The organism is Pseudomonas sp. MT92 (assembly GCF_058792515.1).
The window spans coordinates 1-47,783 of sequence record NZ_JBXAFA010000028.1 but is presented as its reverse complement, the minus strand read 5'-3'; the positions used below and the strand labels follow the sequence as shown (position 1 = coordinate 47,783).

Below are 47,783 nucleotides of genomic sequence, written 5' to 3'. Positions count from 1 at the left end.
ACAGCGTTACTCGCTGCTGTCAACACCTCTTTTTCAACTTCCTTTCGACTTCGATGACCTGAAGCAACCTGCTGCCGGAAACTGCGTAACTCATTGTTTATCAAGGAGTTTTCCGTTTCGACTGCGCCGGAACTGGGGCGAATTATAGGCTTCCAGAATCTGTCGTCAACCACTAATTACGCTTTTTTGGCAGAAGAGGCCTTTTTCATCATCAAGCGCGGGATTCGCCGGGTTACAGACGGTAACCGCAACACTAATAGCAACGCCCCCACAGCGGCATATATAGCCCACTCCCTCAGATCGGCGCGCACAATCCAGAGCATATGCAGCAATCCAAGCACCAAAACCACATAAGCCAGGCGATGCAATTTCTTCCAGCGCCCACCCAGAAGTCGCTGACTGTATCGATTGGAAGTCATTGCCAATACCAACAAACACAGAAACCCCAGCACACCGACAATAATGTACGGGCGTTTGCGTAACTCGACACCCAGCTGCGCCCCATCAAATCCGAGGATAAACGCCAGATAAGCGCTCAGGTGCAGAACTACATAAGCAAAACACCACAAACCCAATTGCCGCCTGACCGCAATCCACCCCGCCCAAACGGTGAACTTTTGCAGAGGCGTCATGCTTAATGTGATGAGCAGAAGAACAAGGGTCCCCAAGCCCAAACGGTCGACCAATACTTTCCCCGGGTCCGGGCCAAGCACATCCGTCCAGGCTTGATACAACCAGAACAGGGGCCACACCAACGCGACAATAAAGACACCGACACGCCAAAGCGGATACCGCATCAGTAGTTCTTCCGCAAATCGAGCCCGCTATATAGAGACGCCACTTCATCAGCGTAGCCATTGAACATTTGCGTATCACGTACGTTGGGCTTGAGAAGGCCACTCGGCAAGCGACGCTCACGAGCCTGTGTCCAGCGTGAATGGTCAACCGCAGGATTCACATTGGCATAGAAGCCATATTCGTCCGGGGCAATACTCTGCCAGGTCGTTTTGGGCTGCTCATCGACCAGACTGATCCGTACAATGGACTTGATGCTTTTGAAGCCGTACTTCCATGGCACTACCAGACGCAACGGCGCCCCGTTCTGATTCGGCAACTCACGCCCGTACATCCCAACCGCCAGAATCGCCAACGGGTTCATCGCCTCATCCATGCGCAACCCTTCTACATAGGGCCAGTCGATCAAGGCGAATCCGGATCGCTGCCCCGGCATGTTCTTGGGATCCTGCAGCGTTTCAAAACGAATGAATTTGGCTTTTGACGTTGGCTCTACTTGCTTGAGTAACGCCGAGACGGGAAAACCGATCCATGGAATGACCATCGACCAGGCCTCCACACAGCGAAGGCGGTAGATCCGCTCTTCCAACTGATAAGGCCTCATGAAGTCTTCGAGTGCATAGCGTCCCGGCTTACCCACTTCGCCATCCACCACCACAGTCCAGGGCTCAGTCTTTAACGCGCCGGCATTGGCTGCAGGATCACCTTTGTCGGTGCCAAACTCATAGAAGTTGTTGTAATGGGTAGCATCCTTGAAAGGCGTGATCGCCTCATCCTTCACGGTGACTGCATCCCAACGGGCGGAAGGAAGTTTTTCGCTGAACCAGGAAGGCGCCTTGCCAGGTTCAACATCCGCATAACGCCCCGCCTCATTGGCGCTAGCCCAGCGAGGCAGTCCGCTCAGCGCCAAGCCGCCAACGGCAGCGCCCAATACATGACGTCGAGAGAGATAACAGGATTCAGGCGTGACGTCCGACTCATGACAGTCAGACGCCTTGGGGATTTTGATCAGCATGGCTACTCCGCAGCATTGGAGAACAGATGCACCAACAGACTGCGGAGTATGAGGGAAATTACATCAATCGACGCTTTTGCGCCGACGAAGATGTAACAAGTACTGCACCGGACCGGAAGCCGCGTACGCGAGGAAAACCAGCAGCAGGATGCGCGGAGGATCGCTGAACACTACGGCGAAGACCAGCACCACGGCCAGGATTGCCACGAAAGGCACACGCCCCTTGAGGTCCAGCTCCTTGAAGCTGTTGTACTTGATGTTGCTGACCATCAGCATACCCGCAGCCGCGACCATTAACGCCACCAGGAAGGACATCTTGGATCCCTGGATACCGTAGTCACTGAACGCCCAGACAATCCCTGCCACGACGCCAGCAGCAGCCGGACTGGCCAGACCAATGAAGTAGCGCTTATCGGCGGTGCCGACCTGGGTGTTGAAACGCGCCAGACGCAATGCCGCGCCCGCCACATAGATGAAGGCCACCATCCAGCCGACCTTGCCCATGTCGCCCAAGGCCCAACCAAATGCCAGCAAGGCAGGCGCAACACCGAAGGCAACCATGTCCGACAGCGAGTCGTATTCGGCACCGAAGGCACTCTGGGTATTGGTCATGCGCGCGACACGGCCATCGAGACCGTCGAGCACCATGGCGACGAAAATCGCGATGGCTGCGAAAGCAAAATACTTGCTCGCGCCAATCGAATCACCCGCACTCAGGGCGCTCTGTGCGCTCATGGAGTTAATGATGGAGTAAAACCCTGCGAACAGATTCGCAGTGGTGAACAGATTCGGCAGAAGATAGATACCACGATGCCGGACTTTGCGGCCTTCAGCGTCATGCCCTTCTTCAACATGCTCATCGATGGGCAGCAGGCTTTCGGCGTCAGAAGCCTGGTTTGGCTCTTCGGGACGTTCGCTCATGGACAATACCTTGCAACGGGGTGGAGAGTTTCGACAGATGTCTGCGGCAACGGTTCGCACCGCAAACGATGCAGCTTTATACCAGAACCGGCCCGCCAAACGAAAAAACGCGGCCTGGGCCGCGTTTTTCGTACAAGGACGTGACTTAGTTTTTGGCTTTGTCGACGATCTTGTTGGCACCGATCCACGGCATCATGGAGCGCAGTTGCTCGCCGATGATTTCGATACCGTGAGCGGCGTTGTTGCGACGCTTGGCGGTCATCGAAGGATAGCCGGTAGCACCTTCGCTGATGAACATCTTGGCGTATTCGCCGTCCTGAATACGTTTCAGGGCGTTGCGCATGGCCTGACGGGATTCGGCGTTGATCACTTCCGGGCCGGTTACGTACTCGCCGTATTCGGCGTTGTTGGAGATCGAGTAGTTCATGTTGGCGATACCGCCTTCGTACATGAGGTCAACGATCAGCTTCAGTTCGTGCAGGCATTCGAAGTAGGCCATCTCTGGCGCATAGCCAGCTTCAACCAGCGTTTCGAAACCAGCTTTAACCAGTTCAACGGTACCACCGCACAGAACGGCTTGTTCGCCGAACAGGTCGGTTTCAGTCTCGTCCTTGAAGGTGGTTTCGATGATGCCGGTACGACCACCGCCAACACCGGCAGCGTAGGACAGAGCAACGTTCTTGGCGTTGCCAGACGCGTCCTGGTAGATCGCGATCAGGTCAGGAATACCGCCACCCTTCACGAACTCGGAACGTACGGTGTGGCCTGGAGCTTTCGGCGCGATCATGATCACGTCGAGGTCAGCGCGCGGCACTACCTGGTTGTAGTGGATCGCGAAGCCGTGGGAGAAGGCCAGGGTGGCGCCTTTCTTGATGTTCGGCTCGATTTCGTTCTTGTACAGCGAGGACTGGAACTCGTCCGGGGTCAGGATCATGACCAGGTCGGCCGCTGCAACAGCGGAAGCAACGTCGGTCACTTTCAGGCCGTGAGCTTCGGCTTTGGCAACGGTGGCCGAACCTTTACGCAGACCAACGGTAACGTCAACGCCGGAGTCTTTCAGGTTGCACGCTTGGGCGTGGCCCTGGGAACCGTAACCGATGATGGCAACTTTCTTGCCCTGGATGATCGACAGGTCGCAGTCTTTATCGTAGAAAACTTTCATGAATTTCCCCTATATATCCAGGCCGTTCAGGCCATTCGCTAATTTGGTTTAGATGCTGAGTACTTTGTCGCCGCGCGCAATCCCGGTGACGCCACTGCGTACAGTTTCCAGGATCGAGGCGGTGCCGATGGACTGAATGAAGCTGTCGAGCTTGTCGCTGGTACCGGTCAATTGAACGGTATACACGCTGGCGCTGACATCGACGATCTGCCCACGGTAAATATCGGTGGTGCGCTTGATCTCGGCGCGTTGGGCGCCGGTGGCTTTGACCTTGACCAGCATCAGTTCGCGCTCGATGTGAGCACTCTCCGACAGGTCGACCAGTTTTACCACTTCGATCAGCTTGTTCAGGTTTTTGGTGATCTGCTCGATGATCTCATCATGGCCGACAGTGGTCAGCGTCAGACGCGACAGGGTCGGGTCTTCGGTAGGCGCCACAGTCAGGCTTTCGATGTTGTAGTTGCGCTGCGAGAACAGGCCGACTACGCGAGACAAAGCGCCGGGTTCGTTTTCCAGAAGCAAGGAAATAATGTGCCGCATGATTAAGTACGCTCCGTCTTGCTCAGCCACATATCGCGCATGGAGCCGTCTTTGATCTGCATCGGGTAGACGTGCTCGTTGGCGTCGACCTTGATGTCAAGGAACACCAGGCGATCCTTCATCGCGAACGCTTCCTCCATCATCGGCTTCAAATCCTTCAAGTCGGTGATGCGCATGCCAACGTGACCATAGGCTTCAGCCAACTTGACGAAGTCCGGCAACGATTCCATGTAGGAATGCGAGTGACGCGCACCGTAGCTCATGTCCTGCCATTGGCGGACCATGCCGAGCACGCCGTTGTTGAGCAGAATGATCTTCAGTGGCAGGCCATGTTGCAGACAGGTCGACAACTCCTGAATGTTCATCTGAATGCTGCCCTCGCCGGTCACACAGGCGACTTCAGCATCCGGGAAGTTCAGTTTCACGCCCATCGCAGCCGGCAAACCGAAGCCCATCGTGCCCAGGCCGCCGGAATTGATCCAGCGATTCGGCTTGTTGAAACGGTAGTACTGGGCCGCGTACATCTGATGCTGACCCACGTCGGAGGACACATAGGCATCGCCATGGGTCACTTCGCTCAGCGTCTCGATCACAGTCTGAGGCTTGATAATGCTGCCATCACCCTTGTTGTAAGGGAACATGTCGCGATCACCACGCCACTCCTCAATCTGCTTCCACCAGGTGGCTACAGCTTCCTTGTTCGGGGCCTCGCCGATTTCCTTGAAGGTGGCGACCATTTCGGTCAGTACGCTTTCCACCGGACCTACGATAGGAACGTCGGCCTTGATGGTCTTGGAGATCGAAGCCGGGTCGATGTCGACATGAATGATCTTGGCGTTCGGGCAAAACTTCGACGCACCGTTGATAACGCGATCGTCGAAGCGCGCGCCGACTGCGAGGATCACATCGGCATGGTGCATCGTCAGGTTGGCGGTGTAGCTGCCATGCATACCGAGCATGCCGACGAACTGGCGGTCGTTACCCGGATAGGCGCCAAGGCCCATCAAGGTGTTGGTGACCGGCGCGTTCAGCAGTTGCGCCAACTCGGTCAACGGTGCGGAACCGTTGCCCATGATGACGCCGCCACCGGCATAGATGATTGGCCGCTTGGCCGCCAACAGCATTTCCACGGCTTTGCGGATCTGGCCCGAATGGCCACGCACTGCTGGGCTGTAGGAACGCAGCTTGGCTTTTTTCGGGAAGACGTATTCGAACTTCTCGGCCGGATTGGTCATGTCTTTCGGGATATCGACCACTACCGGGCCCGGACGACCGGATTGCGCCAGGTAGAAAGCCTTCTTCATGACTTCCGGGATTTCCGATGGATGCTTGATCATGAAGCTGTGCTTCACGATCGGCCGGGAGATACCGATCATGTCGGTTTCCTGGAATGCATCCGTGCCGACCATGGTGCTCGGCACCTGGGCGGTCAGAATCACCATCGGGATCGAGTCCATGTACGCAGTGGCGATACCGGTAATGACGTTGGTCGCACCCGGTCCGGATGTCACCAGTACGACACCGGCCTTGCCAGTAGCGCGCGCATAACCGTCAGCCATGTGAGTGGCAGCCTGCTCATGACGGACAAGAATGTGCTGAACGGATGGTTCTTTGAACAGTGCATCGTAGATATGCAGTGCGGCACCACCCGGGTACCCATAGATATACTTGACGCCCTCGTCACGCAAAAAGCGGACGATCATTTCACCGCCAGATAAAAGCTCCACGTTGTTCACCTCTAAAACGCCAGAATACCGCCCACATATAAGGGGACGGGTCTTAATAGGTTTACTTCCCAGCAGAGCATGAGCGACGGTGGTCGCCGACTACGTCAGCACTGACTGAGCAAGTATTGGGATCGTCCCAAGTGTTGCGGGCTTTTCCCACCCAGCGCGAGGTAACGCGTTGCGGGTGTAACAGGTCGGCGCGGATGTGCGCCTCATGATCTGCTGAGTGGGTCTGCTTCTGGCAGTCCCTCTACAGCGGACTTTGGATTCTTCTGTTTCGTCCCCTGCAAGTCAAGTCGTCTATGTGCTTTATTGAACTAAGCACATGAGAAAGCAAGAAAAAACCGTGAAACTGCATGAGTGTTAGCTTCAATTGCGCAACCCGAGACAAGGAATTGGACAATCCGCGACGGAGAGAGGAAGTACAGGGAGCGATGCAGCGACTGGATGACGTTAAACGGCAGGAGCCGCACCAGCGAAACGCAGATACGAATAGCGAACAACCGCCAGTAGGCATGCAGGAACCGGGCATGCGCTCATCGCGAACAAGCCCGGTTGCTACAAGGGATCGAACTCAGCGAGAAGCTGTGATCAGCACATCGAACTCTTTGAGCAACATTTGCAACTGCCGATCTTTTCCCTGGACATTACGGCCAGCGAAGACCATTTCGGCCATCTCCTGAATCCCCGATGCACTGGGCAAAGGCAGATCCTGCTCCAGAATCATTTTCATGCGCGGCAAGAAGATCCATTGCAACCACTGCTCGAAATCCAGTGTATCGACCGAAAATGGCTCGACACTGGAAAGCGCCTCTGCGCTTGGCATGACGTCGTCCCACCAGCCCTGAATCCGCAGTTCACGTTCGATCAACAGCAACTGATCGGCAATTTTGTTAAAGCGCTCGTCCATCACGACGTTACCTTGGCCTTCTGACGGGCCAGCGCTGCGCCGGCAGAGTCACCCTGCTTCTCACGCGCCTGAGCGATCAGTTCCCAAAGGTTTGCCTGCAGTGCCGGGCGACCGTTGGCGAAAGTCAGGCCACGACGAGCGAATTGCTCGGCCTGCGGCGCATCACCTTGAGCCATGCGCACTTGCGCCAGGCGATAAAGCACTTGTGGCTCACGGGGTGCGACACGCTGGGCGCGCTCGAGGCTCGACGAAGCACCATTGAGATCACCGCTGGACTGTTGTTGCTGCGCAGTCGTCAACAGAGCCAGAACCGGACCGTCCAGTTGCTCGTCGGCGGACAGACCACCGGAGCTGGCCGAAGGAATCCCGCTCGGCGCCGATGGCATGCTGTAGCTGCCTTGATTGATCGGCGCGGACTGAACCGGTGCGGTATCGATCGGGCCCGGTGTAATCGGGCCTGGCGTAATCGGCGTGGTGCTGATCGGCGTTGAAGTCGTTGCACCGCCACCTGGCACCATCACGACAACACCGGTATCACCTTGCGGAATTTCCTGTGGGCGGGTTTGCGCCGGGCGTTTCACCGTCGTCTGCCGGAAACCGCCATTGTTCGAGATTCGCTCGCTGTTGGAGACGGCGGTACCGGAGTCTTCTACCGGAATCGAGCCACGTTGTACGGTGGAGCAACCGCTGAGCAAAGCCACGGCGGCAACCGCTGGAATCAACCACTTGTTCACTTGATACCCTCTTTGCTTAATTCATCCAGCCCTTGACCCAATCCATCACCGTTTCGCCGGTAGCGGGGCTATCGCCACCGCAAGCGGCGCCGGGAGGCGGTTCGCTGCCGCGAATATACGGCATCTGTACGGCGCCTGGGCAGTTGGCATCAGAGCCTTGTCCCGTGCGCGAATCGACCCAGGCCTGAACGATATTGTCCGGCTGCGGCATGTCCAGCGGCAGCGGATCGGCCTTGCGCATGAAGCTGGTCCAGACCTGCAAGGCACCGGTAGCGCCGGTAAACGGCGTTTTGCCATTGTCATCGCGCCCCAGCCACACCACAGCGAGCAAGTCCTGGCTGAACCCGGCAAACCAACTGTCCCGCGAATCGTTACTGGTGCCGGTCTTGCCTGCAAGGGTCAAGGTTTTCGGCAACACGTTGTAGACCGAGCTGCCGGTGCCTTCACGCATGACACGCTGCATGGCGCTCTGGATCAGGTAAATGGAAGCCGGATCGAAACGCTGCTGAATCTGGAACGGGTAACGCTTGAGCGGTTCGCCTTCGGCAGTCAGAACGCTGCGAATCCCGCGCATCGGCGTGTTGAAACCACCGTTGGCCAGGGTCTGATACATGGTCGCCACTTCGATCGGCGTCATGCCTCCCGCGCCCAGTAGCATGGACGGGAATGCCGGAAACTCGCGACTGACACCCAAGCGCCCCAGCGTCTTCAGAACATTGGGCACACCCACCGCCAGCCCGAGACGTGCGGTCGACAGGTTGTAGGAATGCGCCAGGCCTTGATAAAGGAAAACCGTGCCATGAGACCGTCGATCGTAGTTCTGTGGCTTCCAGACCTGACCGTCCGCCCCCTTGACCGAAAAGGATTCGTCCGACAGCCAACTGGTCAACGTGTACTGACTCGGCTTCTCCAGCGCTGTCAGATAAACCGCCGGCTTGATCAACGAGCCGATCGGCCGCACAGCATCCAGAGCACGGTTGAACCCGGCGAAACTGGCCTGACGACTGCCAATCATGGCCTGGACTTCGCCGGTTTCCGGATTGGTGACGACCATAGCCGCTTCGACATCATCAGCCCCCTTGCGCCCTGACAGGCGCTTGAAGGTGTCATTGACCGAGGCTTCGGCTTTCATCTGCAGGATCGGATCGAAACTGGTGAAGATGCGCAGACCTTCTTCCGTCAAGTCTTCGTCGCGATAGTCTTCACGCAGCTGACGCTTGACCAGGTCGAGGAAGCCGGGGAACGAGCTGTCCGCAAGGCTGCCGCGCTTGGTCACGCCCAACGGCATCTTCTTCGCGGCTTCAACCTGCTCGGCCGTGGCAACGCCCTGCTCCTGCAGAACATCGAGCACCAGGTTGCGACGCTCAAGCGCACGTTCCGGGTAGCGGCGCGGGTTGTAGGACGACGGCCCCTTGACCATGCCCACCAGCAACGCCACCTGGTGCAGTTTGAGCTCGGACAATGGCTGGCTGAAGAAGAACTGGCTGGCCAGACCGAAACCATGCACCGCACGCTGGCCGTCCTGACCGATGAACACCTCGTTCAGATAAGCCTCGAGGATTTCTCGCTTGTCGTAATGCAGCTCCAGCAGCAAAGCCATCATGGCTTCGGTGAGTTTTCGACTCAGGCTGCGTTCATTGGTCAGGTAGAAGTTTTTGACCAATTGTTGCGTCAGGGTACTGCCGCCCTGGCGCATCCGGCCTGACGAGCCGTTGACCCAAATTGCACGGGCAATCGACTTCGGCGACACACCAAAGTGGTGATAGAAGTCACGGTCCTCAACGGCCACCAGGGTGTCGAGCAAGTACGGCGGCACCTGATCGATCTTGATCAGAATCCGGTCTTCGAGGTTTTTCGGGTACAAGCCACCAATCAGCAACGGCTCAAGGCGCACTACCGACAGCTTCGCACCGCTGGTCGCCGACAATTCAGCGACGTAGTCGCCGGAAAAACGCACACGTACCGGTTGCGCCTGCTCCATGCCTTCATAGAACTGGAAGCCACGGGTATTCAGATCAACGGTGTTGCCATTGACCGAGGCCGCACCGGGGCCATTGGCCACGCTTTCACGGCGATAACCCAAGGCGTCGAGTTCGGTGAGAAAGTCATCCCGGCTCAGCTTTTGTCCGACGAACAGCTCAAGCGGACGCGCGTATACCTTGGCCGGAATGGTCCAGCGCTTGCCGGAAAACTTCTCCTGCACAATGGCATCGAGGTAAACCGCGAACCCGGCCAGCACCACCAGGCCGACCAGACTGAGTTTAAGGGCCCAGCCCAGCCAGGGGCGCAGGCCTCTGGAAGGTGGTTTTTTAGGGGTACGGGGAGATCGGGTACGAGTCATGGCGGCGGATTATACGCACTTTATTCATACTCAACAGGAGCCCTCCGAGATTGCGTTAGGCTGGCCAGCCGCCATAATGTCGGCCTGTATTTTTCCAGACTCTGAAGGATCGCCAGTGAGCCAGTCCCTGATCGCCGCCCTGCAAAACCCGGCCCTCTATCCGCATCCTGTAGAGGGGTTCCAGCTTATCGAGACCCACATTTCCTGGGTTCTGCTTACCGGCCCTTATGCCTATAAGGTGAAGAAGCCGGTGAACTTCGGCTTCCTCGATTTCACCAGCCTTGAGGCCCGCAAGCATTTCTGTGGTGAAGAACTGCGCCTCAACCAGCGCCTGACTCAGGATCTTTACCTCGAAGTGTTGCCGATTACCGGCAGCGCCGAGGCCCCGCAACTGGGCGGCGATGGTCCGGTCGTCGAATACGTCCTGAAGATGCGCCAGTTCCCGCAGAGCCAGTTGCTCAGCACCCTGCAAGCCAATGGCGAACTGACGCCAGCGCACATCGATGCAATGGCTGAGCAAATCGCCCGCTTCCACCTCAGCGCGCCGAAAGTCCCTGCCGAACACGACGCAGGCACACCGGACAGCGTCATGGCGCCAGTACGACAAAACTTCGAACAAATTCGCCCATTCCTCAGCGACAAGGCCGACCTCCAGCAGTTGGAAGCTTTGCAAGCCTGGGCTGAAACCAGCTTCGAACGCCTCAAGCCGCTGTTTGCCCAGCGCAAGGCTGAAGGGTTCATCCGTGAATGCCACGGCGACATCCACTTGGGCAACGCTACGGTGATCGACGGCAAGGTCGTGATCTTTGACTGCATCGAATTCAACGAGCCGTTCCGCTTCACGGACGTGTATGCCGACACCGGTTTCCTGGCGATGGACCTCGAGGACCGTGGCCTGAAAAGCCTGGCACGGCGCTTCATCAGCCAATACCTGGAGCTGACAGGCGATTACCAGGGCCTGGAACTGCTGAACTTCTATAAAGCCTACCGTGCACTGGTTCGCGCCAAGGTCGCCCTGTTCAGCATGCCGGCCGACGCCACGGCGGTACAGCGCGCCACCACCCTGCGCCAGTACCGTAACTACGCCAACCTGGCGGAAAGCTACAGCACCATTCCTTCGCGCTTCATGGCCATCACCCACGGCGTTTCCGCTGTCGGCAAAAGTCACGTGGCCATGCGCCTGGTGGAAGCACTGGGGGCGATTCGCTTGCGTTCAGACGTCGAACGCAAACGTCTGTTCGGCGAGCAGACCGTTCAGAATGACGTGCAGGCCGGTATTTATAGCGCTGATGCCAGCGCAGCGACCTACAACCGCCTGCACGAAATTGCCCGCGTGATCCTGCACGCGGGCTTCCCGGTAGTGATCGATGCCACTTACCTCAAGCGTGCACAACGCGAAAGCGCGGCGAAGGTCGCCGAGGCCACTGGCACTCCGTTTCTGATCCTCGACTGCAACGCTCCGCAGGCAGTGATCGAAAGTTGGCTGGCCCTGCGCCAGGCGGATAAAAAGGACCCGTCTGACGCTACGCTGGCCGTGATCGAAGCCCAGCAAGCCAGTCGCGAAGCACTGACGCCGGCAGAAATTCTCTGCAGCAAACGCGTCCAGACCAATGAAAGCGGAACCCTGGACACCGTGGTGGAGCAGATTCGTCAACGCTTGCCGGGCCTGTAGGGAAGTATTTGAGCCGTGAAGTCATCGCCGGCTTCACGGCTGTCAAATACTGGCACTATACTGGCGTCATAAAACCAACAGGTGATATGACATGAGCCACCCCAAACTTCTCGACACCCCGCTTTATGCCTTACTGCACAAAGATGACATCACGGGCTTCAACAAAGAGCGCCCCAAGGATGGACCTATCGACATGGTAGGCGGTGATTTCCGAGGGTTGGACCTGCGTGAGTTGAACGCCGACGGCGTCGACTTTACCGATGCATATTTCCGCTCCGCCGACTTGCGCGGCATCGACTTTCGCAACGCTTCGCTTGAAGGCGCAAGCCTGGCCCACGCGCAGATTTCCGGGACTTACTTTCCGGCAGAACTGAGTGCTGACGAGATTTTGATGTCTATGAATTTCGGCACACGCTTGCGTTATCGCACTCGCTGATCGCCCGTATAAATTGACAAGTCCAGCGCCCCCGCTTCGCGCTGGACTGTGGGTTTATTGACCGAAAATCCTGCCTGTTCCGCCTCTTTTCCCGACGAACTCACTCAAATTCCTGCCTTGCAGCTATCTGCCGCTTAGAAGCGTTTGCGTCGAAAACGACCAAACAATAACGCTTTTCCTGCTGATGGCTACACTCCTCAGAAGCTTGCCCACGCACCATTCGGCCATCGCAAGGAGGCTTGATGAATGATGAATTGCAACACCTGAAGAATCTTGGCAAGACATCGGCGCAGTGGCTGCATGCCGTGGGCATCCACAGCGCCTCGGACTTGCGTCGCCTGGGGGCGGTGGACGCTTATCGGGCCGTGCGTACGCGGGGGTTTCGGGCGTCGAAGGTGTTGTTATATGCAATCGAAGGCGCCCTGATGGACGTACATTGGAACGACATTCCCGCAGAACGCAAGGAAGCCCTGAACAAACAGCTGGAAGCAATCTCGTCACGCCACAAAAACTGAACGAGCCCGCTCGCCATGTACCTACTCGGGGAACAACCGGCCTACGCCGACGCACTGATCAATCGACTGCAAAACATTCCTGCTCGACTACTGGAAGGCTTGGCTCCTTGCGGCCCTTCCCTGGAATTTTCCGCTGTCGAAGACCTTGGCGCCGCATTGCCCGGCGATCAGCTGTTCATGCTGGAGAACGGGCTGCTGCATGGGTGCATCAACCATCGCGCCCTGTTCTATCTGCACGAGGGGGATCTCATCGGCCTGCGCCAGGATATGGAATTGCCGCGCTGTCGTTTGCGCAGTGATAACCCGCTGGTGCTGACGCCCTACTTGCGATCCGCGGTGTTCCAGCACATCTATGCCGATCCCCGGCGCTCGGAATTGTTCTTGCAATACATGGCAGGGCAGACCGCTTTGCTGTCCGACGCAGTCGCACGCTTGAAACAGCCGGAGTTTCGCAGCACTCATGGCTTCCAGCGTGTCGCCAGTGGCGAAGCATTGATCCGGCAAGGCGACGAGGCTGACCACGTCCTTGTGATCATTGAGGGGCATGCCGAAGCGTTTGTCGACGGACTGAAAGTCGGCGAAGTGCCCAAGGAAGAAATTTTCGGTGCCATGGCGGTATTCACCGGTGAGAGGCGCAACGCCAGCGTTGTCACCAGTGAGCCGAGCACCATCATGCGCATTCCCAAGGATCAGTTCATGAGCCTGGCCCAGAGCAATCCAAAAATCGCCAGCAGCCTGATCAGCAGCATGGCGCGACGAATCGACCTGCTTAACAAGCAGGTCGCACAGTTGAGCGCACTGAAAACGCCACATTAAGGCTGAACGTTTACCGGGATTTACAGTAGGCAATCGAAAGGATTCAAACAAATGAGAAATGACGGGTTGACTTGATAATGATAATCGATATTATTAACACAACTGGTCGCGAGACTGGTCGATATTCTGAAAAGCCCTTGGTTCGGACTCTCGGATTATCTCCTCATCAGGCTTATCACGGTTATTTGACCCGGCTCATGCCGGGTCTTTTTTTGCCTGGGAGAAAGCAGCAGCCACCCGGTATCCTAGGCATCAGGACACGGCATCCGGTACACACCAGCGTCGCTTGATCAGTTGCTCGCACTTTTGAACGTCGATTCCGGCCTATTTGCCCACGAACGACGAAACCCGAGGATGGACATGAAATTTCTTTGTGCCGGCGCCGACCTGGCCGACGCCTGCAGTCGCGGATTCGAAATCGACGGCCAGAAGCTCTTTGCCGTGCGCCGCAGCGGTCAGGTCTACGTCTATATCAATCGCTGCCCGCACCGCGGCGTCGGGCTGGAATGGACCCCGGACCAGTTTCTCGACCCCAGCAACAGCTTGATCCAGTGTGCCACTCATGGCGCCCTGTTTCTGATCGAGGACGGCGAATGCGTGGCCGGCCCGTGCGCCGGACAATCCCTGACCCGCGTGGATTGCCGCGAGGACGCACAAGGCCTCTGGATCAGCCTTTAATCACCGAGCAACACCTCCAGGCGCCGATCGACCCTCATTTCCTCGTGAGTCAATCGCACACCGTACGCCAGCACCTCGACCCCGCACGCCACGGCCTCACGTAGCGCCGCGGCGTAGGCAGAGTCGATTTCTTCAGCCGGACGTACAGCGTCGATACCGGTCAAGTTCACGCAGTACAACTGCACAGCCCGAACTCCGTCTCGGGCCAAATGCGCCAATTCACGCAAATGCTTGGCCCCTCGCTGCGTCACTGCATCCGGAAACGCGGCTACCGATGACCCCTCGAAACCCAGCGTGACACTTTTGACTTCCACAAAGGCCGGCCCACCCGGGTAATCAAGACGAAAGTCGATCCGGCTGTTTTCCTGGCCATAGGCGACCTCGCGCTTAAGGCTAGTGAAGCCGTCCAGTTCAGCGATGACTCCGCCGCGAAGCGCCTCCTCCACCAGTCCGTTGGCCCGCGCGGTATTCACGCAAAACAGCCGTCCGTGTGGGGTTTCGCCCACCTCCCATGTTCCCGGCAACTTGCGTTTGGGATCATTGGAGCGGCTGAACCAGACCTGCCCGCCTTCGACCTGACAATTGAGCATCGAACCCGTGTTCGGACAATGAATGGTCAACAACTCGCCGCTAACGGTCTCGATATCGGCGAGAAAGCGCTTGTAACGACGAATCAGTCGACCTTCTTCGAGTGGCGGATGGAAACGCATCAGCCTTGCCAGCTCCGCAAACCGCGAGCAATCCGTTGGACCGCCTCGTGCAAACGCTCAAGATTTTGTGTGTAGGCGAATCGCACATGATGCCCGGCTTGGTAACGACCGAAATCCAGCCCCGGAGTAAACGCAACATGTTCGGTTTCGAGGAAGTGGCGACAGAACGCGAAGGCATCACCGCCGAACTTGCTGATATCGGCATACAAATAGAACGCCCCTTCCGGCTCAACGGCAATCCCGAAGCCGAGCTCCCGCAGGGCGGGGAGCAGGAAATCCCGACGACGACCAAACTCGGCGCGGCGTTCTTCCAGAATCTCAATGGTTGCAGGCTCGAAGCATGCCAGCGCAGCGTGCTGCGCCATGCTCGGAGCACTGATGTAAAGGTTCTGGGCGAGTTTTTCCAGCTCACCGACGGCAGCATCCGGCGCGACCAGCCAGCCGAGACGCCAACCGGTCATGCCGAAATATTTCGAAAAACTATTAAGGACAAAGGCACTGTCATCGACTTCCAGCACACTGGCCGCATCGGTGCCATAGGTCAGGCCGTGATAGATCTCGTCCACCACCAGATGACCGTGACGCTCCTTGATCGAGGTCGACAGCGCGGCCAACTCGTCGCGGGTCAAAATAGTCCCGGTCGGGTTGGCCGGTGACGCTACCAGCGCGCCGACACTGTCATGATCCCAATGCCGCTCGACCAGACCCGGGGTCAGTTGATAACGCACCTCAGGGCCGACTGGAACAAGCTGCGCGGCGCCTTCCACCAAGCGCAGGAAATGCCGGTTGCACGGGTAACCCGGGTCCGCCAGCAGCCAATGCTTGCCCGGGTCGACCAGCAACGCACTGGCCAGCAACAACGCACCAGAGCCGCCGGGCGTGATGAGGATCCGCCGCGGGTCGATGTTCAGGCCATAACGCTGCTGATAAAAGCCCGAAATGGCCTCACGCAATTCGGGAATGCCGCGTGCGGCGGTGTAACGGGTCTTCCCCGCTGTCAGCGCTGCCTGGCCAGCGCGAATGATCGGCTCGGCGGTGGTGAAGTCCGGCTCACCGATTTCCAGGTGAATCACATCATGACCGGCCGCTTGCAATTCATTGGCACGCGCCAGCAACGCCATGACATGGAAAGGTTCGATCGCACGACTGCGGGCACTGTAGGACTGAGCCATTGGCCTTCCTTCAACGGGGAAAAGAACCGATTCTACCCAAGCACAGGAACGAGCGAGAACCTAAAGCGGTCACACGCCATACAACCAGGCCAAAAACAACTCATACGAGCCCCCAGGGTTTGACTAAAATCATTACTTGAGCAGCGCTCCAGAACCACCAGACCGCGCTTTGCCGGCCTTTGCAAGCCCCACGGGCCGCAGGCTCGACATCCGGGAGTAGCGCGGTCTGATTTGATCTGGTAAGTTCGCCCGCTTGCAGCCGCAGGGCCGGCAGGTGTCGGTGATGGAGCAATCCTGCGCAGATGGATTACAAGAGTAGAGGCGGTCTATTTCATGTCCACCCAAGCAAAGCAACAAGCGAATCAGGCGATCAGCGGCTTCGAGCCCTATGTTCAGAAAGCTGGCGAAGAGTACATGGGCGAGCCCATGCGCAAGCACTTCACCAAGGTTCTGAATCAGTGGAAAAAAGAGCTGATGGAAGGTGTCGACAAGACTGTGGACCACATGAAGGACGAAGCAGCCAACTTCCCTGACCCGGCAGACCGTGCCAGCCAGGAAGAAGAGTTCGCTCTCGAACTTCGAGCCCGCGATCGTGAGCGCAAGTTGATCAAGAAAATCGACAAGACGCTTCAGTTGATCGAAGACGAAGAATACGGCTGGTGCGAAAAATGTGGCGTCGAAATTGGCGTCAAGCGACTGGAAGCCCGCCCTACCGCCGACATGTGTGTCGACTGCAAGACCCTGGCGGAAATCAAGGAAAAGCAAGTCGGCAAGTAATTGCGACTTGAACGAAAAACGGAGCGTGCGAACGCTCCGTTTTTGTTTCTGTACAGGAGCGAGCTTGCTCGCAATAGACGACAACGATAATGCGCGCCGCTTGACGACTCGCTGTGTGCAGACGTTTTTTCGCGAGCAAGCTCGCTCCTGCAGCTTGATATGCACCTCTCCCGACCAAATAACATCGCCCATATGACCGTCATCACCTCCCCCACCTACATCGGGCGCTTTGCCCCCACGCCCAGTGGCCACTTGCATTTCGGTTCGCTGGTCGCGGCGCTGGCCTCGTATCTCGATGCGCGCTCGGTCGGCGGCCGCTGGCTGATGCGCATGGAAGATCTCGACCCTCCCCGTGAAGAGCCAGGGGCTCAGGCAGCGATTCTCAAGGCGCTGGAGAGTTACGGGTTCGAGTGGGATGGCGAGATGGTCCGCCAGAGCGACCGCCACGATGCCTACGCCGAAGTACTCAATCGCCTGTTCAGTCAGGGCCTGGCCTACGCTTGCACCTGCTCGCGCAAACAATTGGAGCCCTACCACGGCATCTATCCGGGGCTGTGCCGCAATGCCGGGCACGGCACCGAAGATGCGGCGATTCGGATTCGCGTACCTGAACTGGACTACCACTTCATTGACCGGGTGCAGGGAGAATTCCACCAGCACCTGGGCCGGGACGTCGGTGACTTCGTGATTCGCCGGCGCGACGGGTTATACGCTTATCAACTGGCCGTGGTGCTGGACGATGCCTGGCAAGGCATTACCGATATCGTGCGTGGCGCCGACCTGCTCGACTCCACCCCGCGCCAGCTCTATCTGCAGGAGTTGCTCGGCCTGCGGCAACCGCGTTACCTGCACATCCCGCTGATCACCCAGCCCGATGGCAACAAACTGGGCAAATCCTATCGCTCGCCACCGCTCACCGCAGACCAGGCCACGCCGTTGCTGCTGCGTGCCTTGCGCGCACTCGGGCAGAACCCCGGCAACGAACTGGCTTACGCCACGCCACGGGAAGTGCTGAACTGGGGCATCGCCCACTGGGATGCCCTGCTGATCCCGCGCACACTGAGCCTGCCCGAGGCACAGCTACAGTGATCTTGCTTGCAGTGGCGCACCCATCCGTTACCATCGCCGCACGTTTTCGGGCACGCGCATAAAAAAGAGAGGCCGGGATGTACATCTATCGCTTGGTCCTGCTCCTGGTAGTGGGGATTTACCTGTTTTCCCCGGCCATCATGGATTGGTGGATCGACGCCACTGGCGCCTGGTACCGGCCTTATTTGCTCTGGCTGATCCTGATCGTCGTGACCTTCATCCTGCAGAGCCAAAAAGATGCCGATGAGCTTTAGCCTGACCCAGATGATCCTGATCAGTGCCGCATACCTGGCGGTGCTGTTCGGCGTGGCCTGGATCAGCGAACGGGGCATGATCCCGCGGGCGATCATTCGCCACCCGCTCACCTACACCCTGTCGCTGGGCGTCTATGCCAGTGCCTGGGCGTTTTACGGCACCGTGGGCCTGGCCTATCAGTACGGATATGGATTCCTGTCCAGCTACCTCGGGGTGTCCGGAGCGTTCCTGCTGGCGCCGGTGCTGCTCTATCCGATCCTGAAAATCACTCGCACCTATCAATTGTCGTCCCTGGCAGACCTGTTCGCGTTTCGCTTCCGCAGCACCTGGGCCGGCGCACTGACCACGATTTTCATGCTGATCGGCGTGCTGCCATTGCTGGCGTTGCAGATTCAGGCGGTAGCCGACTCCATCGGGATCCTCACTCGCGAACCGGTGCAACATCGCGTGGCCCTTAGTTTCTGCGCCCTGATCACCCTGTTCACGATTTTCTTCGGCTCCCGGCACATTGCCACTCGCGAGAAGCACGAAGGCCTGGTGTTCGCGATTGCCTTCGAATCGGTGATCAAGCTGATCGCCATCGGCGGCGTTGGTCTGTATGCGCTTTATGGCGTATTCGACGGTCCGCAACAGCTCGAACTGTGGCTGCTGCAAAACCAGACCGCCCTCGCCGCCTTGCATACACCGCTGCAGGAAGGCCCGTGGCGCACGCTACTGCTGGTGTTCTTCGCTTCGGCGATCGTGATGCCGCACATGTACCACATGACCTTCACCGAAAACCTCAACCCACGCTCGCTGGTCAGCGCGAGCTGGGGCCTGCCGCTGTTCCTGTTGCTGATGAGCCTGGCAGTACCGCTGATTCTCTGGGCCGGCCTGAAACTCGGCGCCACCACCAACCCGGAATACTTCACGCTGGGTATCGGCATCGCCGCCAACAGCAAGGCCCTGGCGCTGCTGGCCTATATCGGCGGATTGTCCGCCGCCAGCGGCCTGATCATCGTGACCACCCTGGCGCTGTCGGGGATGGCCCTGAACCATCTGGTATTGCCGCTGTACCAGCCTCCGGCCGAAGGCAACATCTACCGCTGGCTGAAATGGACGCGCCGGGCGCTGATCGTCGCGATCATCATGGCTGGCTATGGCTTCTACCTGCTGCTGGGCGCCGAACAAGACCTGGCCAACCTCGGCATCGTCGCCTTTGTGGCCACCTTGCAGTTCCTGCCGGGCGTACTGTCGGTCCTGTACTGGCCGACTGCCAACCGCCGCGGTTTCATCGCCGGGTTGCTGGCGGGGATTCTGGTATGGCTGGTGACCATGCTGCTGCCGCTGGTCGGCAACCTGCAGGGCTTCTACATTCCGCTGCTGAACATGATCTATGTGCTGGACGATACGAGCTGGCACATGGCCGCAATCGCCTCGCTGGCGGCCAACGTACTGATGTTCACCCTGATCTCGCTGTTCACCAACGCCAGCACAGAAGAGGCCAGCGCCGCCGAAGCCTGCGCCGTAGACAACGTGCGTCGCCCGCAGCGCCGTGAACTGCACGCCGCCTCGCCCCAGGAATTCGCCACGCAACTGGCCAAGCCATTGGGCGCCAAGGCCGCGCAGAAAGAGGTCGAGCAAGCCCTGCGTGACCTCTACCTGCCATTCGACGAGCGTCGGCCTTACGCCTTGCGCCGCTTGCGCGACCGGATCGAAGCCAACCTCTCGGGCCTGATGGGACCGAGCGTGGCCCAGGACATGGTCGAGACGTTCCTGCCTTATAAGGCGGGCGGTGAAAACTACGTCACCGAAGACATCCACTTCATCGAAAGCCGCCTCGAGGACTACCACTCTCGCCTGACCGGCCTGGCCGCCGAGCTCGATGCGCTGCGCCGCTATCACCGACAGACCCTGCAGGAATTGCCGATGGGCGTCTGCTCCCTGGCCAAGGACCAGGAAATCCTCATGTGGAACAAAGCCATGGAGGAGTTGACCGGGATCGCCGCGCAACGCGTGGTCGGTTCGCGCTTGAGCACCATTGCGGCCCCGTGGAAAGAACTGCTGCAGGGCTTCATCAACGTACCGGACGAACACTTGCACAAGCAGCATCTGGCCCTCGACGGCCAAACCCGCTGGCTGAACCTGCACAAGGCGGCGATCGACGAACCGCTCGCGCCGGGTAACAGTGGCCTGGTGTTACTGGTGGAAGACCTGACCGAAACCCAGATGCTCGAAGACAAACTGGTGCACTCGGAGCGCCTGGCCAGCATCGGTCGCCTCGCGGCTGGCGTGGCCCATGAAATCGGCAACCCGATCACCGGGATCGCCTGCCTGGCGCAGAACCTGCGCGAAGAGCGCGAAGAAGACGGCGAACTCAAGGAAATCAGTGGTCAGATCCTCGAACAGACCAAACGCGTATCGCGCATCGTCCAGTCGCTGATGAGCTTCGCCCATGCCGGCAGTCATCAGCACAGCGACGAACCCGTCTGTCTGGCCGAAGTTGCCCAGGACGCCATCGGCCTGCTGGCATTGAACCGACGCAATTTCGAAGTGCAGTTCTACAACCTGTGCGATCCGGACCACTGGGTCGAAGGCGACCCGCAGCGTCTGGCACAGGTGTTGATCAATCTGCTCTCAAACGCCCGCGACGCCTCGCCTCCGGGCAGCGCGGTGCGCGTCAAAAGCGAAGCCGGCGAGCACACGGTCGACCTGATCGTGGAAGACGAAGGCAGCGGAATACCTTCGAGCATCATGGACCGATTGTTCGAACCTTTCTTCACCACCAAGGACCCGGGTGAAGGTACCGGCCTGGGCCTTGCACTGGTCTATTCCATCGTTGAAGAGCATTATGGACAAATCACCATCGACAGCCCGGCTGATGTTCAGAGCCAACGCGGCACCCGTATCCGGGTGACATTACCGCGTCATGTCGAAGCGACGTCCGCTGTGAACTGAGACCGTCGAGAGTATCGAATCAATGCCGCACATTTTGATCGTCGAAGACGAAACGATTATCCGCTCCGCCTTGCGCCGCCTGCTGGAACGCAACCAGTACCAGGTCAGCGAAGCCGGTTCCGTGCAGGAAGCACAAGAACGCTTCACCATTCCCACGTTCGACCTGATCGTCAGTGACCTGCGCTTGCCTGGCGCACCGGGCACCGAGTTGATCAAACTCGGCCAGGGCACTCCGGTGCTGATCATGACCAGCTACGCCAGCCTGCGCTCGGCGGTCGACTCGATGAAGATGGGCGCGGTGGACTACATCGCCAAGCCTTTCGATCACGACGAAATGCTCCAGGCCGTCGCACGCATCCTGCGTGACCGGCAATCGACGCCTGCCAGCGGTGAACCGGTTGCCGGTAAAGTCGCCAACGGCGCGGCAAAACCGGGTACCGACAACAGCAACGGCGAAATCGGCATCATCGGCTCCTGCCCGCCGATGCAGGACCTGTATGGCAAGATCCGCAAAGTGGCGCCGACCGATTCCAATGTCCTGATCCAGGGCGAGTCCGGCACCGGTAAAGAGCTGGTGGCGCGCGCCCTGCACAACCTGTCGAAACGCGCCAAGGCGCCGATGATCTCGGTAAACTGCGCGGCCATTCCGGAAAGCCTGATCGAGTCCGAATTGTTCGGTCACGAAAAAGGTGCGTTCACCGGTGCGAGCGCCGGGCGTGCAGGCCTGGTGGAAGCGGCGGACGGCGGCACCCTGTTCCTCGATGAAATCGGCGAACTGCCACTTGAAGCACAGGCCCGCCTGCTGCGCGTACTGCAGGAAGGCGAAATTCGCCGGGTGGGCTCGGTACAGTCGCAGAAAGTCGATGTGCGCCTGATCGCCGCGACTCACCGCGACCTCAAGAGCCTGGCGAAAGTCGGCCAGTTCCGTGAAGACTTGTATTACCGCCTCCACGTGATCGCGCTGAAACTGCCGGCCCTGCGTGAGCGCGGTGCCGACGTCAACGAAATCGCCAATGCATTCCTGGCGCGGCAGAGCGCGCGGATCAACCGCACCGACCTGAAGTTTGCCCCGGATGCCGAGCAAGCCATTCGCCATTACTCATGGCCCGGTAACGTTCGAGAACTGGAAAACGCCGTCGAGCGCGCTGTCATCCTGAGCGAGAGCCCGGAAATATCCGCCGAGCTGCTGGGCATCGACATTGAGCTGAGTGATCTGGAAGACGACGAATTCATCGGCCTGGCACCGCAACAAGGCAACAGTGCCGCCAACAACAGCCACGAGCCGACCGAAGACCTGTCCCTGGAAGACTACTTCCAGCACTTCGTCCTTGAACATCAGGACCACATGACCGAAACCGAGCTGGCACGCAAACTCGGGGTAAGCCGCAAATGCCTGTGGGAACGCCGCCAGCGCCTGGGCATCCCACGGCGCAAGACCGGGGTTGCCAGCGAAAGCTGAACGCCACCTGTCTCATGTGCGGGTAACACATGATTTTGTGAAGAAACTGTTACCTCAGGTTTTTCACGTAACAGAAGCCGGGGCTTACGGTAACGAAGCCCCGGCTTTTTTTGGCCTTCAGCCACCCCACCAGTACAGGCAAGCCCTTGTTTTACTGGGGTTTGTAAAAGTTGGCACGCACCCTGCTATATGTTTGGTACAAGAACAATAACAAGCAATGCACAAGACAATAAAAATAAGACGAATCGACTCACGCACAATAAAAACAAGACGGCGAGAGGCGCAGCTAACTGATTCTTTTGGAGAGGCGTTGTATTTGGGGCTTGCCCCACGACCAGGCCGAGAACAACAAAAAACTGTCTTAAGACAGAGCCTGTACTGGTTGGATCGCAAGATCAACGCAACACAGCGACCAAAGCAATCCGTTTGCTCTTGGCTCCCGATTGGGAGGGTCATGAAGGAAAACTTCATGGCGAGGGCACTTAACAAAAACAAAAAGCCCGAAACCAATAATAAAAACAGAGCATGCAACTACTTCTTGGGGAGCTTCGGCTCCCCTTGTAGTTTCTGGCGTTCAGCCCAGACAACGACATCTCCTTCAAGCGCTTTTGCAGCTTCCTACACCATCCCCCGACTAAATGCTAGAATCCCGGCCCATCATGCGGTCATTCTTCGTTTTTGGCCGAACATTCCTTCAAACAGTGCATCCCATGCTGAAGAAGCTGTTCCAGTCATTCCGTACTCCCCTGCGTCGTACGCAACACATCCGCAGCACACCTGAAGTGCTCAACAGCGGCCAACACTCGCTGCAAAAGGCGCAATTCAGCCGTTATGCGGTGAATATCGTCGAACGCCTGCAGGGCGCCGGCTACCAGGCCTACCTGGTCGGCGGCTGTGTGCGCGACATGCTGCTAGGCATCACGCCGAAAGACTTCGATGTCGCCACCAGCGCCACCCCTGAACAGGTACGGGCCGAATTCCGCAATGCGCGGATCATCGGGCGTCGGTTCAAATTGGTGCACATCCACTTCGGCCGCGAAATCATCGAAGTCGCGACCTTCCGCGCCAATCACCCGCAAAACGACGAAGAGGAAGACAGCAATCAGTCCTCCCGCAACGAAAGCGGGCGCATCCTGCGCGACAACGTCTACGGCACCCTGGAAGAAGACGCACAACGCCGCGACTTCACCATCAATGCCCTTTACTACGATCCGGTCAGCGAGCGCATCCTCGACTACGCCAATGGCGTACATGACATTCGCAATCATCTGATCCGCCTGATCGGCGATCCGAAGCAACGCTACCAGGAAGACCCGGTGCGCATGCTGCGGGCCGTGCGTTTCGCCGCCAAATTGAATTTCGGCATCGAAAAGCACAGCGCCCTGCCCATCCGCGACCTGGCACCGATGCTGCGCGAAATTCCGTCAGCCCGCCTGTTCGAAGAAGTGCTGAAGCTGTTCCTCTCCGGCCATGCGGCGGACACCTTCGAGATGCTGGTCGACCTGCAATTGTTCGACCCCCTGTTCCCGGCCAGTGCCGAAGCGCTGGAATACAATCCGACCTACACCCACACATTGATCAGCGAAGCGCTGATCAATACTGATCTGCGCATCAAGCAGAACAAACCGGTGACGCCGGCGTTCCTGTTTGCCGCGCTGCTCTGGCCTGCGCTGCCTGCGCGCGTGTTGCGCCTGCAGGAACGTGGCATGCCGCCAATTCCGGCGATGCAGGAAGCGGCGCACGAGTTGATTGCCGAACAATGCCAGCGCATCGCCATTCCAAAACGCTTCACCATGCCGATCCGAGAGATCTGGGACATGCAGGAGCGTCTGCCCCGTCGCAGCGGTAAACGTGCCGACCTGCTGCTGGACAACCCACGATTCCGTGCCGGTTACGACTTCCTGCTGCTGCGCGAAAGCGCGGGCGAGCAGACTGATGGCCTGGGCGAATGGTGGACGGATTATCAGGATGCCAATGAAAGCGAGCGTCGCGACATGATCCGCGACCTCAGCGGCAAGGATGACGGCACCGGCGCACCGCGCAAGCGTCGCCGCAGTGGTGGCTCCAAGCGCAAGCGCGCCGCGGGCGCCTCGAGCAACACGGGCGAATAATCCATGGAACGCATCTACATCGGCATGGGCAGCAATCTGGCGGCCCCCGCCGAACAGTTGCGCAGTGCCGTCGCCGCACTGGCCCGGCTGCCGCGATCGGTACTGGTCGGTGTTTCCGGGTTTTATCAAAGCGACTCGCTGCTTCCTGGACAACCGCGCTACACCAACGCGGTTGCCGCCCTCGACAGCGCCCTGACACCGCTGGAGCTGCTGGATGCGCTGCAAGCCATCGAGAACGAGCAGGGCCGCGAACGCCTTGAACGCTGGGGGCCACGCACCCTGGATCTCGATATCGTGCTGTTCGGTGATCGGCTGATCGATGAGCCACGCCTGAAGGTGCCGCACTACCATATGCAGGAACGAGCCTTTGTCCTGTATCCGCTGGCGGAGTTGGCGCCAGCCGATCTGCGTTTGGCCGATGGCCGCTTCCTCAGCGAACTGCTCGCCGCATGCCCGTTCGTCGGCCTGGAACGGCTGTCCCCAAATTGACCCCAATACCCCTGTGAGAGCGAGCCCGTTCCTACATTGGTGCAGTGTCAGTCCTACAGAACTTGCTGAATCGCATCAGTAACCCCGGTAACACCCCAGACGTAACAAGGCGGTAACACACCCAATTGACTTCCCGAGTTCTCCTCACGACTATAGGCGTCCCGTTGCCGTCAACACGGCGTTGAAGGGCGCAATCCAGGCCTTACAAGCACGACAAAAGAACGTGCGCCTGTATTTAACGAAGAATCACGCGCGTTACTCGCAGTAGTTTCCACAGCGCCTGAATGAGGAACTTTTCATGCCAGCCATCACCCTGACCACGCTGCAAGGTCTCAAGCAAAAAGGTGAAAAAATCACCATGCTGACCTGCTATGACGCGACCTTCGCCCACGCCTGCAATCAGGCTGGCGTTGAAGTTTTGCTGGTGGGCGACTCCCTCGGCATGGTTTTGCAAGGTCACGACAGCACCCTGCCGGTCACGACCGCCGAAATGGCTTACCACGTGGCCGCGGTCAAACGCGGTAACACCGATGCGTTGATCCTCGCCGACCTGCCATTCATGGCTTATGCCACCACCGAACAGGCCATGACCAACAGCGCCCTGTTGATGCAGGCTGGCGCGCACATGGTCAAAGTCGAAGGCGCGTTGTGGTTGGCGGATTCGATCCGTCTGCTCGCCGAACGCGGCATCCCGGTGTGCGCGCACATGGGCCTGACGCCACAATCGGTGAACATCCTCGGCGGCTACAAAGTCCAGGGCCGTAACGAAAACCAGGCGCGGCAGATGCGTGCCGATGCGATTTCGCTGGAACAGGCCGGCGCGGCAATGCTGCTGCTCGAGTGCGTTCCCAGCGAACTGGCCGAGGAAATCACCCAAGCGGTAAAGATTCCGGTAATCGGCATCGGCGCCGGCAATCGCACCGACGGTCAGGTACTGGTCCTGCACGACATGCTGGGCCTGTCCATGACCGGCCGCGTCCCCAAATTCGTGAAGAACTTCATGGCCGGCCAGGAGAGCATCCACGCAGCCTTGAGTGCCTACGTCACTGAAGTCAAAGCAGCAACTTTCCCCGGCATCGAACACGGATTCTCTGCATGAACACCGTAAAAACCGTACGCGAACTGCGAGCCGCCGTGGCTCGCGCCCGCAGCGAAGGCAAACGCATCGCTTTCGTGCCGACCATGGGCAACCTGCACAGTGGTCATATCGCACTGGTGACCAAAGCCTCGCAACGAGCGGATTTCGTGGTCGCGAGCATTTTCGTCAACCCGTTGCAGTTCGGTGCCGGCGAAGACCTCGACAAGTACCCGCGCACCCTCGCCGCCGATCAGGAGAAACTGCTCCAGGCCGGCTGCCACTTGCTGTTCGCACCCACCGTTGAAGAGATGTATCCCGACGGCATGGCGGGCCAGACCCGCGTCAGCGTCCCACAACTGTCCGAAGGGCTGTGCGGCGCCAGCCGTCCGGGGCATTTCGAGGGCGTGGCGACAGTGGTCAGCAAGCTGTTCAACATGGTCCAGCCGGACCTGGCGATCTTCGGCCAGAAAGACTTCCAGCAACTGGCGGTGATTCGTGCACTGGTTCACGACCTCAACATGCCGATCCAGATCATTGGCGAACCGACCGTTCGCGCCGCCGACGGCCTGGCCCTGTCGTCGCGCAACGGTTTCCTCAACGAAGACCAGCGGGCCGTTGCGCCGGTGGTGTATCGCACGCTGAGCGAGATTGCCGAGTCGATCAAGCAGGGTGAACGCGATTATCCGGCCCTGATCCGCGCACAACTGCAAAAGCTCGAAGCGGCAGGCCTGCGTCCGGATTACCTGGAAATTCGCCATGCGTTGACCTTGCGGCCGGCAATGCCCGAAGACCGCGACCTGGTGATTCTGGTCGCAGCATTCCTGGGCACGACGCGGTTGATCGACAACCTGCACCTGAATCTCGACGCATAATTCCGAGCACCTCCATTCCTGTGGGAGCGAGCTTGCTCGCGATAACGGACTGACATTCAACAGCTGTGTTGGCTGACCGTCAGGCATCGCGAGCAGGCCCCCTCCCACAGAGTTTCCGACTGCTCCGTCAATTGAATTCCAAGCTGTATTGTCGCCCCCAACGCCATCGGGCAAACTGCCCGCCGTTCGATTCCGACCCGGGAAACACTCATGCACGCCATCATGCTCAAAGCCAAGCTGCACCGCGCCGAAGTCACCCATGCCGTACTCGATTACGAAGGCTCCTGCGCCATCGACGGCGAATGGCTGGATTTGTCCGGCATTCGTGAGTACGAACAGATCCAGATTTACAACGTCGATAACGGCGAGCGCTTCACCACCTACGCCATCCGTGGCGAAGAAGGTTCGCGCATGATCTCGGTTAACGGTGCCGCCGCGCACAAGGCCAAGGTCGGCGATCGCGTGATCATCTGCGCTTACGCCCATTACAGCGAAGCCGAATTGCTTAATTTCAAGCCGCGCATGCTCTACATGGCGCCAGGCAATGAACTGAGCCACACCAGCAATGCCATTCCGGTTCAGGTCGCCTGATCGAACCCGCCATACTCCACCCCGGCCCCCTCTCTATTGTCCTCGCCTGCCGTACCGGTATAAAAAAGTACCGGTCGCAGGTCAGACAAAGCCAAGACAGATCAACCGGCGAGGTTTACTGTTACCGGTCTGCGCTATTTAATCGTGTGCACGCAGGCTGACCGGACTTCGTCCACAATGTGGCCGAGACATTCCGGGACTTTCAGTGTCATAAAAGCCGTTCAAGTAAAAAGGAAACCCGCAGCGATGGCGTACTACCGCACCCCTCATGACGTTACCGCTCTGCCTGCCTGGCAAGCGTTGAATGACCACCGCCAGGCCATGCAGGATTTCAGCATGCGCGAGGCCTTCAATGCCGACCCGCAGCGCTTTACCCAATTCACCCTCAGCAGCTGCGGCCTGTTTCTCGATTATTCGAAAAACCTGATCAACGCCGAGACCCGCAAGCTGCTGGTTGGCCTGGCCAACGAAGTCGACCTCAAGGGCGCGATCAAGTCGCTGTTCGACGGCGAAATCGTCAATGCCTCCGAAGGCCGCCCTGCCCTGCACACCGCCCTGCGTCGCCCGGTTGGCGACAAGCTGTCGGTCAACGGCGTCAACGTGATGCCGGAAGTGCACAAGGTGCTGAACCAGATCACTGACCTCGTGGGCCGCATCCACGACGGTCTGTGGCGCGGTTACACCGAAAAACCGATCACCGATGTGGTGAACATCGGCATCGGTGGCTCGTTCCTCGGCCCTGAACTGGTGTCAGAGGCGCTGCTGGCCTACGCCCAGAAAGGCGTGCGTTGCCACTACCTCGCAAACATCGACGGCAGCGAGTTCCACGAACTGGCCATGAAATTGCGTGCCGAGACCACGCTGTTCATCGTCTCGTCGAAATCCTTCAACACCCTCGAAACCCTGAAAAATGCCCAGGCCGCCCGCGCCTGGTACCTGGCCCAGGGTGGTTCGGAAGCCGAGCTGCATCGTCACTTCATCGCGGTTTCAAGCAACAACGCTGCCGCCGTGGCCTTCGGTATCCGCGAAGAGAACATCTTCCCGATGTGGGACTGGGTGGGCGGGCGTTACTCGCTGTGGTCGGCCATTGGTCTGCCGATTGCCTTGGCCATCGGCATGTCGAACTTCAAGGAACTGCTGTCCGGTGCCTACACCATGGACCAGCACTTCCTGACCGCGCCGTTCGAACAGAACATGCCCGTGCTGCTGGCCTTGCTCGGCGTGTGGTATGGCAATTTCTGGGGTGCCCAGAGCCACGCGATCCTGCCGTACGACCACTACCTGCGTAATATCACCAAGCACTTGCAACAGCTGGACATGGAATCCAACGGCAAGAGCGTGCGTCAGGACGGCACCGCCGTTTCGACCGATACCGGGCCGGTGATCTGGGGCGGCGTGGGTTGCAACGGTCAGCACGCTTACCACCAGTTGCTGCACCAGGGCACCCAATTGATTCCGGCCGACTTCATTGTGCCGATCGTCAGCTTCAACCCGGTGGCCGACCACCACCAGTGGCTGTACGCCAACTGCCTGTCGCAAAGCCAGGCGCTGATGCTCGGCAAAACCCTCGCCGAGGCGCAAGCCGAGCTGCGTGACAAGGGCATGAGCGAAGCCGAAGTGCAACGACTCGCGCCACACAAAGTGATCCCGGGCAACCGTCCGAGCAACACCCTGGTGGTCGAGCGCATCAGCCCGCGCCGCCTCGGCGCACTGGTGGCGATGTACGAGCACAAGGTCTTTGTACAAAGCGTGATCTGGGGCATCAACGCCTTCGACCAGTGGGGCGTGGAGCTGGGCAAGGAGTTGGGCAAGGGCGTCTACAACCGTCTGGTGGGCAGCGAAGAAGCGCCGGCTGACGACGCGTCCACACAAGGCTTGATCAACTACTTCCGTGGTCGTCACCGCGGCTGATTTGACGCTAATCCTGCGTGTGGTACTAACCTTGTAGGAGCTGGCTTGCCAGCTTCTACGAGGGTCGCGCAGCTCCCCTCTTGTCGCAAAAACAAGAATGAGGAACCGTCATGTTCGATATCAGCACGTTTCCCAAAGCCGATGCCGTCCGCCGGGCTGCACAGTTGAGTCAGGACGACTACCATCGCCTGTACCGCGAATCCATTGAACACCCCAGTACCTTCTGGGCCGAACAGGCCAACCGTTTTCTCGACTGGAGCGCACCCTGGCAGACCGTCCAGCGCTATGACCTGAAAACCGGTGAGGCCAGTTGGTTTGCCGGCGGCCAGTTGAACGTCAGTTACAACTGCATCGACCGTCACCTGGAAAAGCGTGGCGATCAAACCGCGATCATCTGGGAAGGCGACGATCCCGCCGAATCCACACAGATCACCTACAGAAAACTGCATCACAACGTCTGTCGCCTGGCCAACGTGCTCAAAAGCCGTGGCGTGAAAAAAGGCGACCGGGTGTGCATCTACATGCCAATGATTCCCGAAGCGGCGTTCGCCATGCTCGCCTGCACGCGCATCGGCGCGGTGCACTCCGTCGTGTTCGGCGGTTTCTCCCCCGATTCATTGCGCGACCGGATTCTCGACGCCGACTGCCGCACCGTGATCACCGCCGATGAAGGCGTGCGCGGCGGCAAGTTCGTGCCACTCAAACAGAATGTCGACAAGGCGCTGCAAAGTTGCCCTGGCGTCAGCACAGTGATCGTGGTCGAGCGCACACAGAATCAGGTGAACTGGGTCGAAGGCCGGGATATCTGGTACCACCAGGCGTTGCGCGATGTCACGGACGACTGCCCACCCGAACCGATGGACGCCGAAGATCCACTGTTCATCCTCTACACCTCCGGCAGCACCGGCAAACCCAAGGGGGTGTTGCACACCACCGGTGGGTATCTGCTGCAGGCAGCGATGACCTTCAAATACGTGCTGGACTACCGCGATGGCGAAGTCTTCTGGTGCACCGCCGATGTCGGCTGGGTGACCGGGCACAGCTACATCGTCTATGGCCCGCTGGCCAATGGCGCGACCACACTGATATTCGAAGGCGTGCCGAGCTACCCGAGCACTTCGCGCTTCTGGCAAGTGATCGATAAACACAAGGTCAACATCTTCTACACCGCCCCAACGGCCCTGCGCGCACTGATGCGTGAAGGCGCCGGGCCGTTGCAGGACACTTCGCGGGCAAGCCTCAGACTGCTGGGCAGCGTCGGTGAGCCGATCAACCCGGAAGCGTGGGAGTGGTACTTCAATGTTGTCGGCGAACAGCGCTGTCCGATCGTCGACACCTGGTGGCAGACCGAAACCGGCGGCATCATGCTCAGCCCCTTGGTCAGCGCGCAACGGATCAAACCCGGCTGCGCCACACAACCGATGTTCGGCGTGCAACCGGTGTTGCTCGACGAGCACGGCAAGGAAATCAAAGGCGCCGGTAGCGGCGTGCTGGCCATAAAATCAAGTTGGCCAGCGCAGATCCGCAGCGTCTACCGCGACCCGCAACGAATGGTCGACACCTACTTCAAGCCCTACCCCGGCTATTACTTCACCGGTGACGGCGCACGCCGCGACGAAGATGGCGACTATTGGATTACCGGGCGAATTGACGACGTGATCAACGTTTCCGGGCATCGTATCGGCACCGCCGAGGTGGAAAGCGCGTTGGTGCTGCACGACAGCATTGCCGAGGCCGCGGTGGTCGGTTATCCCCATGACGTCAAGGGCCAAGGCATCTATGCCTTCGTCACCCCCATGGACGGCATTACGCCTGACGAAGAACTGAGAAAGGAATTACTGGCCCATGTCAGCAAGGAAATCGGCAGCTTCGCCAAACCGGACCTGATCCAGTGGGCGCCAGCCTTGCCGAAAACCCGTTCGGGCAAGATCATGCGGCGTATCCTGCGCAAGATCGCCTGCAACGAACTGGACAGCCTAGGGGATACCTCGACACTGGCCGACCCAAGCGTAGTGCAGGGCTTGATCGACAAACGCCTGAACCCATAACGAACCTTTGTAGGAGCAAGCTCGCTCCTGCAGAAACTTACTGAGCCCCCATGGAATTCATCCGCAGCCGTATCGAAAGCCAAATCATGAGCCTGACCGGCTTGTCCCTGGGCAAACTTGATCTGGAAAACCCCAAAGGCGATCCGGGCCTGTTCGGGCCTGACTCGGTGAGTTGGCAGGTTCACGGCGACTTCAGCAGCATGCTCATCGGCGGTATCAGCGCCCTGATGCTGCAAGCCCTGCATCCGCTGGCGCTGGCCGGTGTCTGGGACCATTCGAATTTTCGCGAGGACATGCTCGGTCGCCTGCGCCGCACGGGGCAGTTCATTTCCGGCACCACCTTCGGTTCGCGACAGGACGCCGACTGGCTGATCGAGAAAGTCCGCACCATTCATCTGCAAGTGACCGGCACGGCGCCCGATGGTCGCCCCTATGCCGCCAGCGACCCCGACCTGCTGACCTGGGTGCATGTGGCCGAGGTCAGCAACTTCCTCGCTGCGCACCTGCGCTATCGCAACCCGCACCTTTCTCCGACCGATCAGGATCGCTACTACGCAGAAATCGCCCTGGTCGCCGAACGTCTTGGGGCCCGCGATGTGCCCCGTTCCCGACGCGAAGTTGCCGACTACCTTGAACGCATTCGCCCGCAACTGCTGTGCGACGAACGCAGTCGTGAAGTGTTGCGGCTGCTGTTGAACGCCCCCTCTCCCAGCCGTTTGGCCAAGCCTTTCGGGGGGATGATGATGCAGGCCGGGATCGATCTGCTACCGGACTGGGCCAGTGACCTGCTCGGCGTCAGCCAGAGCCCGTTGCAACGCAAGCTGATCCGCGCCAGCGTCAATCGCAGCGCACCGATGCTGCGCTGGGCGGTGCGTAATGGCTCGGTGCAGCGTGCCAAACGGCGCATGGGGTTATTGACCTGATGCTCAGAGCTGCAAGCCGCAAACTTGAAGCTTGAAGCTTGAAGCTTGAAGCTTGAAGCTTCAATCTCAGTAACTGCTAAACTCCCGCGCCAAATTCCCTCCTGCAAGGCGCCCAGCATGTCTTCCTTGAATCAGGCGCTGCGCGCCGCCCTTGAATATCGCCAGGACCTGTTGGCCGAACTGCACCAGCAAGGCACCGACTGCTATCGCCTGTTCCATGGCAGCCAGGAAGGCGCCGGGGGCCTGACGATTGACCGCTACGGCCCGCAACTGTTGGTGCAAAGCTTCCACCAGTCGCTGGAACGCGAGGCACTGCTGCAACTGCATGAAATCGTCAACCGGCATCTGGGCCTCGACTTGCTGCTGGTCTACAACGACCGCTCCCGTGGCAACTCGCGTATCGATCGCGAAGACACCGTCTACCGCGCCGACGAAGCGGCCCTGCAAGATCTGGTCGGCCACGAGTGGGGGCTCAATTACCGCGTCCGCGGACGCCACGCCGGGCAAGACCCTTTGCTGTTCCTCGACCTGCGCAACACGCGCGGCTGGGTCAAGGACCACAGCAAAAACAAAAGTGTGCTGAACCTGTTCGCCTACACCTGCGGGGTCGGCCTCAGTGCCGCGGCCGGTGGCGCCAGCGAGGTGTGCAACCTGGACTTCGCCGAAGGCAATCTGGCAGTCGGTCGTGAAAATGGCCTGCTCAACCCGCAATTGCCGACCATGACGTTCATTCAGTCCGATTACTTCCCGGCCATCCGCCAATTGGCCGGCCTGCCGATCAGCCAGCGACGCGGGCAGAAACTGCCAAGCTATCAGCGCCTGGAACAGCGCCAATATGATCTGGTACTGCTCGATCCACCAGCCTGGGCCAAGAGTGCTTTCGGCACCGTCGACCTGCTGCGCGACTACCAGAGCCTGCTCAAGCCCGCCCTGTTGACCACCGCCGACAATGGCGTGCTGATCTGCTGCAACAACCTGGCAAAAGTCAGCATGGACGACTGGCGTGAACAGGTTTTACGTTGCGCCGAGAAAGCCGGGCGGCCGGTGCGTGAGTGGACGGTGATGAAGCCCGGGGCCGATTTCCCGTCGATGGATCATCAACCGCCACTGAAAACTCTGATCCTGCAGCTTTGATCCGTGTCAGACAAATCTGAAAAATCCTGAGCAGGCTGTTTGCTTCGGAACCGGAATCGCGTGCCATACTCCAAGGCACTCCGATTCAGACAGATGAAGCCACACATGTACAAAGGATTGATTCGCGCCATTGGCGCCTTGTTGACTGCTCTGGCGCTCTACAGTCTGCTGGGGTTTCTGATTTTACCGGGCATCGCCCTGCGTATTGCCAACCAGCAACTGGCCAACTACGCCACGATGCCCGCCACTCTCCAGCGGATCGAACTCAACCCGTTCAGCCTTGAAGTGACACTTTGGGGCTTGAGTATCGGCGAGCCCGGCAAGGAGCAGATCGGCTTCGAACGCCTGTACGCCAACCTGCAACTCGATAGCCTCTGGACCAAGACGCTGCATCTGTCCGATATCGAACTGGAAAAATCCAAGACCGAGATCCTCTTCGGCAAGGACGGCAAACTCAACCTGCTCGGGTTGTTCAAACTGCCACAGAGCGAACCGAAACCCGCCGATCCCGATGCAAAACCGTTCCCGCTGCGCATAGACCGGATCAATCTGGCCGGTGGTGTCGTGCACTTCAAGGATGAGCGCCCCAGCGAACCCATCGAATTTATCTACGACAAGCTCGATTTCGAGCTTAAACACCTCAGCACCCGGCCCGAAGACAGTGCCGACATGACATTGGTCGCAATCGGCCCGGGCGGCGGACAGGTCGACTGGACGGGTAACTTCAGCCTGATCCCGATTGCCTCCGAAGGTAAGCTGAAAATCACTGACGGCAAGATGAAATCCTTCTGGCCCTACGTGCGCGACGCAGTGCCCCTGGACCTGGAAAGCGGTGTGGTCAATATCAGCACCGACTACAAACTCAACCTGTCCAAGCAGACCGAGTTGCTGCTGAGCAATGTCGCGGTCAGCGTTGCGCCCTTCTCCATCAAGGCGCCGGATGGACGGCCACTGGTGAAGCTTGAGCGACTGGACATCAGCGATACCACCGTGGACCTGGCCAAACAGCAGGTGGTGGTCGGCAAGATCCGCAGCCGTAAACTGGAAACCTGGGCGGCACTGGAGGCTGATGGCCAACTCGATTGGCAGAAGCTGTTCGCCAGCCAGCCATCCAAACCCGCCGCCAAGGCCAAGGCTGAACCGGCCAGCACGCCGGCGGCAGCCGATTCACCCAAGCCCGCCCCTGCTCCACCGAGCAAACCGTGGCAGGTCCTGCTCAACGACGTGCAACTGCGTGACTATCAGGTGCATCTGGCCGACCGCAAGGCACAACCCGCCGTCGCGCTGGAATTGGGACCATTGAATCTCGACCTTCAGAAGTTCGACAGTCTCAATGGCTCGCCTTTTACGCTCAAGCTCGACACGGGCGTAGGCAAACAAGGCAAGCTTTTGGCAGACGGGGAGGTCAATCTGGCCCCGATCAGCGCCAGGCTCAATGTCCAGACCAAGGACATCGACCTGCGGGTCGCCCAGTCCTACATCACGCCATTCATACGCCTGGAACTGCGCAGCGGCATGCTCGGCAGCGATCTGGCGGTCAACCTGAAAAGCACCGAACCCTTGGCCTTCAGCGTTACCGGGCGCGCCCAGGTTGATCAGCTGCATACGCTCGACACCCTGAAAACCCGCGATTTTCTCAAATGGCAGCAGGTCATGGTCGAAGGCCTGAACTATCAACACGGTGATAGCCTCTCGATCGACAGAATCAACCTGATGCAGCCCTATGTGCGATTCATGATCAACGATGACCGCACCACCAACATCGATGATCTGCTGATCCCGCAACCGGCCGATTCCGGCGCCAGGACTGCTGCCGCCAAACCTGCCGCCAGCAAGGACAAGCCACTGGGTATTCATATCGGTGGGATTGCCATCAATGACGGTTCGGCCAACTTCGCCGACTTCAGCCTGACGCCGAACTTCGCGACCGCCATCCAACAACTCAACGGGCAGATCGGCACCATCGACAGCCGCCAGGCCAAACCCGCCAGTGTCGACGTCAAGGGCAAGGTCGACCGCTATGCGCCGGTGACCATCAAGGGTGCGGTCAATCCGTTCGACCCGATGGCCAGCCTCGACATCGCCACCAGCTTCAAACGTGTGGAGCTGACCACGCTGACACCCTACTCCGGCAAGTTCGCCGGTTACCGTATCCGCAAGGGCCGACTCAATCTTGACCTGCATTACCTGATCACCAAAGGCCAGCTAAAAGCCGAGAACAAAGTGGTGGTCGAACAACTGCAACTGGGCGAAAAAGTCGACAGCCCCGACGCCGTGAGCCTGCCGCTGAAACTGGCGATAGCCTTGCTCAAGGACGTCGATGGCAAGATTTCCATCGAACTGCCGGTCACCGGCGACCTCAATAACCCGCAGTTCAGCGTCATGCCGATCGTCTGGCAGACCTTGCGCAACCTGATCGTGAAAGCGGCGGCGGCTCCCTTCAAACTGATCGGCGGGCTGGTCAGCGGCGGTGGCTCGGAAGACCTGGGCAGTGTGTCTTTTGCACCTGGTTCAAGCGACCTGAGCAAGGACGCCGAAGCCGCTTTGGTCAAACTGTCCAACGCGCTCAAAGAGCGTCCGGCCCTGCGTCTGGAGATCGAAGGCACGGCGGCGCAAAGCAGCGACGGCCCATTGATCGCCGAACAACGCCTGGAACGGGAATACCAGTACAACTACTACAAAATGCTCCAGCGCCGCGGCGACAAAGTGCCCGCCCAGGCTTCGATGCTGGTGGTGCCGGACAACGAGAAGGGCCCGCTGCTGGAAGGGATCTACCGCACTCGCCTGAAGACCCAGCCACCCGCCGAATGGAAGGACCTGGGCAAGGAGGAACGCACGGCTAAGATGCGCGCCGACGTGATCAAATTCTGGAGTACCAGCGACGTGCTATTGCGTCAGCTGGGGCAGGATCGCGCCAGCAGCATCAAGGATTATCTGGTCGACAAGGGTCAACTCGCCGATGACCGCGTGTACTTTATCGATGCCCAACTGGGCGAAGCGGAAAAGGACGGCAAGGTCGTTACACCACTGCATCTGGACGCCGAGTGAAGCAAAGACAACGCAAGAACCGATCTCCCGTTCGTTTGCGACGCCACAATAGAACAGGCCCCGACACGAGTGCCGGGGCCTGTAATGGCCACATCCGTATGGCCGTTCGCATGAACTCCTCAGAGGCGACAGGCGTATAACTCGGCCCGCCTGCCGCGCCTTCTCCCAGTCCAGGCGAGAAGTCGTGCCTTATTCGGCTTTCAGGCCGTCAGCGGAGACCGCTTTGACGCCTTTGATTTTTTTGGTGATCGCCACGGCAGTGGCTTTCTGAGCGTCAGTCACCGCAACGGTGGATGACAGAGACACGACACCCTTATTGGTTTCAACTTTGATGTCGGTGCCAGGGATGCCTTTTTCGGTGAGCAGGTCACTTTTGACTTTGGTCGTAATCCAGGTATCGGAAGTAGCTTCCTCGGCTTTGGTCATCTCACCGGCCGCCAGCATCATGGGTGCCGGGGTGGCTTGAGTCTGTGCAAATGCAGCATTGGCCATGGTCAGGGTCAGCGCGGTAACAGTGGCGGCAGCGATAGCGAACTTCTTCATACGAGTAACTCCTGTTTTTCTGGAAAGTCTGCTGGATTTCTTTTCAGCAGGGTTACCAGAGAGAGTGCGAACGCTGTGCCAACTTTGAAACCGATAATAAATTTATATAAATCAATAACTTAGGAAAATTGCCATTTTCCGGAATCATGCAAAATGCATGACTTTGAAAATCTCTACATGCAAGTTGCGGGTTTTGCCGCAGGCCTAAGGCCATGAATTAACGCAGTTTTTCTTCAAGCCTCATTTGCTGTGAAGCCGGACAAAAAATACCCCGCGAACGGCGGGGTATTGGCAATCAGCTCATGGATCAGACTTTCGGGGCAACGCCCGTGCAACCTTTGGGCGCGTAGTCCTGATCGACTGTGGTGGCGCACGTCCACCCCGTCAGCGTTCGCGCCAAGGTAATGGTTTTATTCAGCACGGGGCCCGGTGCATTCACAAGGGTGCAGGCAATAGTGCCCGTGCCATCCGCAGCACTACCGGTCGCTGTCATTGTGCAGTTAGAGGTGACCGGTGTCCCGGTTACCTTAGCCAGATCCGGATCGTCGCCTTGATTGATGACGTCTTCGAACGGCACCTTCAAGGCCGAAATCTCAGCCAGCCCCGCCGTCACCTTGGCCCGCGCCTGGTATTTGGAGTACGCAGGAATGGCGAACGTCGCCAGAATCCCGATGATTGCGACCACTATCAGTAGCTCGATCAGGGTAAAGCCTCTTTGTTTGTGCATTGACAGCCTCCGTGCATGAGTCGAAATCTCATGATCTGAAGCTGTCGCAGCACAGCCCATGCCAGGCCCCGCGCGCCCTGTTGGCGGGGTGCACGACCGCCACAACACCCTTTCCCACCCCCAGGATCCGCACTATCTGACAGTTTTTGTCACCTCATCCCGGGTGTTGTGGTTCCTCCCTTTGACTAGGCTGTAAGTCGTGCGGCGGGTACTTCAATGCATGAAATCGCCTTTTACGATCTGGCCAGGCAATCGGCCCCGGTCGGCGAATATTCCCCGCGAGGCCCAGCTCAAGAAAGGTATTCCCGAGGAACGCATCGGCACATTCACGATCTATGAGCCAGTCGGGTGCGAACACTGCAACGACAGCGACAAGGGGTGAGCGGGGATTCAGGAAGTGGTGAATGACCACGGCGGATCATGCCAGAAGGCAACTCACTGCAAATCGAAGGGTCACCAAGGACAGAACATGGCGGTCAAAGCAGCAAAAATCAGTGTGTATGCCTGGGAAGGCACTGATCGCAAAGGCACCCGAATAACCGGCGAGCTGAGCGGACATAACCCGGCACTGATCAAGGCGCAGTTACGCAAGCAAGGCATCACCCCCGGCAAGGTTCGCAGGAAAACCCCCTCGCTGCTCAACCTGGGCAACCACATCAAGGCCCGGGACATTGCCCTGTTCACCCGGCAAATGGCAACCATGATGAAAGCCGGGGTGCCGCTACTGCAGTCGTTCGACATCATCGGCGAAGGCTTCGATAACCCGGCCATGCGCGCGCTGGTGGACGAGGTGAAACAGGACGTCGCGGCGGGCAACAGCTTTGCTGCGGCCCTGCGCAAAAAGCCCCGGTATTTCGATGAGCTGTACTGCAATCTGGTGGACGCCGGCGAACAGGCCGGGGCGCTGGATACGCTGCTGGAACGGGTGGCGACTTATAAGGAAAAGAGCGAAAGCCTCAAGGCCAAGATCAGGAAAGCCATGACCTACCCGCTGATGGTGGTGTTCGTCGCGATGATCGTCACCGGGATTCTTCTGGTCAAAGTGGTGCCGCAATTCCAGTCGGTATTCCAGGGATTCGGAGCCGAGTTGCCCGCCTTCACTGTGATGGTCATTGGCTTGTCGCGGTTCATGCAGGACGCGTGGTGGATGGTGCTCGGGGTACTGATCGCAGGGGCGTTCGCCATGCGCCATGCCTTCAGGACGTCCCAGGCTTTTCGCGACCGAATGGACGCCGGGTTGTTGAAACTGCCGCTGGTGGGCACCTTGATGTACAAATCCGCCGTGGCCCGTTTCGCCCGTACGCTGGCGACCACGTTCGCCGCCGGTGTGCCGCTGGTGGAAGCTCTGGAGTCAGTGGCGGGCGCGACCGGCAACATTGTGTTCAAGCGCGCAGTGCAGCGGATCAAGCAGGACGTTTCGACGGGCATGCAGCTGAGTTTCGCCATGCGCACTTCGGGCATCTTTCCGAACATGGCCATCCAGATGACCGCCATTGGCGAGGAGTCTGGTGCGCTGGACGGTATGCTCGAGAAGGTCGCGGGTTTCTACGAAGACGAAGTCGATAACATGGTCGATAATCTGACCAGCCTGATGGAACCGTTCATCATGGTGGTGCTGGGCGTTATCGTCGGTGGCCTGGTCGTCGCGATGTACCTGCCCATCTTCCAACTCGGCTCAGCGATCTGATATGCCCTTGAACGAAATTCTCACCCACTACCCGCTAGCCTTTGTCGTCATCACCGGGGTGATCGGCCTGCTGGTCGGCAGCTTTCTTAACGTGCTGATCTGGCGCCTGCCGAAAATGCTCGAGCGCGAGTGGCGCCTGCAGGCCCATGACATTCTCGGGCTGCCCGGCGAAACACCGCTGCCGACCTACAACCTGCTGCTGCCCCATTCCCAGTGCCCGCACTGCGGTCACCGGATTCGGGCCTGGGAAAATATTCCGCTGCTCAGTTTCCTGCTGCTGCGCGGACGCTGCTCGTCTTGCACGACACCGATCAGCAAACGATACCCATTGACCGAACTCGCCTGCGGCCTGTTGTCGGCGTTCATTGCCTGGCACTTCGGTTTCGGCTGGCCAGCCGGCATGACCCTGCTACTGACGTGGGGCCTGCTGGCCATGAGCCTGATCGACGTTGAACATCAATTGTTGCCGGACGTGCTGGTGCTGCCGCTGATGTGGCTGGGGCTGATCGTCAACAGCCTCGGCCTGTTCTCGCCGTTGCAGGATGCATTGTGGGGCGCGATCACCGGCTATATGGCGCTGTGGTCGGTGTTTTGGTTGTTCAAACTGATCACCGGCAAGGAAGGCATGGGCCATGGCGATTTCAAATTGCTGGCGATGTTTGGCGCCTGGGGTGGCTGGCAAATATTACCGCTGACCATCCTCCTCTCCTCCCTGGCGGGTGCCGTGATTGGCTTGATTATCCTGCGCCTGCGCAAGGCAAAAACCTCGACCCCCATCCCCTTCGGGCCCTATCTGGCCATTGCTGGCTGGATTGCCTTGCTCTGGGGTGTTCAAATAACCGACTTCTATTGGCAGTTTGTCGGTTTGAAATGAATACCCCTGTGGAAAAACCCTGGATTCTCGGCCTAACCGGCGGCATCGGCAGCGGAAAAAGCGCGGCGGCCCAACATTTCATCGACCTCGGCGTGCATGTGGTCGATGCCGATCATGCCGCCCGTTGGGTGGTCGAACCGGGGCGGCCGGCGCTGGCGAAGATCGCCGAACACTTCGGCACGGATGTGTTACTCGCCGACGGGCAACTGGACCGCGCCGCGCTGCGCAAACGGATCTTCGAGGTGCCGGAAGAACGTCGCTGGCTCGAAGCGTTGCTGCATCCGCTGATCGCCGAGGAAATCGCTCGACATCTGGCGCTGGCAAAATCGCCTTATGCGATTCTGGTTTCGCCGCTGCTGATCGAGTCCGGGCAGTACGCCATGACCCAACGGGTGCTGGTGATCGATGTCCCTGAACAACTACAGATCGAACGCACACTGCGGCGTGACCAGACGAGCGAGCAGCAGGTCCAGGCGATCCTCAAGGCCCAATCGAGCCGCCAGGATCGCCTGAAACACGCCAACGACGTGGTGGTCAACGACCGCGACCTCGCCTGGCTGCACAGCGAGGTTGAACGCCTGCATCACTTTTACCTTACTTTGCGTGGAGGCCAGTCATGAGCCAAACCCCAACCGTCGAATGCCCGACTTGCGGAGCCCCTGTCGAATGGAGTCCCGAAAGCAAATTCCGCCCGTTCTGTTCGGACCGTTGCAAACTGATCGACCTGGGGGCCTGGGCGTCGGAAGAACACAAGATTCCCGTGCCCCCCGATGCCGAGGACGAGTTGTTCAGCGGCGACTTCGATCCGCGTCACTGATGCCCGTCGTCAGGGCCGCATGAAGCCGTAGTCCTGACCGTCGTCGAGGTTTTCCGCCAGGAAATGCAACTCGTCGGCCAGATCTTCCGCACTGCGGACGGCCTTGCTCTGCTGCACCACGGCACTGAGCAAGGCGCGCAGGCTCAACCCAGGATCAAATCCTTCCGCTTGCGCCGAATCCAGACTCTGGCGCAATTCCTGCCTTGCCCACTCATAAACACTCATGACGAAACTCCTGAAGGTTTTGCCGAGCATGAGATCGCCAGCGCTTTCAGGGTTTGATGTGAATCAAGACTTCGGATCGTCGTCCTTCCAGGGCGCCGAAAGGTAGCGCGTGCGGTTGAAGGTCTCCAGCCATTCCGGGCAGAACACCACCAGAGCACTGACCACCATGCCGTTGATAAAGGCCTCGGGAAAAATCAGCAACCACAGGTAACCGACAAAATCCTCCAGCCAGTACGGCATCTCAAAACGCTCGTCGAACCACAGCAGCCACAGCGCCAGCAGCAGACACAGCAACGCCGACAGTGCCGCCGCAAAAAATCCGGAAACGAAGATATACACAAAGGGATTTCGTGGCTGCGCGCGCTCCACCAGGATCGCGCAGCATTCGGTCACCAGCACCGGCAACAGAATCAACAACGCGCCGTTGACCCCGACCGCCATCAAATCCTGTCGCCCGAGCGACACCAGCCCCAACTGCGCCACCAGTCCGCCGATGATCGCCAGCGGCCAATCCAGCAACAGCGTTACCGCTGTCATGCCAATGAAGTGATAGGACACGCCGGTATCGAAATCCCGCCGCACCAACCACAACATGAACAACGCGAACACCGTACCGAACAGCAGATGCTGGCGACGGCTGTCAGTGAACAGCTCAACCCATGGCGCACGCCAGATCGCCCAGAGCAACACCGGCACATAAATCAGCCAGCCGACTGTCAGACTCTGAGATGACAGCAGCTCGGCGCCAATCATGGGCGAGACGTCTCCAGCGCCTCACGCAACTGTGCAGCCGTGGCGTACTCGTGTTGCGCCACCAACTGGCCATCCTTGAGCTGTAACCACAGCACGCTATCCACAGCACCGGGATACTTCGGTGCAACGCGGCCATCGCGGTCCAGCATGACCCGGTAGGAATAATCGCGCATGGCCGGCACGGCGAACATTTTGGCGATCAGCCGTGGCATGCGCTCGATATCCGCGAGAAATACTGCATGACGGGCCTCCAGATAGCCTTTGGGCTGGCCCTGCAACGCAGCATTGACCAACTTGGCGCCTTCCATGCTGCGCGCCACCAGCAGCGTCTGAGTGCGATTGTCGAGGGTAAAGGCCTGATCGAACTGATCAAGCAGCGTCCATGGCGCCAGTCGCTCACCCACTTCCAGCGCATGGGCCCACAGTGGTAAAAGCCCGAGCAGTAACACTGACCAATACTTCACATTCAATTCCTCGCTCAATCGCATGGGTAGTGGCCAGCAGTTTACACCGGCGCTTCCCGGTGCCCAGTGACGCTGTTTACCGCTTAACGCTTTCTGCTTGTCGCAATTGAACGCTAAGCTTGGGCCTATGGATGACTCAGATTACTTACGCTTGCTGACCATCGCGGCCGAGCAAGCCAACGCGTTCCTGTCCAATGCCCGCAAATGGGAGCGTGAGCGTTGGGTCTGCCAGCGCCTGCTGCAAGGCTTGAACATTCCCTATCGTGCCGACGAATTCGCCCCGGCAGGCGAACCGCCGGACGTGTTGTTTCGCGATGCCAGCTTCGAGGTGTTCTTCGTCCTCGACGAAGGCCGGCGCCTCAACGACGAATGGCGCGATGAGCTGCAACGCCGCCGCAGCGCATTCTCCCTGAGCCAACTGGTACGGCGCGAGGCCAAGCCGCGGCGCATCCCGGCCAACGAATTCTTGCTGCGACTGGCGCCGACCTTGCGCAAAAAAGCGCATAACTACAAAGAACGCGGCATGGATCTGGGCGACCTGGACATCATCGCCTTCGCCAGCCTCAAGCGCGAAGTGCTGGACCTCAACAGCCATTTCCCGCCGCCTACCGAATACCTGCGCCAAGGCTGGCGCTCGTTGTCATTGGTCGGCCCGACTTTCGCCCGCGTGCTCTTCGCGCATCCGGATGCACCGGACTTCCTGCGCAGCAACCTGGGGCGCAGCATCGTTTTCGACGTCGGGATCAGTCTGTGAGCCCATTGCAGGAACTGATCGCTGATGTCCCGCAAATCGGTCGCGTACGCTGGATTGGCGTGCGCCCGCAACCTCATGTGCCGATGATCGAACTGGAAGCCGTGGAAGCGCGACTGGAGGCTGGCTTGACCGGTGATCGAGCCCGGCCAGGCGTACGCAATGCGCGACAAGTGACGTTGATCCAATGGGAGCATCTGGCGGTGATCAGTTCGCTGATGGGCCGCCCGCACGATAAACCGGTGCTGCCTGATGAGTTACGGCGCAATCTCGTTATCAGCGGTATCAACCTGTTCAGCCTCAAGGGGCGTCGCTTCAGAATTGGCCAGGCGATTTTCGAAACCACTGGCTGGTGCCAGCCGTGCGCACGCCTGCAAAACAACCTCGGCCCCGGGACCTTTCAAGCCGTTCGCGGACATGGCGGAATCACCGCCCGAGTGTTACAAAGTGGAATCATTCGCCTGAACGATACGGTGAGCGTCGAGCCCATTCCGGACAGCGGCTATGCTCCGTTCAACGTTCGTTAAATCGACTTGTAACCTCTCCGCGATCAGCAACGTCTACCCCTGACGAGGCCCGATATGACCAGCCGCCTGAACCCCGACGACCAGAAGCATGTCGAAGAGTACCTGCATCTGTCCCAGCACCGAGTCGAGCGCCGGCCCTTCCGGCCGTGGATGCTCCTTGTGCTGGTGTTGGCAGTGACCATTGGTCTTGGCCTTTTGAGCCGACTTATCAGTTACCTGACGCTATGAGCCGCCGAGGGTCTGTTGACGTTTGATGACGAACCGCGTCGTCTTCAAACGTCAACAGACCCTCATGCTCGCTCGGTTGACTGCACCGATTTCCTTTAGCCTTGTGAGATATCCCCATGACCCATCGTATTGTCATCGCTGGCGGCGGCGCCGGCGGTCTGGAGTTGGCTACCCGTCTGGGTAAGACTCTGGGTAAACGCGGCATCGCCAGTGTCATGCTGGTTGACGCGAACCTGACCCACATCTGGAAACCGCTGTTGCACGAGGTGGCAGCCGGTTCCCTGAACTCCTCCGAAGATGAACTCAACTATGTTGCCCAGGCCAAATGGAACCACTTCGAGTTCCAGCTGGGACGCATGAGCGGGCTCGATCGCGCACAAAAGAAAATCCAGTTGGCCGCCACTTATGACGAGGCCGGCCTTGAGCTGGTTCCGGCGCGGGAAGTGGCTTACGACTCGCTGGTGATTTCCGTCGGCAGCACCACCAACGATTTCGGCACCCAGGGCGCAGCCCAGCATTGCCTGTTCCTCGACACCCGCAAACAGGCCGAGCGCTTCCACCAGCAATTGCTCAACCACTACCTGCGTGCCCATGCCGGGCAGACCGACAAGGTCGAACAGATCAGCGTTGCCATCGTCGGCGCCGGTGCCACCGGGGTCGAACTGGCCGCCGAACTGCACAATGCCGCCCACGAACTGGCGGCCTATGGCCTGGACCGGATCAAACCGGAAAACATGCACATCACCCTGATCGAAGCGGGGCCACGGGTTCTGCCTGCGCTGCCGGAGCGAATCGGCGGGCCTGTGCATAAAACCCTGGAGAAACTCGGGGTCAATGTCATGACCAACGCAGCGGTCAGCGAAGTGACGGCAGACAGCCTGATCACCACCGATGGCAACGTGATCAAGGCCAGCCTGAAAGTCTGGGCCGCAGGGATTCGCGCACCGGGTTTCCTCAAGGACATCGATGGCCTGGAAACCAACCGCATCAATCAGCTGCAAGTGCTGCCGACCCTGCAAACCACCCGTGACGAAAATATCTTCGCCTTCGGTGACTGTGCGGCCTGCCCGCAACCGGGTACCGACCGCAACGTGCCGCCGCGCGCGCAAGCCGCGCATCAACAGGCGTCATTGTTGGCCAAGTCGCTGAAACTGCGGATTGAAGGCAAGGCATTGCCTGAATACAAGTACACCGACTACGGCTCGCTGATCTCGCTGTCGCGTTTTTCTGCTGTGGGTAACTTGATGGGCAACCTCACTGGCAGCGTGATGCTCGAAGGTTGGCTGGCGCGGATGTTTTACGTGTCTTTGTATCGCATGCACCAGATGGCGCTGTACGGGCCGTTCCGCACGGCAATGTTGATGCTGGGCAGTAAGATCGGGCGTGGCACCGAGCCACGGCTCAAGTTGCACTGATACCGCCCGACCCCTGTGGGAGCGAGCAGGCTCACTCCCACTGTTTTATCCGAGAACATTACACCCGGAAGCGCCGCACCATCCCCTGCAGGGCATTCGCCAACTGCGACAGCTCATGGCTCGATGCACTGGTCTGATCGGCCCCGGCGGCCGAACGCACAGACAGGTCACGGATATTCACCAGGTTGCGATCGACCTCGCGCGCCACTTGGGCCTGTTCCTCGGCTGCACTGGCGATCACCAGGTTTCGCTCGTGAATCTGATGCACCGACGCCGTGATGGTTTGCAGCGCCTCACCTGCCTTCTCGGCCAGCAACAACGTGCTGGCGGCACGGGAGGTGCTGGCGTTCATGGCCTCCAGGGCCAGGCTCGAACCGTTGCGCATACCCTGCACCATTTGTTCGATTTCCTGGGTCGATTGCTGCGTGCGATAGGCCAGCGCGCGTACTTCATCGGCCACCACCGCAAACCCGCGACCACTCTCACCCGCGCGCGCGGCTTCAATCGCAGCATTGAGCGCCAGCAAGTTGGTTTGTTCGGCAATGGCGCGAATCACATCCAGCACCTTGCCGATATCCTGGGATTGGTTGGCCAGCGATTGCACCAGCTCACCGGTGCTCTGCACGTCGTCGGCCAGTGCACTGATCGAACTGGCGGTTTCGCTGACCCTCTCCTGCCCTTGATGCGCGGACTCACTGGACTGGCGAGTGGCATCGGACGTGGAGACTGCGTTGCGCGCGACCTCTTCCACGGCAATGGTCATTTCATTGACCGCCGTGGCCGCTTGCTCAATCTCGTTGTTCTGTTGCTGCAGGCCCTGAGTGCTATCGAGGGTCACGGCGCTCAATTCATCGGCCGCCGTGGCCAATTGCGTGGCCGACCCGCTGATGCCATGCAGGGTTTCCCGCAGGTTTTGCTGCATGGTCGCCAACGCTTTGAGCAAACGACTGACTTCGTCATTGCCATGGGTTTCGATCGGACGGGTCAGATCGCCCTGAGCCACATGTTCTGCAGCGCTCACCGCTTCACTCAATGGACGCACGATGCTGCGTGTCAGCAACATCGCCAGGCCAACCGTGGCCAATGCCGCGAGGGCGATGAATACGCTCACGATGGTGCGTGAAGTGTCGTAGTGGTCTTTGGACTTGTCGCTTTCCGCCGCGACTTGTTTGGCGAACAGCTCAGCCAGATCACTGAGCTGTTTGCCAGAACCGTCGACCACGGTCTTCATGTCCACCAGCAACAATTTGGTCAGTTCGTCGCGACGCCCCTGTTCAGCCAGCGTGAACGATTGGGCAATGCCAGTGCGATAGGCCGCGAAGGTACTTTTGAACTGCTCGTACAGCGCCTTGCCTTCAGCCGTGGTAACCAGCTTGTCGTAGGCGGCAATCTTTTCGCTCAGCTCCTTGTCGCGGGTATCCATTTGGCCGCGGTATTGCGCAATGTTCTTCGGGTCCTGATCCAGGGCCATCCGCAGGGAAATCGTGCGAATGCGCAGCATGATCTCGCGAATCTCGTCACCGCCACGAATACTCGGTAGCCATTGTTTCTCCACCGCCACTTCACTCTCGCGGATGCTCGACATTTGCCCCAGTGCAAATATCCCGAGCAGCGCCACAAGCACCGCAATCAAGGCGAAACCCAACGCAGCACGGGGGGCAATATTCAACTGTCGAAGAAACATAACGAGTGCCTTTCTTGTTGTGGGCTTGAGCGGGGGGCTGTGCCCCGACAGCTCGTTATCGGCAAGTTGTACGATGACTTGAAGCAAAGTGTTTTTTTTGCAGACAAAAAAAATCCCCGTATCTTTCGATACGAGGATTTTTAATATGGTCGGGGTAAGGGGATTCGAACTCCTGACATCCTGCTCCCAAAGCAGGCGCGCTACCGGACTGCGCTATACCCC

General features: G+C 59.0%; 45 protein-coding genes and 2 pseudogenes. 29 read left to right on the top strand and 18 right to left on the bottom strand.

Features of this window, described 5'->3' with window-relative positions; all coding sequences use genetic code 11:
- Positions 1-176 precede the first annotated feature (176 nt).
- The 9 genes from msrQ to mrcB all read right to left on the bottom strand — a co-directional run bounded on the left by msrQ (position 177) and on the right by mrcB (position 10,145).
- Complete coding sequence (msrQ, locus tag AC1Q6D_RS31930; protein ID WP_103406696.1) at positions 177-797, bottom strand: protein-methionine-sulfoxide reductase heme-binding subunit MsrQ; 621 nt, start codon at positions 795-797, stop codon at positions 177-179.
- A complete protein-coding gene (gene msrP, locus AC1Q6D_RS31925; protein ID WP_103406697.1) occupies positions 797-1,810 on the bottom strand; it encodes a protein-methionine-sulfoxide reductase catalytic subunit MsrP in 1,014 nt (337 codons plus the stop codon). The genes msrQ and msrP overlap by 1 nt, the downstream gene beginning before the upstream one ends.
- Positions 1,811-1,873: 63 nt before the next feature.
- Positions 1,874-2,731, bottom strand: coding sequence for a CDP-diacylglycerol--serine O-phosphatidyltransferase (gene pssA, locus AC1Q6D_RS31920; protein ID WP_090467026.1), 858 nt, complete (start codon positions 2,729-2,731; stop codon positions 1,874-1,876).
- A 145-nt stretch (positions 2,732-2,876) separates the two neighbouring features.
- The gene (gene ilvC / locus AC1Q6D_RS31915) at positions 2,877-3,893 is read right to left on the bottom strand and encodes a ketol-acid reductoisomerase (protein WP_003228216.1); all 1,017 of its coding nucleotides are present in this window, start codon (positions 3,891-3,893) and stop codon (positions 2,877-2,879) included.
- 48 nt (positions 3,894-3,941) lie between these two features.
- Positions 3,942-4,433: an acetolactate synthase small subunit gene (gene ilvN, locus AC1Q6D_RS31910; RefSeq protein ID WP_003205610.1), complete on the bottom strand. Its 492-nt coding sequence runs from the start codon at positions 4,431-4,433 to the stop codon at positions 3,942-3,944.
- 2 nt (positions 4,434-4,435) lie between these two features.
- Positions 4,436-6,160, bottom strand: a complete 1,725-nt coding sequence (locus tag AC1Q6D_RS31905) for an acetolactate synthase 3 large subunit (RefSeq protein ID WP_047539072.1) — start codon at positions 6,158-6,160, stop codon at positions 4,436-4,438.
- A gap of 574 nt (positions 6,161-6,734) precedes the next feature.
- A complete protein-coding gene (locus AC1Q6D_RS31900) occupies positions 6,735-7,070 on the bottom strand; it encodes a YqcC family protein (RefSeq protein ID WP_103406698.1) in 336 nt (111 codons plus the stop codon).
- On the bottom strand, positions 7,070-7,804 hold the full coding sequence (locus AC1Q6D_RS31895) for a tetratricopeptide repeat protein (protein WP_103406699.1): 735 nt from the start codon (positions 7,802-7,804) through the stop codon (positions 7,070-7,072). Before AC1Q6D_RS31895 ends, AC1Q6D_RS31900 begins: the two co-directional genes overlap by 1 nt.
- 16 nt (positions 7,805-7,820) lie before the next feature.
- Positions 7,821-10,145 (bottom strand): penicillin-binding protein 1B, encoded by a 2,325-nt coding sequence (gene mrcB, locus AC1Q6D_RS31890; RefSeq protein WP_103406700.1) that lies wholly within the window; start codon positions 10,143-10,145, stop codon positions 7,821-7,823.
- A gap of 115 nt (positions 10,146-10,260) precedes the next feature.
- On the opposite strand from mrcB, the gene AC1Q6D_RS31885 reads away from it, so the two are divergent.
- From AC1Q6D_RS31885 to AC1Q6D_RS31865, 5 genes are all read left to right on the top strand, one after another.
- On the top strand, positions 10,261-11,817 hold the full coding sequence (locus tag AC1Q6D_RS31885) for a bifunctional aminoglycoside phosphotransferase/ATP-binding protein (protein WP_103406701.1): 1,557 nt from the start codon (positions 10,261-10,263) through the stop codon (positions 11,815-11,817).
- Positions 11,818-11,908: 91 nt separating this feature from the next.
- Positions 11,909-12,253, top strand: coding sequence for a pentapeptide repeat-containing protein (locus tag AC1Q6D_RS31880; RefSeq protein ID WP_047533298.1), 345 nt, complete (start codon positions 11,909-11,911; stop codon positions 12,251-12,253).
- A gap of 242 nt (positions 12,254-12,495) precedes the next feature.
- Positions 12,496-12,768 carry a TfoX/Sxy family protein gene (locus AC1Q6D_RS31875; protein WP_007971093.1) on the top strand — a complete coding sequence of 91 codons (273 nt, stop codon included), beginning with the start codon at positions 12,496-12,498 and terminating at the stop codon, positions 12,766-12,768.
- 15 nt (positions 12,769-12,783) lie between these two features.
- Positions 12,784-13,584, top strand: coding sequence for a Crp/Fnr family transcriptional regulator (locus AC1Q6D_RS31870; protein ID WP_103406702.1), 801 nt, complete (start codon positions 12,784-12,786; stop codon positions 13,582-13,584).
- Positions 13,585-13,944: 360 nt separating this feature from the next.
- Entirely contained in the window at positions 13,945-14,262 is a 318-nt protein-coding gene (locus AC1Q6D_RS31865; protein WP_103406703.1) for a Rieske (2Fe-2S) protein, read from the top strand.
- On the opposite strand, the gene sfsA is transcribed toward AC1Q6D_RS31865, so the two are convergent.
- Both sfsA and AC1Q6D_RS31855 read right to left on the bottom strand, forming a co-directional pair.
- Complete coding sequence (gene sfsA / locus AC1Q6D_RS31860; RefSeq protein WP_090467018.1) at positions 14,259-14,972, bottom strand: DNA/RNA nuclease SfsA; 714 nt, start codon at positions 14,970-14,972, stop codon at positions 14,259-14,261. The genes AC1Q6D_RS31865 and sfsA overlap by 4 nt on opposite strands.
- Positions 14,972-16,144: a pyridoxal phosphate-dependent aminotransferase gene (locus AC1Q6D_RS31855; RefSeq protein ID WP_047533308.1), complete on the bottom strand. Its 1,173-nt coding sequence runs from the start codon at positions 16,142-16,144 to the stop codon at positions 14,972-14,974. The genes sfsA and AC1Q6D_RS31855 overlap by 1 nt, the downstream gene beginning before the upstream one ends.
- Positions 16,145-16,477: 333 nt before the next feature.
- Here AC1Q6D_RS31855 and dksA point away from each other — a divergent pair, with 333 nt between their 5' ends.
- The 15 genes from dksA (at position 16,478) to AC1Q6D_RS31780 (ending at position 36,866) form a co-directional block, all read left to right on the top strand.
- Positions 16,478-16,921, top strand: a complete 444-nt coding sequence (gene dksA / locus AC1Q6D_RS31850; protein WP_103406704.1) for an RNA polymerase-binding protein DksA — start codon at positions 16,478-16,480, stop codon at positions 16,919-16,921.
- 192 nt (positions 16,922-17,113) lie between these two features.
- Positions 17,114-18,010: a tRNA glutamyl-Q(34) synthetase GluQRS gene (gene gluQRS / locus AC1Q6D_RS31845; RefSeq protein WP_103406705.1), complete on the top strand. Its 897-nt coding sequence runs from the start codon at positions 17,114-17,116 to the stop codon at positions 18,008-18,010.
- A 77-nt stretch (positions 18,011-18,087) separates the two neighbouring features.
- On the top strand, positions 18,088-18,264 hold the full coding sequence (locus AC1Q6D_RS31840) for a hypothetical protein (protein WP_003176118.1): 177 nt from the start codon (positions 18,088-18,090) through the stop codon (positions 18,262-18,264).
- On the top strand, positions 18,248-21,202 hold the full coding sequence (locus AC1Q6D_RS31835; protein ID WP_161793941.1) for a sensor histidine kinase: 2,955 nt from the start codon (positions 18,248-18,250) through the stop codon (positions 21,200-21,202). The genes AC1Q6D_RS31840 and AC1Q6D_RS31835 overlap by 17 nt, the downstream gene beginning before the upstream one ends.
- Before the next feature lie 22 nt (positions 21,203-21,224).
- Complete coding sequence (locus AC1Q6D_RS31830) at positions 21,225-22,661, top strand: sigma-54-dependent transcriptional regulator (protein WP_047533330.1); 1,437 nt, start codon at positions 21,225-21,227, stop codon at positions 22,659-22,661.
- A 710-nt stretch (positions 22,662-23,371) separates the two neighbouring features.
- A complete protein-coding gene (locus AC1Q6D_RS31825) occupies positions 23,372-24,772 on the top strand; it encodes a polynucleotide adenylyltransferase PcnB (protein ID WP_178083170.1) in 1,401 nt (466 codons plus the stop codon).
- Positions 24,773-24,775: 3 nt separating this feature from the next.
- The gene (gene folK / locus AC1Q6D_RS31820) at positions 24,776-25,261 is read left to right on the top strand and encodes a 2-amino-4-hydroxy-6-hydroxymethyldihydropteridine diphosphokinase (RefSeq protein WP_103406707.1); all 486 of its coding nucleotides are present in this window, start codon (positions 24,776-24,778) and stop codon (positions 25,259-25,261) included.
- Positions 25,262-25,559: 298 nt separating this feature from the next.
- On the top strand, positions 25,560-26,360 hold the full coding sequence (gene panB, locus AC1Q6D_RS31815; protein WP_103406708.1) for a 3-methyl-2-oxobutanoate hydroxymethyltransferase: 801 nt from the start codon (positions 25,560-25,562) through the stop codon (positions 26,358-26,360).
- Positions 26,357-27,211, top strand: coding sequence for a pantoate--beta-alanine ligase (panC, locus tag AC1Q6D_RS31810; protein WP_103406709.1), 855 nt, complete (start codon positions 26,357-26,359; stop codon positions 27,209-27,211). Before panB ends, panC begins: the two co-directional genes overlap by 4 nt.
- Positions 27,212-27,421: 210 nt before the next feature.
- Positions 27,422-27,802 (top strand): aspartate 1-decarboxylase, encoded by a 381-nt coding sequence (panD, locus tag AC1Q6D_RS31805; protein ID WP_003228271.1) that lies wholly within the window; start codon positions 27,422-27,424, stop codon positions 27,800-27,802.
- 246 nt (positions 27,803-28,048) lie between these two features.
- Positions 28,049-29,713, top strand: coding sequence for a glucose-6-phosphate isomerase (gene pgi, locus AC1Q6D_RS31800; RefSeq protein WP_047533342.1), 1,665 nt, complete (start codon positions 28,049-28,051; stop codon positions 29,711-29,713).
- A gap of 110 nt (positions 29,714-29,823) precedes the next feature.
- On the top strand, positions 29,824-31,761 hold the full coding sequence (gene acs, locus AC1Q6D_RS31795) for an acetate--CoA ligase (RefSeq protein WP_103406801.1): 1,938 nt from the start codon (positions 29,824-29,826) through the stop codon (positions 31,759-31,761).
- A gap of 50 nt (positions 31,762-31,811) precedes the next feature.
- Complete coding sequence (locus AC1Q6D_RS31790; protein ID WP_103406800.1) at positions 31,812-32,684, top strand: oxygenase MpaB family protein; 873 nt, start codon at positions 31,812-31,814, stop codon at positions 32,682-32,684.
- 117 nt (positions 32,685-32,801) lie between these two features.
- Entirely contained in the window at positions 32,802-33,818 is a 1,017-nt protein-coding gene (locus AC1Q6D_RS31785; protein ID WP_103406799.1) for a class I SAM-dependent rRNA methyltransferase, read from the top strand.
- A gap of 93 nt (positions 33,819-33,911) precedes the next feature.
- Positions 33,912-36,866, top strand: a complete 2,955-nt coding sequence (locus AC1Q6D_RS31780) for a DUF748 domain-containing protein (protein WP_103406798.1) — start codon at positions 33,912-33,914, stop codon at positions 36,864-36,866.
- Positions 36,867-37,055: 189 nt separating this feature from the next.
- On the opposite strand, the gene AC1Q6D_RS31775 is transcribed toward AC1Q6D_RS31780, so the two are convergent.
- Together AC1Q6D_RS31775 and AC1Q6D_RS31770 are read right to left on the bottom strand one after the other, a co-directional pair.
- Positions 37,056-37,409: a BON domain-containing protein gene (locus AC1Q6D_RS31775; protein ID WP_103406797.1), complete on the bottom strand. Its 354-nt coding sequence runs from the start codon at positions 37,407-37,409 to the stop codon at positions 37,056-37,058.
- A 307-nt stretch (positions 37,410-37,716) separates the two neighbouring features.
- Positions 37,717-38,136: a pilin gene (locus AC1Q6D_RS31770; RefSeq protein WP_103406796.1), complete on the bottom strand. Its 420-nt coding sequence runs from the start codon at positions 38,134-38,136 to the stop codon at positions 37,717-37,719.
- 259 nt (positions 38,137-38,395) lie between these two features.
- Here AC1Q6D_RS31770 and AC1Q6D_RS31765 point away from each other — a divergent pair.
- From AC1Q6D_RS31765 to yacG, 5 genes and pseudogenes are all read left to right on the top strand, one after another.
- Positions 38,396-38,604: pseudogene (locus tag AC1Q6D_RS31765) on the top strand (type IV-A pilus assembly ATPase PilB); the annotation flags it as partial.
- Position 38,605: 1 nt separating this feature from the next.
- Positions 38,606-39,823 carry a type II secretion system F family protein gene (locus tag AC1Q6D_RS31760; protein ID WP_103406795.1) on the top strand — a complete coding sequence of 406 codons (1,218 nt, stop codon included), beginning with the start codon at positions 38,606-38,608 and terminating at the stop codon, positions 39,821-39,823.
- 1 nt (position 39,824) lies between these two features.
- Positions 39,825-40,697, top strand: coding sequence for a prepilin peptidase (locus AC1Q6D_RS31755; protein ID WP_103406794.1), 873 nt, complete (start codon positions 39,825-39,827; stop codon positions 40,695-40,697).
- Positions 40,694-41,317: a dephospho-CoA kinase gene (gene coaE / locus AC1Q6D_RS31750; RefSeq protein ID WP_103406793.1), complete on the top strand. Its 624-nt coding sequence runs from the start codon at positions 40,694-40,696 to the stop codon at positions 41,315-41,317. Before AC1Q6D_RS31755 ends, coaE begins: the two co-directional genes overlap by 4 nt.
- Entirely contained in the window at positions 41,314-41,514 is a 201-nt protein-coding gene (gene yacG / locus AC1Q6D_RS31745) for a DNA gyrase inhibitor YacG (RefSeq protein WP_103406792.1), read from the top strand. The genes coaE and yacG overlap by 4 nt, the downstream gene beginning before the upstream one ends.
- 9 nt (positions 41,515-41,523) lie before the next feature.
- Here yacG and AC1Q6D_RS31740 read toward each other — a convergent pair whose 3' ends face one another.
- From AC1Q6D_RS31740 to AC1Q6D_RS31730, 3 genes are all read right to left on the bottom strand, one after another.
- The gene (locus AC1Q6D_RS31740; RefSeq protein WP_047533370.1) at positions 41,524-41,739 is read right to left on the bottom strand and encodes a hypothetical protein; all 216 of its coding nucleotides are present in this window, start codon (positions 41,737-41,739) and stop codon (positions 41,524-41,526) included.
- 63 nt (positions 41,740-41,802) lie between these two features.
- Positions 41,803-42,492 carry an energy-coupling factor ABC transporter permease gene (locus tag AC1Q6D_RS31735; protein WP_103406791.1) on the bottom strand — a complete coding sequence of 230 codons (690 nt, stop codon included), beginning with the start codon at positions 42,490-42,492 and terminating at the stop codon, positions 41,803-41,805.
- Entirely contained in the window at positions 42,489-42,956 is a 468-nt protein-coding gene (locus AC1Q6D_RS31730) for an FAD/FMN-containing dehydrogenase (protein ID WP_103406802.1), read from the bottom strand. The genes AC1Q6D_RS31735 and AC1Q6D_RS31730 overlap by 4 nt, the downstream gene beginning before the upstream one ends.
- 127 nt (positions 42,957-43,083) lie before the next feature.
- Here AC1Q6D_RS31730 and AC1Q6D_RS31725 point away from each other — a divergent pair, with 127 nt between their 5' ends.
- From AC1Q6D_RS31725 to AC1Q6D_RS31710, 4 genes are all read left to right on the top strand, one after another.
- Complete coding sequence (locus AC1Q6D_RS31725; RefSeq protein WP_047533376.1) at positions 43,084-43,710, top strand: DUF1780 domain-containing protein; 627 nt, start codon at positions 43,084-43,086, stop codon at positions 43,708-43,710.
- On the top strand, positions 43,707-44,234 hold the full coding sequence (locus tag AC1Q6D_RS31720; RefSeq protein ID WP_103406790.1) for an MOSC domain-containing protein: 528 nt from the start codon (positions 43,707-43,709) through the stop codon (positions 44,232-44,234). Before AC1Q6D_RS31725 ends, AC1Q6D_RS31720 begins: the two co-directional genes overlap by 4 nt.
- 54 nt (positions 44,235-44,288) lie before the next feature.
- On the top strand, positions 44,289-44,462 hold the full coding sequence (locus AC1Q6D_RS31715) for a DUF3094 family protein (RefSeq protein ID WP_047533382.1): 174 nt from the start codon (positions 44,289-44,291) through the stop codon (positions 44,460-44,462).
- A 116-nt stretch (positions 44,463-44,578) separates the two neighbouring features.
- Positions 44,579-45,877, top strand: coding sequence for an NAD(P)/FAD-dependent oxidoreductase (locus tag AC1Q6D_RS31710; protein WP_047533385.1), 1,299 nt, complete (start codon positions 44,579-44,581; stop codon positions 45,875-45,877).
- A 58-nt stretch (positions 45,878-45,935) separates the two neighbouring features.
- On the opposite strand, the gene AC1Q6D_RS31705 is transcribed toward AC1Q6D_RS31710, so the two are convergent.
- Entirely contained in the window at positions 45,936-46,799 is an 864-nt protein-coding gene (locus AC1Q6D_RS31705; RefSeq protein ID WP_371919944.1) for a methyl-accepting chemotaxis protein, read from the bottom strand.
- Positions 46,791-47,561: pseudogene (locus tag AC1Q6D_RS31700) on the bottom strand (MCP four helix bundle domain-containing protein); the annotation flags it as partial. The gene AC1Q6D_RS31705 and the pseudogene AC1Q6D_RS31700, both read right to left, overlap by 9 nt.
- Positions 47,562-47,783 lie beyond the last annotated feature (222 nt).

Coding starts and splice junctions, on each gene's coding strand:
- msrQ (WP_103406696.1), bottom strand. CDS start 797: ATGCGGTATCCGCTTTGGCGTGTCGGTGTCTTTATTGTCGCGTTGGTG.
- msrP (WP_103406697.1), bottom strand. CDS start 1,810: ATGCTGATCAAAATCCCCAAGGCGTCTGACTGTCATGAGTCGGACGTC.
- pssA (WP_090467026.1), bottom strand. CDS start 2,731: ATGAGCGAACGTCCCGAAGAGCCAAACCAGGCTTCTGACGCCGAAAGC.
- ilvC (WP_003228216.1), bottom strand. CDS start 3,893: ATGAAAGTTTTCTACGATAAAGACTGCGACCTGTCGATCATCCAGGGC.
- ilvN (WP_003205610.1), bottom strand. CDS start 4,433: ATGCGGCACATTATTTCCTTGCTTCTGGAAAACGAACCCGGCGCTTTG.
- AC1Q6D_RS31900 (WP_103406698.1), bottom strand. CDS start 7,070: ATGGACGAGCGCTTTAACAAAATTGCCGATCAGTTGCTGTTGATCGAA.
- mrcB (WP_103406700.1), bottom strand. CDS start 10,145: ATGACTCGTACCCGATCTCCCCGTACCCCTAAAAAACCACCTTCCAGA.
- AC1Q6D_RS31880 (WP_047533298.1), top strand. CDS start 11,909: ATGAGCCACCCCAAACTTCTCGACACCCCGCTTTATGCCTTACTGCAC.
- AC1Q6D_RS31875 (WP_007971093.1), top strand. CDS start 12,496: ATGAATGATGAATTGCAACACCTGAAGAATCTTGGCAAGACATCGGCG.
- AC1Q6D_RS31870 (WP_103406702.1), top strand. CDS start 12,784: ATGTACCTACTCGGGGAACAACCGGCCTACGCCGACGCACTGATCAAT.
- AC1Q6D_RS31865 (WP_103406703.1), top strand. CDS start 13,945: ATGAAATTTCTTTGTGCCGGCGCCGACCTGGCCGACGCCTGCAGTCGC.
- sfsA (WP_090467018.1), bottom strand. CDS start 14,972: ATGCGTTTCCATCCGCCACTCGAAGAAGGTCGACTGATTCGTCGTTAC.
- AC1Q6D_RS31855 (WP_047533308.1), bottom strand. CDS start 16,144: ATGGCTCAGTCCTACAGTGCCCGCAGTCGTGCGATCGAACCTTTCCAT.
- dksA (WP_103406704.1), top strand. CDS start 16,478: ATGTCCACCCAAGCAAAGCAACAAGCGAATCAGGCGATCAGCGGCTTC.
- gluQRS (WP_103406705.1), top strand. CDS start 17,114: ATGACCGTCATCACCTCCCCCACCTACATCGGGCGCTTTGCCCCCACG.
- AC1Q6D_RS31840 (WP_003176118.1), top strand. CDS start 18,088: ATGTACATCTATCGCTTGGTCCTGCTCCTGGTAGTGGGGATTTACCTG.
- AC1Q6D_RS31835 (WP_161793941.1), top strand. CDS start 18,248: ATGCCGATGAGCTTTAGCCTGACCCAGATGATCCTGATCAGTGCCGCA.
- AC1Q6D_RS31830 (WP_047533330.1), top strand. CDS start 21,225: ATGCCGCACATTTTGATCGTCGAAGACGAAACGATTATCCGCTCCGCC.
- AC1Q6D_RS31825 (WP_178083170.1), top strand. CDS start 23,372: ATGCTGAAGAAGCTGTTCCAGTCATTCCGTACTCCCCTGCGTCGTACG.
- folK (WP_103406707.1), top strand. CDS start 24,776: ATGGAACGCATCTACATCGGCATGGGCAGCAATCTGGCGGCCCCCGCC.
- panB (WP_103406708.1), top strand. CDS start 25,560: ATGCCAGCCATCACCCTGACCACGCTGCAAGGTCTCAAGCAAAAAGGT.
- panC (WP_103406709.1), top strand. CDS start 26,357: ATGAACACCGTAAAAACCGTACGCGAACTGCGAGCCGCCGTGGCTCGC.
- panD (WP_003228271.1), top strand. CDS start 27,422: ATGCACGCCATCATGCTCAAAGCCAAGCTGCACCGCGCCGAAGTCACC.
- pgi (WP_047533342.1), top strand. CDS start 28,049: ATGGCGTACTACCGCACCCCTCATGACGTTACCGCTCTGCCTGCCTGG.
- acs (WP_103406801.1), top strand. CDS start 29,824: ATGTTCGATATCAGCACGTTTCCCAAAGCCGATGCCGTCCGCCGGGCT.
- AC1Q6D_RS31790 (WP_103406800.1), top strand. CDS start 31,812: ATGGAATTCATCCGCAGCCGTATCGAAAGCCAAATCATGAGCCTGACC.
- AC1Q6D_RS31785 (WP_103406799.1), top strand. CDS start 32,802: ATGTCTTCCTTGAATCAGGCGCTGCGCGCCGCCCTTGAATATCGCCAG.
- AC1Q6D_RS31780 (WP_103406798.1), top strand. CDS start 33,912: ATGAAGCCACACATGTACAAAGGATTGATTCGCGCCATTGGCGCCTTG.
- AC1Q6D_RS31775 (WP_103406797.1), bottom strand. CDS start 37,409: ATGAAGAAGTTCGCTATCGCTGCCGCCACTGTTACCGCGCTGACCCTG.
- AC1Q6D_RS31770 (WP_103406796.1), bottom strand. CDS start 38,136: ATGCACAAACAAAGAGGCTTTACCCTGATCGAGCTACTGATAGTGGTC.
- AC1Q6D_RS31760 (WP_103406795.1), top strand. CDS start 38,606: ATGGCGGTCAAAGCAGCAAAAATCAGTGTGTATGCCTGGGAAGGCACT.
- AC1Q6D_RS31755 (WP_103406794.1), top strand. CDS start 39,825: ATGCCCTTGAACGAAATTCTCACCCACTACCCGCTAGCCTTTGTCGTC.
- coaE (WP_103406793.1), top strand. CDS start 40,694: ATGAATACCCCTGTGGAAAAACCCTGGATTCTCGGCCTAACCGGCGGC.
- yacG (WP_103406792.1), top strand. CDS start 41,314: ATGAGCCAAACCCCAACCGTCGAATGCCCGACTTGCGGAGCCCCTGTC.
- AC1Q6D_RS31740 (WP_047533370.1), bottom strand. CDS start 41,739: ATGAGTGTTTATGAGTGGGCAAGGCAGGAATTGCGCCAGAGTCTGGAT.
- AC1Q6D_RS31735 (WP_103406791.1), bottom strand. CDS start 42,492: ATGATTGGCGCCGAGCTGCTGTCATCTCAGAGTCTGACAGTCGGCTGG.
- AC1Q6D_RS31725 (WP_047533376.1), top strand. CDS start 43,084: ATGGATGACTCAGATTACTTACGCTTGCTGACCATCGCGGCCGAGCAA.
- AC1Q6D_RS31715 (WP_047533382.1), top strand. CDS start 44,289: ATGACCAGCCGCCTGAACCCCGACGACCAGAAGCATGTCGAAGAGTAC.
- AC1Q6D_RS31710 (WP_047533385.1), top strand. CDS start 44,579: ATGACCCATCGTATTGTCATCGCTGGCGGCGGCGCCGGCGGTCTGGAG.
- AC1Q6D_RS31705 (WP_371919944.1), bottom strand. CDS start 46,799: ATGCAGCAAAACCTGCGGGAAACCCTGCATGGCATCAGCGGGTCGGCC.